Raw genomic sequence first — 57368 nt, forward strand, 5'->3', positions numbered from 1 at the left:
GTACGGCGTATAAGAGGTGTTCGTTTCGGCAACGTTAAACAGCGTGGCCGGCGTGACGTGCCCCAGCAGGCTGCCGAAGGTAAGAAAGAAGGTGATGACCTTTGCGCCCAGCACGATTGCCGTCATGCGGCTGACCGCTTTGGTGCTCATCCAGACGATAAACGCCACGCCCAGCGCGAAGCAGAGACCCGCCAGACGCGCCGGAACGTTCAGCGACATCTCTGAGAAGGTGTGATGCAGAATCGACCCGCTCGCTGAAATGTACGCGTAGGTCAGGATATAGAGTACAAACGCGATGGACAGCCCGTTCACCAGGTTCCAGCCTTTGCCCAACAGATCCCGGGTGAGGGTGTCGAAGCTGGAGCCAATGCGATAGTTCAGGTTTGCTTCAAGGATCATCAGCCCGGAATGGAGCATGCAGAACCAGGTGAAAACCAGCGCCGCCAGCGACCAGAAGAACCACGCACCGGACATGACCACAGGCAGGGAAAACATCCCGGCACCAATGATGGTTCCGCCGATGATCACCACGCCGCCAAGCAGCGAAGGTGACGTTTGGGTGGTGGTTAGTGTTGCCATGCGGCCTTATCTCCAGTGAAAAATGTGGTTCTGCATTTTAATGTGCTGCACTGTACCAGTACAAGAGTACAAAAGGAATAAAAAAAGCCCCGATAGCGACTATCGGGGCTGTATATTTTACTTTACGTCAGAAGCGAAAGGCTTACGCGTCACCGAAACGACGACGGCTGGCACCTTCTTCACGGCGTGGACCACGGTTTTCGCGGCGCTCGCCGGAGAAACGACGGCCTTCACCACCGCGACCTTCGCTGCGACCGCCTTCACGACGCTCGCCACCGAAACCGCGACCACCGCCACGACGTTCGCCGCCACGGTCAGGACGTGGCTGTGCATCGCCCAGCAGCTGCATGTTCATCGGCTTGTTCAGGATGCGGGTGCGAGTAAAGTGTTGCAGTACTTCGCCCGGCATGCCTTTTGGCAGCTCGATGGTGGAGTGGGAACCGAACAGCTTGATGTTACCAATGTAACGGCTGCTGATGTCGCCTTCGTTAGCGATCGCGCCAACGATGTGACGAACTTCAACACCATCATCACGGCCCACTTCAATGCGATACAGTTCCATTTCGCCAGCGTCACGACGCTCGCGACGTGGACGGTCTTCACCACCACGCTCTGGACGGTCACCGCGTGGACCACGGTCGTTACGGTCGCCACGACGTTCGAAACGATCGTCACGGTCACGGAACTCACGCTTAGGACGCATCGGCGCATCAGGTGGCACGATCAGGCTACGTTCGCCCTGCGCCATTTTCAGCAGTGCTGCGGCCAGGGTTTCCATGTCCAGCTCTTCGCCTTCAGCGACAGGCTGGATCTGGGACAGCAGCGCACGGTACTGATCCAGATCGCTGCTTTCCAGCTGCTGCTGTACTTTCGCGGCGAATTTTTCCAGACGGCGTTTGCCCAGCAGTTCTGCGTTTGGCAGCTCAGCTTCTGGAATGGTCAGCTTCATGGTGCGTTCAATGTTACGCAGCAGACGACGCTCGCGGTTCTCAACGAACAGCAGCGCACGGCCTGCACGACCCGCACGACCGGTACGGCCGATACGGTGAACGTAAGACTCGGAGTCCATTGGGATATCGTAGTTTACAACCAGGCTGATACGCTCAACGTCCAGGCCACGTGCTGCCACGTCGGTTGCAATCAGGATATCCAGACGACCGTCTTTCAGACGCTCCAGGGTCTGCTCGCGCAAGGCCTGGTTCATGTCGCCGTTCAGCGCTGCGCTGTTGTAGCCGCTACGCTCCAGGGCTTCAGCCACTTCCAGGGTCGCGTTTTTGGTACGTACGAAGATAATCGCCGCATCAAAATCTTCCGCTTCCAGGAAACGGACCAGCGCTTCGTTTTTGCGCATGCCGTATACAGACCAGTAGCTCTGGCTGATGTCCGGGCGAGTGGTCACGCTGGACTGAATGCGCACTTCCTGCGGCTCTTTCATGAAGCGGCGGGTAATGCGACGGATCGCTTCTGGCATAGTTGCAGAGAACAGAGCGGTCTGATGACCTTCCGGGATCTGCGCCATGATGGTTTCTACGTCTTCGATGAAGCCCATACGCAGCATTTCATCGGCTTCGTCCAGTACCAGGCCGCTCAGTTTAGAGAGGTCCAGGGTACCGCGCTTCAGGTGATCCAGCAGACGGCCCGGCGTACCGACAACAATTTGTGGGCCCTGGCGCAGGGCGCGTAACTGCACGTCATAACGCTGGCCGCCGTACAGGGCTACCACGTTTACGCCGCGCATATGTTTAGAGAATTCCGTCATGGCTTCAGCAACCTGAACAGCCAGTTCACGGGTTGGAGCCAGGACGAGGATCTGCGGCGCGCGCAGGTCCGGATCAATGTTGTTCAGCAGCGGCAGCGAGAATGCTGCGGTTTTACCGCTACCAGTCTGGGCCATGCCCAGCACGTCACGACCAGAAAGCAGGTGTGGGATACACTCAGCCTGGATCGGAGATGGTTTTTCGTAACCCAGATCGTTAAGGGCTTCAAGGATAGGAGCCTTCAGGCCCAGATCTGCAAAAGTGGTTTCGAATTCAGCCATGTAGTACAAGTGCCTCGATATTAATGGCGGCCAGTCTACTTAGCTCATCGTGAAAATGATTAGCAATTTTCATTGAAAAGTGTGAACCGGCTCAAATTAGGTGTATTGACGAACAACAACGCCCTCACCAGTGAAGGTGATGGCAATCAAAAGATTACGGGCTGATGTTTATGTCGTCAGCTATTGCTGGTCCGATTCTGCCAGGTCGTCTTGCTCCTGGCCCAAGAGCGATAATTCCAACAATGCATAACGGTGCTCAACGAAGTTATGTACGTTGTTAGCAACCGCTAATTTGAACAGTGCCGTAGCGCTGTCCATATCCCCCAGACTTAGGTAGTACTTACCTAAATAGAAGTTGGTTTCACTGAGATGCTCAGCGAGCGAGGTGTTATCCGTTGCGTCCGCCTTGAGGCGTTCCATCAGCGTTGCTTCGCTAATGTTGCCCAGGTAGAACTCGACAATGTTCCATCCCCACTGTTCCTTGTCCGATTTCTCGAAGCGCTGTTTCAGTGCTTCTTTGGCCTGCTTCTCATCAAGCTTCTGCTCAACGATGTAAAGCCACAGGCTGCGGAAAGGATCATTAGGATCGTCTTGATAAAACGCCAGCAGATCATCTTGCGCTAACTTATCACGTCCGCCGTAATACAATGCGATACCGCGATTCAAGTGCGCGTAGTTGTAAGTTGGATCAAGCTCAAGTACAGAATCAAACGCTTCATAGGCAGCATCAAAATTGCCTGCCTGCGTTAAATAAATGCCTAAGTAATTGAATACTTCAGGCATATCAGGTCGAATCGCCAGCGCTTGTGAAAAATCATTTCGCGCCAGTGCCCTCAGACCGAGACTATCATACAACACTCCGCGCTCATATAAAAGCTGTGCGCGTTCGTCATCGGTTAAAGCCCGACTGGCAAGTATTTGTTCCATGCGTGCCAGAATGACTTCCTGCTGCAAAGTCGGTTGCAATGGCACTGCGAGGACTTCGCTCTTACGCCAGGCAGAGTTGCTGCATCCTGCCAGCGTTAAAGCTGTCGCAACGAAACACCAGCGCAAAAAAGGCTTCATTTCCCACTCCCGAAGACAACTATTGGATGAACGTCCTGTCCCCCGGCGGCTTAACAAGGCGTCCTGCCTGATAATAAGCCCTCCGCCTGCGCGGAGGGCAAATGGCAACCTTACTCGCCTTGCTGTTCAGCAGCCGGAGCTTCCGGCGCCGCAGCAGGCTGAGACTGCTCGGTTGCTTCTTTAATGCTCAGACGGATACGGCCCTGGCGGTCAACTTCCAGAACTTTCACCGGTACTTCCTGACCCATTTGCAGGTAATCGGTCACTTTCTCAACGCGCTTGTCAGCGATCTGAGAGATGTGTACCAGACCTTCTTTACCGCCACCGATGGCAACGAATGCGCCAAAGTCAACGATACGGGTCACTTTACCATTGTAGATACGGCCCACTTCGATTTCTGCCGTGATCTCTTCGATACGACGGATAGCGTATTTCGCTTTCTCGCCGTCGGTTGCTGCGATCTTCACAGTACCGTCATCTTCGATTTCGATGGTGGTGCCCGTTTCTTCGGTCAGTGCACGGATAACGGAACCGCCCTTACCGATAACATCTTTGATCTTGTCTGGATTGATCTTGATGGTGTGAATACGCGGAGCGAATTCAGAGATATCACCGCGTGGCGCGTTGATAGCCTGTTCCATCACGCCCAGGATGTGCAGACGCGCACCTTTAGCCTGGTTCAGAGCAACCTGCATGATCTCTTTGGTGATACCTTCAATTTTGATATCCATCTGCAAAGCAGAGATACCGTCGCGGGAACCCGCCACTTTGAAGTCCATATCACCCAGGTGGTCTTCATCACCCAGAATGTCAGACAGAACAACGTAGTTGTCGCCTTCTTTTACCAGACCCATTGCGATACCCGCAACGGCGGCTTTAATTGGCACGCCTGCATCCATCAGCGCCAGAGAAGCACCACACACGGAAGCCATGGAAGAAGAACCGTTGGATTCAGTGATTTCAGACACCACACGTACGGTGTACGGGAATTTGTCTGCTTCTGGCATCACTGCCAGCACGCCGCGCTTCGCCAGACGACCGTGACCAATTTCACGACGCTTCGGTGAGCCAACCATACCGGTTTCGCCCACAGAGTACGGAGGGAAGTTGTAGTGGAACAGGAAGCTGTCAGTGCGCTCGCCCATCAGTTCGTCGATGATCTGTGCGTCACGTGCAGTACCCAGGGTCGCGGTTACCAGCGCCTGCGTTTCACCACGGGTGAACAGCGCAGAACCGTGAGTACGTGGCAGTACGCCAGTACGCACGTCCAGACCACGGATCATGTCTTTTTCACGGCCATCGATACGCGGCTCGCCTGCCAGTACGCGGCTACGAACAACGTTTTTCTCGATAGCGTGCAGGATTTCGCCAATTTCGTTAGCGTCCAGCGTTTCGTCTTCGGCAACCAGGGTCGCGGTCACTTCAGATTTGATCACATCAACCTGAGCATAGCGCTCCTGTTTGTCGGTGATGCGGTATGCGTCGCTCAGACGAGATTCTGCCAGTGCAGCAACGCGTGCGTTCAGCGCGTCGTTGGCCGCTTCTGGCTGCCAGTCCCAACGTGGTTTACCGGCTTCTTTCACCAGGTCGTTGATGTTCTGGATAACAACCTGCTGCTGGTCGTGGCCGAAGACCACAGCGCCCAGCATCTGGTCTTCGCTCAGCAGTTCAGCTTCGGATTCAACCATCAGCACCGCGGCTTCAGTACCGGCGACAACCAGGTCCAGCTTACTCTCTTTCAGCTCTTCCTGAGTTGGGTTCAGCACGTACTGATCATTGATGTAACCCACGCGCGCAGCACCGATTGGACCATTGAATGGAATACCAGACAGTGACAGGGCAGCAGACGCACCGATCATCGCAACGATGTCCGGGTTAACCTGCGGGTTAACGGAAACAACGGTTGCGATAACCTGCACTTCGTTCACGAAGCCTTCCGGGAACAGCGGACGAACCGGGCGGTCAATCAGACGCGCGATCAGGGTTTCGCCTTCGCTTGGACGGCCTTCACGACGGAAGAAGCCACCTGGGATTTTACCGGCAGCGTAGGTACGCTCCTGGTAGTTAACGGTCAGCGGGAAGAAGTCCTGACCCGGTTTAGCTTTTTTCTGGCCAACTACGGTAACGAATACAGCAGTGTCATCCATGCTTACCATAACGGCAGCAGTAGCCTGACGCGCCATCATGCCGGTTTCCAGCGTGACGGTATGCTGACCATACTGGAATTTACGAACGATCGGATTCAGCAAAGTTCTGTCCTTTCTTAAATGTTTGAAAGCACACCTCAGGTGTGCTGACGATTTAACCCGACCTTCTTCGCATCCTCGCGACTAATGACAACCGACACCCCCATGGGTGAAGCCTCTCATTAGCCGCGCGAACCTCTGCAATGAAGATCATTTATAGCAACAATACAATAGTTTCCATTGAATTGCTGCCGTCTGGTTGAAAAAAGGGGCCATCAGGCCCCCTTTTCTGAAACTCGCAAGAATTAGCGACGCAGACCCAGACGCTCGATCAGCGCGGTGTAGCGTGCAACATCTTTACGCTTCAGGTAGTCGAGCAGTTTACGACGCTGAGAAACCATACGCAGCAGACCACGACGGCTGTGGTGATCTTTTTTGTGCTCTGCAAAGTGACCTTGCAGGTGGTTAATCTGTGCAGTCAGCAGTGCAACCTGAACTTCGGTAGAACCGCTGTCGTTAGTACCACGACCAAACTCAGAAACGATTTTAGCTTTAGCTTCAACGCTTAGAGACATTTTCAAACTCCAAAGTATAAAGAATGTAAGGATGCCGATCTCTAATTCAGCTATCCCATGTACGCCCCGCAGATTGTTAAACAATTTACCAGGCGTTAAGCGGCGATATTCTACTCGTCTCCCCTGCTTATCGCAAGGTAAGGCGTTATCACCGTCACGCTTCGACCGGATATTCGACGACCAGACGACGCGGCGCCACACGCCCTTCGCCGTCCATTTCGCCCATACCGATGAATTTCCCTTCGTCACCTTCCGTCACGCGTACCAGGCCCTCAAGCGGTGCCCCCGTTGTGCGAACCGGGTTTCCGTTCTTAAAGTAAACGGACGATGTTAAAGGAAGATTAACAACCGGGAAGTCCACTGCCGGACTGTCCATTGGCATCAGCAGCGGGTCCAGCAGATCGGCCGGCGCAACGCCCTGCGCTTGCGCCTGCTCAATCAGGGCGTGCAGATGCTCAAGCGTCACCATGCGTTCGACCGGATATTTGCTGACCGCCAGACGACGCAGATAAATCACATGCGCGCCGCAGCCCAGCTTTTCACCGAGGTCATCAATGATGGTGCGGATATAGGTCCCTTTCGAACAGTGTACTTCCAGCTCGAGTTCATCACCTTCGTGACGAATGAACAGCAGCTCATACACTGTAATCGGACGAGCTTCGCGCGGAACCTCAATGCCCTGACGTGCATATTCGTAGAGCTTTTTGCCCTGATATTTCAGCGCCGAATACATCGACGGCACCTGTAGCGTATCACCACGGAAGCTGTCCAGCGCCGCATCAAGTTGCTCTGCGCTGAAGGTCACCGGGCGCTCTTCCACCACCTGGCCATCTGCATCGGAGGTATCCGTACGCTGGCCCAGTTTGGCAATCACGCGGTAGCGCTTATCGGAATCCAGCAGGTACTGGGAAAACTTTGTCGCTTCCCCCAGGCAGATCGGCAGCATGCCGGTTGCCAGCGGATCCAGCGCGCCGGTGTGCCCCGCGCGATTGGCGTTATAAATACGCTTTACTTTTTGCAGCACGTCGTTGCTGGATGCGCCCTGTGGTTTATCCAGCAACAGCACGCCATGCACGTCACGACCGCGACGACGAGGACGACTCATCAGTCCTCCTTGCTGTCGTCCGCCGGGTTAACACGACGCTCATCGTCATGTTTCACCACGCTGGTCACCAGGTTGGACATACGCATACCTTCAACCAGCGAGTTGTCGTAGAAGAAGGTCAGCTCTGGCACGATACGCAGGCGCATCGCTTTGCCAAGCAGAGAGCGAATGAAACCAGAGGCTTCCTGCAACGCTTTAATGCCGTTCTTCACAGCGTCTTCATCCTGGTCATTCAGGAAAGTTACAAACACTTTGGCGTACGCCAGGTCGCGGGACATTTCCACGCCAGACACGGTGGTCATCATACCCACGCGTGGATCTTTGATTTCACGTTGCAGAATGAGAGCGATCTCTTTCTGCATCTCCTGCGCGACGCGCTGTGGGCGACCAAATTCTTTCGCCATAATAAATTCTCCAGACAAAAAAGGGGCTTAAGCCCCTTTTTAAAATTACTGCCGGGTGGCGCTTCGCTTACCCGGCCTACGCTAATTAATCTTCAGTTGACGAAGATTACGCGATGGTACGCTGAATTTCGATGATCTCGAACACTTCGATCATATCGCCAACGCGAACGTCGTTGTAGTTCTTCACGCCGATACCACATTCCATGCCGTTACGAACTTCGTTAACGTCATCTTTGAAGCGGCGCAGGGATTCCAGCTCACCTTCGTAGATAACCACGTTGTCGCGCAGTACGCGGATTGGGTTGTGACGCTTAATGGTCCCTTCGGTAACCATACAGCCCGCGATCGCACCGAATTTCGGTGATTTGAACACGTCACGTACTTCAGCCAGACCGATGATCTGCTGTTTCAGCTCAGGAGACAGCATGCCGCTCATCGCTGCTTTCACTTCGTCAATCAGGTTATAGATGACGGAGTAGTAACGCAGATCCAGGCTTTCAGCATCAATCACTTTACGCGCAGATGCGTCAGCACGAACGTTGAAGCCAACCAGGATCGCGTTGGACGCTGCTGCCAGAGTTGCGTCGGTTTCGGTGATACCACCTACGCCAGAACCGATGATCTTCACTTTCACTTCGTCGGTAGACAGTTTCAGCAAGGAGTCGGAGATCGCTTCCACAGAACCCTGAACGTCCGCTTTCAGAACAACGTTCACTTCGTGAACTTCGCCTTCGGTCATGTTGGCGAACATATTCTCGAGTTTAGATTTCTGCTGACGAGCCAGCTTCACTTCACGGAATTTACCCTGACGATACAGAGCGACTTCACGCGCTTTCTTCTCGTCACGTACGACGGTTACTTCGTCACCGGCAGCCGGAACACCGGACAGCCCCAGGATTTCCACTGGAATGGACGGACCCGCTTCCAGCACTTCCTGACCCAGTTCGTTACGCATCGCGCGAACGCGACCGTATTCGAAACCACACAGAACGATGTCGCCCTTGTGCAGAGTACCTTCGCGAACCAGAACGGTTGCAACCGGACCACGACCTTTATCCAGGAAGGATTCGATTACCGCGCCGCTCGCCATACCTTTACGAACCGCTTTCAGCTCCAGAACTTCAGCCTGAAGCAGGATAGCGTTCAGCAGGTCGTCGATACCGGTACCTGCTTTTGCAGATACAGGGATGAACTGCGCTTCACCGCCCCACTCTTCCGGCATAACGCCGTACTGGGACAGTTCGTTCTTCACGCGATCCATATCAGCTTCTGGCTTATCGATTTTGTTGACTGCAACAACCAGAGGCACCTGCGCCGCTTTCGCGTGCTGGATAGCTTCAATGGTCTGCGGCATCACGCCATCGTCGGCAGCAACAACCAGAACAACGATATCCGTTGCCTGAGCACCACGAGCACGCATTGAGGTAAACGCTGCGTGGCCTGGGGTATCCAGGAAGGTGATCATGCCGTTTTCGGTTTCTACGTGGTAAGCACCGATGTGCTGGGTAATACCACCCGCTTCGCCGGAGGCAACCTTAGTAGAACGAATGTAGTCAAGCAGAGAGGTTTTACCGTGGTCAACGTGGCCCATGATGGTCACAACCGGTGCGCGCGGTTCAGCCGCTGCGCCCGTATCACGGTCGCTCATGACTGCTTCTTCCAGCTCGTTTTCACGACGCAGGATAACTTTGTGGCCCATCTCTTCGGCAACCAGCTGTGCGGTTTCCTGGTCGATGACCTGGTTGATGGTGGCCATTGCGCCCAGTTTCATCATCGCTTTGATGACCTGAGAGCCTTTCACCGCCATCTTGTTAGCCAGTTCGCCAACGGTGATGGTTTCGCCGATCACAACGTCACGGTTAACGGCCTGAGCAGGCTTCTGGAAGCCCTGCTGGAGAGCGGAACCTTTACGCTTACCACCTTTACCGCCGCGAACCGCTGCACGCGCTTCTTCACGGTCAGCTTTTGATTCAGCGTGTTTGTTACCTTTTTTCGCAGGACGCGCAGCTTTTGCACTGCGAGTACGACCACGACCACCTTCTACTTCGCGGTCGTTGTCGTCTTCTGCCTGACGCGCATGCTGAGACGTGGTGACGTGATAATCGCTGGTATCTTCAGTTGGTTCAGCGGTATTCACACCATTCTTCTCGTTTTCTTCTGCCATGCGACGCGCTTCTTCGGCGACGCGGCGAGCTTCTTCTTCAAGCTTGCGGCGGGCTTCTTCTTCCGCTTTACGCTTCAGCTCGGCAGCTTCATTTTCACGGCGGGCTTTTTCAGCCTGGGCAGTTTTGGTCATTTCGTCGGTCTGTTGATTGCTCACTTTGTCTTTTTCCGCAGCGTCACGCTTCGCTTTTTCACCGGCGTCGCGTTTCGCTTTTTCTGCGGCCTCACGTTCAGCTTTTAATTCTGCTTCACGTTTGGCAGTGGCTTCTGCCTCACGCTGAGCTTGTTCTTCCGCTTCACGCTGTGCCTGCTCTTCCGCGGCAAGGCGTTCTGCCTCTTGCGGATCACGTTTTACAAAGGTGCGCGTCTTGCGGACTTCAATGTGTACCGACTTGCTTTTGCCACCGGTACCAGGGATGTTCAACGTGCTACGCGTTTTACGCTGTAGCGTTAACTTGTCAGGCGTAGAGCCGTGTTCACGGTTCAGGTGCGCTAACAAGGTTTGTTTTTCTTGCGCGGTCACCGAGTCATCAGCGGACTTCGGGATCCCTGCATCAGCAAATTGCTGTACCAGGCGGTCCACGGAGGTCTGAATCTCAGCAGCCAGCGATTTTACAGTTACATCAGTCATGCTGTTCCTTCCTGCTACAGTTTATTACGCTTCGTCGCCGAACCAGCAAATATTACGTGCGGCCATGATGAGTTCGCCGGCTTTCTCGTCGGTTAAACCTTCGATATCGGCCAGGTCATCAACGCCTTGCTCAGCGAGATCTTCCAGCGTACAAACACCACGGGCAGCCAGCTTGAACGCAATCGCACGATCAAGACCTTCCAGATTCAGCAGGTCATCAGCCGGCTTCTTATCGCCAAGGCTTTCTTCCTGAGCCAGCGCCAGGGTGGTCAGTGCGTTTTTAGCGCGTTCACGCAGGGCTTCAACGGTTGGTTCATCCAGACCGTCAATTTCCAGCAGCTCTTTCATTGGCACGTAGGCCAGTTCTTCCAGCGTAGAGAAACCTTCTTCAACCAGCACAGTGGCGAAGTCTTCGTCAATGTCCAGGTATTTGGTGAAGGTATCGATCGCCGCGTGGGCTTCAGCCTGATGCTTGGCCTGAAGGTCATCAACGGTCATCACGTTGAGTTCCCAGCCGCTCAGCTGTGACGCCAGACGTACGTTCTGACCGTTACGGCCAATCGCCTGCGCCAGGTTGCCCGCTTCTACAGCGATATCCATGGTGTGTTTGTCTTCGTCAACAACGATAGACGCCACATCAGCCGGTGCCATTGCGTTGATCACGAACTGCGCCGGGTTGTCGTCCCACAGAACGATATCAATGCGCTCGCCGCCCAGTTCGGTAGAAACCGCCTGAACACGTGCGCCACGCATACCGACGCAAGCACCGACCGGGTCGATACGCTTGTCGTTGGTTTTCACCGCAATTTTCGCACGGGAGCCCGGATCGCGGGCCGCCGCTTTGATTTCGATAACTTCTTCGCCGATTTCCGGCACTTCGATACGGAACAGTTCAACCAGCATTTCTGGTTTAGAACGCGTCACGAACAGCTGTGCACCACGCGCTTCAGGACGTACGGCATACAGCACACCACGAATACGATCGCCTGGGCGGAAGTTTTCACGCGGCAGCATGTCTTCGCGCAGGATGACGGCTTCAGCGTTACCCGGCAGTCCTTCGGATTTGATCTCCAGAGAGATGTTGTCGCGGTTCACTTTCTTCACCACGCCAGTGATGATTTCGCCTTCCTGATCGCGGAACTGATCGACAACCAGCGCGCGCTCGGCTTCGCGAACTTTCTGCACGATAACCTGCTTCGCGGTCTGGGTGGTGATACGGTCGAAGGTAACAGATTCAATCTGATCTTCAACGTAGTCACCCACGTTCAGACTTTCGTCTTCAAAACGTGCCGCTTCCAGGGTGATCTCTTTGGTCGGTTGGGTCACTTCTTCAACGATTACCCAACGACGGAATGTATCGAAGTCACCGCTTTTACGATCGATTTCTACGCGAACATCGATCTCTTGTTCGTATTTTTTCTTGGTTGCTGTAGCCAGTGCACTTTCCAGCGCTTCGAAAATCTTCTCACGCGGCAGTGATTTCTCGTTGGAGACGGCTTCAACAACAGCCAAAATTTCTTTGTTCATCGCGGGCTTTTCACCTCAATCCAGACTGTTAAAAGTGGGGAACCAGGTTCGCCTTCTGGATATTACTCAGCGCGAACACTTCATCTTTGCCTTCGACTGTCACCGTGATCATTTCACCATCAACGGCTTTGATAATTCCCTGCCATTTACGGCGATTCTGTACGGCCATACGCAGAACGAGAGCCACTTCTTCACCGGTAAAGCGCACGTAGTGCTCGGCCGTGAACATCGGACGATCGAGGCCAGGTGAGGAAACTTCCAGGTTGTACGCAACGGTAATCGGATCTTCAACATCAAGAACCGCACTCACCTGGTGGCTGACATCAGCACAATCATCAACATTGATGCCATCTTCACTATCAATATAGATGCGCAGTGTGGATGTACGGCCGCGAACGAATTCGATGCCGACCAGTTCGTAGCCCAGTGCTTCGACCGGCGCAGTAATCATCTCTGTTAATTTTTGCTCTAATGTGGACAAGCCCACCCCCAAGACATAAAAAAAGGGCGTAAAGCCCAGTTATTCTGTAGTCAGATAACAAAAAACCCCGATAAATCGGGGCTTTAGATAACTGAACCCTATAGCCACAACTGTGGCCTGGAGCACTCTCCGAAAGCATTTTTTCAAATCCAGCTACGAAGGCTCTAAGTCTTCACAGTATATTTGAAAAAGAACTTTATGGGAAAGTGGTTGCGGGGGCCGGATTTGAACCGACGACCTTCGGGTTATGAGCCCGACGAGCTACCAGGCTGCTCCACCCCGCGCCTGAAACGTGGCAAATTCTACGCGTTTTGGACAGAATTTGCAAATAATGCTGGGATTTGGTACCGAAGACGGGACGTAAAATCGGCATTCAGTATATTGATAGTTGACCCCACCTGTCAACCCAACTTCGGCCAGGGCAATAAAAGGGAAATTTTTACAAAAAACGCACACGTCTCTTTCGGTCGTCGATAAAAGATGATTAAATGAATACTCACTTATTTTGCATAAACATGCATCGAGAGCGAAAGCGGTCTCTAATCAGTCAATCAAGCAGGGTTTTATTATATGACGACGATTCTCAAGCATCTCCCGGTAGGACAACGTATTGGCATCGCTTTTTCTGGCGGCCTGGATACCAGCGCTGCACTGCTGTGGATGCGCCAGAAGGGAGCGGTTCCTTATGCATATACTGCGAACCTGGGTCAGCCGGACGAGGAAGATTATGACGCGATCCCTCGTCGTGCCATGGAATATGGCGCAGAGAACGCACGTCTGATCGACTGCCGTAAGCAGCTGGTCGCCGAAGGGATTGCCGCGATCCAGTGCGGTGCTTTCCATAACACTACCGGCGGCCTGACCTATTTCAATACCACCCCGCTGGGTCGTGCCGTCACCGGCACTATGCTGGTCGCCGCCATGAAAGAAGATGGCGTGAACATCTGGGGGGACGGTAGCACCTATAAAGGCAACGATATTGAACGTTTCTATCGTTATGGCCTGCTGACCAACGCCGAGTTGCAGATCTACAAACCGTGGCTGGATACCGACTTCATCGACGAGCTGGGTGGCCGTCATGAAATGTCTGAGTTTATGATTGCCTGCGGCTTTGACTACAAGATGTCGGTTGAGAAAGCCTACTCAACCGACTCCAACATGCTGGGTGCGACGCACGAAGCGAAAGACCTGGAATTCCTGAACTCCAGCGTAAAAATTGTTAACCCGATCATGGGCGTGAAGTTCTGGGATGAAAACGTGAAGATCCCGGCGGAAGAAGTGACCGTGCGTTTCGAACGTGGTCATCCGGTTGCCCTGAACGGTAAAACCTTCTCCGACGATGTTGAACTGATGCTGGAAGCAAACCGCATCGGCGGTCGTCACGGTCTGGGTATGAGCGATCAGATCGAAAACCGTATCATCGAAGCAAAAAGCCGCGGCATTTACGAAGCTCCAGGGATGGCGCTGCTGCACATCGCTTATGAGCGTCTGCTGACCGGTATTCACAACGAAGACACCATTGAGCAGTATCACGCTCATGGCCGTCAGCTGGGCAAACTGCTGTATCAGGGTCGCTGGTTTGATCCACAGGCGCTGATGCTGCGTGACGCCCTGCAACGTTGGGTGGCAAGCGCCATCACCGGCGAAGTGACCCTGGAACTGCGTCGCGGTAACGACTACTCCATCCTGAACACCGTGTCTGACAACCTGACCTATAAAGCAGAGCGTCTGACCATGGAGAAAGGTGAGTCAGTATTCTCTCCGGACGATCGTATTGGCCAGCTGACCATGCGTAACCTGGACATCACCGATACCCGTGAGAAGCTGTTCAACTATGTTGAGAATGGCCTGCTCTCCGCCAGTTCCGGTAATGGCCTCCCACAGGTTGAGAACCTGGAACACAGCGATAAGAAATAATCGATAATGAAACATGCAAAAGGCGCCCATTGGGCGCCTTTTTTATTTGGTATTTGTAGTCTTCGTAGGCCAGGTAAGCGCAGCGCTACCGGGCAAAACGGCGGGTGGCGCTGCGCTTACCCGCCCTACAATAGATCGGAAACACAGAATATAGAGACGAAAAAAAAGACGTCTTGCGACGTCTTTCTTCTGGAATATTGGTACCGAGGATGGGACTCGAACCCACAAGCCCGTTAGGGCACTACCACCTCAAGGTAGCGTGTCTACCAATTCCACCACCTCGGTACGGAATACTTACTGCGGGATATCGCTGGTTGGCTTAGCCGGTGCAGCTGGCTGAGTTTGCTCAGTTTTTGCTGGCGCGCTCAGATTTTCCCACTCGCTTCCTTTACTGGTCTTGTTGCTGTTGATATTGCCCAGCACCAAGCTGATAATGAAGAACAGCGTAGCCAGAATCGCCGTCGTGCGGGTCATGAAGTTCGCAGAACCACTTGAACCGAACAGCGTACCAGAAGCGCCTGCTCCGAAGGAGGCTCCCATATCAGCGCCTTTACCTTGCTGTAGCATAATCAGCGCTACGAGAGCGATGGCTACAATAAGGAAAATAACTAAAAGAGCTTCGTACATAATCAACCTGTTCCTTGCGGATTTGCCGCATACCAATGCTTCGACCAATTAGCAGGATTTTGTTTCCCACTGAAGCGGGTGTGAATACTAACCAAAGCGAATCACCTTCGCAAGGGCATTTTCGAGGCATTGTATCAACTGCGGAAAAAAACAGCAAAAAGCCATTAATTGTTTAAAACAAAGGCGGCAAACGCCGCCTTTTTAAACACTTATTCTGAAAGATTATGCAGCTTTGACTGCATCCGCAATGCGGTGCGCAAATTCAGTCACCTGCGCTTCGTCTTCGCCTTCCACCATCACGCGGATCAGCGGCTCGGTACCCGACTTACGCAGCAGGACGCGCCCACGGCTGCCAAGCGTCGCTTCCACCTCTGCCATCACCGCTTTCACGTTATCATTTTCCAGCGGGTCACCTTTACCCGCGGTGAAACGCACGTTGACCAGGATCTGCGGGAACATTTTCATGCCGCTGCACAGATCGTGCAGGCTCATATGGTTACGCGCCATCGCGGCAACAACCTGAAGCGCCGCCACAATGCCGTCACCGGTGGTGGTTTTATCGAGCAGGATCACATGGCCGGAGTTTTCCGCGCCAATACGCCAGCCTTTCTCCTGGAGTTTTTCCAGCACGTAGCGGTCACCCACTTTCGCACGAACAAACGGGATGCCCAGCTGTTTCAGCGCCAGCTCCAGACCCATATTGCTCATCAAAGTGCCCACGGCGCCACCGCGCAGTTGCCCCTGACGCAGGCCTTCACGCGCAATGATGTAGAGGATCTGATCGCCATCGACCTTGTTACCTTCGTGATCAACCATGATCACACGGTCACCATCGCCATCCAGGGCAATACCCAGATCGGCCTTTTCAGCCAGGACACGCGCCTGCAAGGCACGCACGTCTGTCGCGCCAACTTCTTCGTTGATGTTCAGACCGTCCGGCTCGCAGCCGATAGTGATCACTTTCGCACCCAGCTCGCGGAACACATTCGGCGCAATGTGGTAAGTCGCACCGTTGGCACAGTCCACCACAATTTTGAGGTGTGCCAGGCTCAGCTCATTCGGGAAAGTGCCTTTGCAGAATTCAATGTAGCGGCCTGCGGCATCGACAATACGGTTGGCTTTACCCAGCTCAGCGGAGTCAACACAGGTGATCTCTTTTTCCATTTCCGCTTCAATCGCCTCTTCCACGTCATCCGGCAGTTTGGTGCCGTCGATGGAGAAGAATTTGATACCGTTGTCATAGAACGGGTTATGGGAAGCGGAAATGACGATGCCCGCTTCCGCACGGAAGGTGCGGGTCAGATAGGCAACAGCAGGAGTTGGCATTGGCCCCGTAAAGGAAGCTGAAAGCCCCGCCGCCGCCAGCCCGGCTTCCAGCGCGGATTCCAGCATATAACCCGAAATACGGGTATCTTTACCAATAATGATCTTACGGGAGCCATGACGCGCCAGCACTTTCCCCGCTGCCCAGCCCAGCTTCAGGACAAAGTCAGGGGTAATTGGCGCATCGCCTACGCGCCCACGGATGCCATCGGTACCAAAATATTTACGATTACTCATAGCGTTTGTTTTCCTTCGCTGCCAGTGTGGCTTCCACCACACGCATGGCTTCTACTGTTTCTTTTACGTCATGGACGCGAATGATGTGTGCACCTTGCATCGCGGCAATCACCGCGCAGGCCAGACTGCCGCTCAGACGTTCGCTCGGCCCGACATTCAACAACTGACCAATCATCGATTTTCTCGACATTCCCACCAGCAGTGGCAGGCCGAACTGATGAAACTCTGATAAGCGCGCAAGCAACGCGTAATTGTGTGAGAGATTTTTACCGAAACCGAAGCCCGGGTCGAGCAGCAATTTCTCTTTTGCGATACCCGCACGTTCACAGCGTTCGATATGCTCAATAAAGAAGCGGGTGACGTCGGCAAACACGTCTTCATATTTTGGCGCCTCCTGCATTGTCTTAGGCTGGCCCTGCATATGCATCAGACACACCGGTAGCCCGGTTTCTGCGGCGGCTTCAATCGCGCCCGGCTCGGTCAGCGAGCGGATATCATTGATAATGTGAGCGCCCACTCTCGCCACTTCACGGATCACTTCGGGTTTGGAGGTATCAACAGAGATCCACACTTCAAAGCGCCGTGCGATAGCCTCCACCACCGGCACCACGCGCGCCAGCTCTTCTTCCACCGAAACCTCCGCCGCGCCAGGCCGCGTTGACTCCCCTCCAACGTCAATGATGGTGGCACCCGCGTTAATCATTAAATTCGCGTGTTTAACCGCGTCGATAAGCGAATTATGCGTGCCGCCGTCAGAGAAGGAATCAGGCGTGACATTCAGGATCCCCATCACATGGGGATGTGAAAGGTCGAGATGCGAGTCCTGGGCGAATAGTTTCATGGTGAAGTCCCTGGGATTAATGTGGTTAAACAGATAAGAAAAACCCCGGAGCAAGCTCCAGGGTTTGAGATACAGACAAACGCTTCAACAGCAGTGACTTACTTGTCGCCTAACTGCTCTGACATGGTGTTGCCCGGGTTTGGCGTACGCGGTTCATCGACCGGACGCGGCGCACGCGGGGTGCCATTGTTGTCAGAATTGTTAGACGCGCCTGGGTCTTCCCAGCCTGCCGGCGGACGCACTTCGCGGCGCGCCATCAGGTCGTCAATCTGTGGTGCATCGATGGTCTCATATTTCATGAGCGCATCTTTCATCGAATGCAGGATGTCCATATTGTCGTTCAGGATCTGACGGGCGCGAGCGTAGTTACGTTCAATCAGCGCTTTCACTTCCTGATCGATGATACGTGCCGTTTCATCGGACATATGTTTCGCTTTTGCCACGGAACGGCCCAGGAACACCTCGCCCTCTTCCTCTGCATACAGCAGCGGACCGAGTTTGTCGGAGAAGCCCCACTGAGTCACCATGTTACGCGCCAGGTTTGTCGCCACTTTAATATCGTTCGACGCACCGGTGGAAACATGTTCCGCACCGTAGATGATCTCTTCTGCCAGACGACCGCCGTACAGGGTTGAAATCTGGCTTTCCAGCTTCTGACGGCTGGCGCTGATCGCGTCGCCTTCAGGCAGGAAGAAGGTCACACCCAGCGCACGACCGCGCGGAATAATCGTCACCTTGTGTACCGGATCGTGTTCCGGCACCAGACGACCGATAATCGCGTGGCCCGCTTCGTGATATGCCGTGGACTCTTTCTGCGCTTCCGTCATCACCATGGAGCGACGTTCCGCACCCATCATGATTTTGTCTTTCGCTTTCTCAAATTCCACCATGGACACTACACGCTTGTTACCGCGAGCGGCAAACAGGGCTGCTTCGTTGACCAGGTTAGCCAGATCCGCACCGGAGAAGCCTGGAGTACCACGCGCGATGATTGCCGCGTCGATATCTGGCGCCAGCGGTACGCGACGCATATGCACTTTCAGAATCTGTTCACGACCGCGAACATCCGGCAGACCGACCACAACCTGACGGTCAAAACGGCCTGGACGCAGCAGCGCAGGGTCAAGTACGTCCGGACGGTTAGTTGCCGCGATAACAATGATACCTTCGTTACCTTCGAAGCCGTCCATCTCAACCAGCATCTGGTTCAGGGTCTGCTCACGTTCATCGTGACCACCACCCAGGCCTGCGCCACGCTGGCGGCCTACGGCGTCGATTTCATCGATAAAGATGATGCACGGTGCTGCCTTCTTAGCCTGCTCGAACATGTCACGCACACGAGATGCGCCGACACCCACGAACATTTCAACGAAGTCAGAACCTGAAATAGTAAAGAACGGCACCTTCGCTTCACCCGCGATGGCTTTCGCCAGCAGGGTTTTACCGGTACCCGGAGGGCCGACCATCAGGACGCCTTTCGGGATCTTACCGCCCAGTTTCTGGAAACGGCTCGGCTCGCGTAGGTATTCAACCAGTTCACCCACCTCTTCTTTTGCTTCGTCACAACCTGCTACGTCAGCAAACGTGGTCTTGATCTGGTCTTCCGTCAGCATACGCGCCTTGCTCTTACCGAACGACATGGCACCTTTGCCACCACCGCCCTGCATCTGGCGCATAAAGAAGATCCAGACGCCGATAAGAAGCAGCATCGGGAACCAGGAAATGAAGATAGAAGCCAGCAGGCTTGGTTCTTCCGGCGGCTCGCCTACCACTTTGACGTTTTTGGTCAGAAGGTTATCAAGCAGCTTAGGATCGTTCACCGGGATGTAAGTCGTGTAACGGTTACTATCTTTCTTGGTAACGTTGATCTCACGTCCGTTGATACGCGCTTCGCGAACCTGGTCCTGATTGACCTCTTGCAGGAAGGTAGAATAATCCACCTTGCGGCCATTCGACTCGCTGGGCCCAAAGCTCTGGAATACTGACATCAGCACAACGGCAATGACCAGCCAGAGTATTAGGTTTTTCGCCATGTCACTCAAGGGATTAACCTCATATTACAACTGTGTTAAAAACAGCGTCAGGATACTCTATATCCAGTTTCATTCAAACTTTCGTCTGAAATCTCCCGGTTATCATTTTCGCCCGGTCGCTACAATATACACTTCACGGGAACGGGCCCGGGAAGAGTCCGGCTTACGAACTTTAACCTTCGCAAACAGGGAGCGAATTTCCTTAAGATACTCCTCGAAACCTTCGCCCTGAAACACCTTCACAACAAAACTACCACCAGGCGCTAGTACATCACGACACATTTCTAACGCTAGTTCCACCAGATACATGGCGCGGGGGATATCCACCGCCGGTGTTCCACACATATTTGGCGCCATATCCGACATGACAACCTGGACCTTACTGTCACCTACACGATCAAGTAATGCTTTAAGCACTAATTCATCACGAAAGTCGCCCTGAAGGAAGTCGACACCGACGATGGGATCCATTGGTAAAAGATCGCATGCGATGATTCGGCCCGTTCCGCCGATCTGCGTAACCGCATACTGGGACCACCCGCCAGGTGCCGCACCGAGGTCGACCACCGTCATTCCCGGTTTAAAAAGTTTGTCACTTTGCTGTATTTCATCAAGTTTAAACCAGGCGCGGGAACGCAACCCCTTTTTCTGCGCCTGTTGAACATATTTATCGCTAAAGTGTTCCTGAAGCCAGCGGCTGGAGCTGGCAGAACGCTTTTTACCTGTCATTTAACATTTCCGTCCTGGTTCATCGTTGCTTGCCTGTGACGTAAATTTCTACGCAGCTATTTGGCGATATTAGGGAGATGGCGGTAGAATGAACCGTTTTCAATCCCAACGTAAGCAAAAATATACGATGAATCTGAGTACTAAACAAAAACAGCACCTTAAAGGTCTGGCACATCCGCTCAAGCCTGTAGTGATGCTTGGCAACAATGGTTTGACCGAAGGGGTGCTTGCCGAGATTGAACAAGCGCTGGAACACCACGAGCTGATCAAGGTGAAAATCGCCTCTGAAGACAGAGACACAAAAAACCTGATCGTGGAAGCCATCGTGCGCGAAACCGGCGCCTGTAATGTACAGGTCATCGGTAAAACGCTGGTGCTCTATCGCCCATCTAAAGAGCGCAAAATCTCGCTGCCACGTTAAGGATATCCTGAATCGAACACATTTTCTGTGTGAAACGAGGGATTTCTTTCAGCAGGCGAGCAAAATGCCATGCTCCGTGAGTTGATAAAAGGCCGCTATGCGGCCTTTTTCTTTTCTTTACAATGTATCAACATCTTAGTAGAGAAGCGAATTACAGATATTCAACCTTAATAATTTCGTATTCCACTTCACCACCAGGGGTGCGGATGGTGACCACATCGTCCTGCTCTTTGCCAATCAGGCCACGAGCAATTGGCGAGTTCACCGAAATCAGGTTCTGTTTGAAGTCAGCTTCATCATCACCCACGATGCGATAGGTCTGCTCTTCGTCGTTGTCCAGGTTCAGCACGGTAACGGTTGAACCAAAAATCACACGGCCATTATTCGGCATTTTGGTGATATCGATAACCTGTGCATTGGACAATTTTGCTTCGATATCTTTAATACGCCCTTCACAGAAACCCTGCTGCTCACGCGCCGCGTGGTATTCAGCATTCTCTTTCAGGTCGCCATGCTCACGCGCTTCCGCGATAGCGGCGATGATTTCAGGGCGACGCACGGATTTCAGAAAATCCAGCTCTTCGCGCAGTTTTTCGGCACCACGTAAGGTCATCGGAATAGCTTGCATTTGTTATACCTCTTAAACATTCCTGTTGGGAGCAGTGTTCCCTGCTCCAGCCCACCTGAACAGGCCAGAAGCAAAAAGAAAACCGACCCGGGAGCAACGCCCCAGGTCAGCAGCAATTTTTCAATTTGATACGCATTTTACCGCGAAGTTCACTATGGGTCATCGTTTACTTTACAGTGCCATGCACCGTAGTATGACGGTTTGTTTTCGGGTTGTTAGCGCGAGATTATGCGATTTTCCAGTTTTATCATCGGATTGACTACCAGTATAACGTTCACCGTTCAGGCCGCGAATGTTGATGAGTACATTAATCAACTGCCCGCCGGCGCGAACCTTGCCCTGATGGTGCAGAAGGTTGGCGCGCAGGCTCCCGAGATTGACTATCACAGTCAACAGATGGCGCTGCCTGCCAGTACCCAGAAGGTGATCACCGCCCTCGCCGCTCTGCTCCAGCTCGGGCCTGACTTCCGTTTTACTACCACCCTTGAAACCAGAGGTAACGTTGAGGGTGGCGAACTGAAAGGCGATCTTATCGCCCGTTTTGGTGGCGATCCCACCTTTAAGCGCCAGGATGTCCGCAACATGGTGGCGGTACTGAAAAAATCCGGCGTAACAAAAATTGATGGCAACGTGCTGATCGACACCTCCATTTTCGCCAGCCACGATAAAGCGCCTGGCTGGCCATGGAACGACATGACGCAGTGTTTTAGCGCCCCGCCTGCCGCCGCCATCGTTGACCGTAACTGCTTCTCCGTATCGCTTTACAGCGCGCCAAAACCAAATGACTTAGCGTTTATCCGCGTGGCGTCTTACTACCCGGTCACGATGTTCAGCCAGGTGCGGACGCTGGCGAAAGGCTCCCCGGAGGCACAGTATTGCGAGCTGGACGTGGTACCGGGCGATCTCAACCGCTATACGCTCACCGGCTGCCTGACCCAGCGGGCCGATCCACTCCCGCTGGCCTTTGCCATTCAGGATGGCGCAGGTTATGCCGGTGCCATTTTTAAAGATGAACTGAAGCAGGCGGGCATAACCTACACCGGAACGCTGCTGCGCCAGACGCAGGTGAATGAGCCAGGCACGGTGATTGCCAGCAAACAGTCCGCGCCACTGCATGATTTGCTTAAGATTATGCTGAAAAAGTCGGATAACATGATTGCCGACACGGTATTCCGCATGATCGGGCACGCGCGCTTTGGTGTGCCGGGCACCTGGCGGGCCGGTTCTGATGCCGTACGTCAGATCCTGCGCCAGCAGGCGGGTATCGATCTGGGCAATACGATCGCCGTTGATGGTTCCGGTTTATCGCGTCATAACCTGATCTCGCCGGCCACCATGATGCAGGTGTTGCAGTACATTGCTCAGCATGACGCTGAGCTAAACTTTATTACGATGCTGCCGCTTGCCGGACACGACGGCTCTCTTCAGTACCGCGCGGGCCTTCACGCTGCGGGCGTGGATGGCAAAGTTTCAGCCAAAACGGGTTCCCTGCAAGGCGTTTACAACCTTGCCGGTTTCATCACGACCGCCAGCGGACAACGCATGGCATTTGTGCAGTATCTTTCCGGCTATGCCGTCGAACCGGCTGACCAGCGCAATCGCCGTATTCCACTGGTACGTTTCGAAAGCAGGCTCTATAAGGACATCTACCAGAATAACTAGCGATGAAACTACTGATAGTTGAAGACGATCTGTTATTGCAGGAAGGGTTAGCGCTGGCGCTGGGCAATGAGGGCTACGCCCTGGATTGTGCCGCCACAGCCGCTGAAGCAGATGCCTTGATCCAGAGCGGTGAATACAGCCTGGTGATCCTGGATTTGGGACTGCCGGATAAAGACGGCGCGACGCTGCTCTGCCAGTGGCGTCGTCGCGGAGTGGAGAATCCCGTATTGATTCTCACCGCCCGCGATGCCATTGAAGACAGAATTAACGGGCTTGATTCTGGCGCTGACGATTATCTGGTAAAACCCTTCGCCCTTGCCGAGCTACAGGCTCGCGTACGGGCGTTGATCCGCCGCTATCAGGGCCACAGCGACAACCTGCTGACGGACGGGGATATTACCCTCAATCTGCAAACTCAGCAGGTGCTGCGCCAGTCTCAGCCTGTGGAAGTGACCCCAAAAGAGTTCGCTCTGCTGACGCGCCTGATCATGCGCAGCGGGCAGACCGTGCACCGTGAAACGCTGCAACAGGACATCTACTCCTGGCAGGACGATCCAGGATCAAACACGCTTGAAGTTCACATTCATAATCTGCGCCGCAAGCTCGGTAAAGATCGCATCAAAACCGTACGCGGCGTGGGTTACCGTCTGGAGAGCCAGAAATGAACAGTATGCGCCGGCGATTAATGGTGTTGCTGGCGGTTATTCTGCTATTTTTTCAACTCATTAGCGTAGTCTGGCTGTGGCATGAGAGCCGCGAGCAGATCGGTTTTCTGGTGAATGAAACGTTGTCCGCTAAAGCACGCAACAACCATGTCGAAAAAGAGATCCGCGAAGCCATTGCCTCCCTGCTGGTCCCTTCACTGGTGATGGTCGGTTTTACCCTGCTCTTCTCATTCTGGGCAGTCACATGGATCACCCGACCACTCAACAAACTTCGCGCCAGCCTTGCGAACCGTTCGGCGGATAATCTGACTCCCCTGCCGATGTATTCTGATATGGAAGAGATAGGCGCAGTAACCACGTCCCTCAACCAACTCCTCGCCCGGCTGGACCACACTATTCAACAGGAACGCCTGTTTACCGCCGATGCGGCACACGAGTTACGTACGCCGCTGGCGGGGATTAGGCTCCATCTGGAACTGATGGCTCAGTCCGGTTCCCCGCAGGCCACGCCACTGATAAACCGGATCGATCAGCTGATGCACACGGTGGAACAGCTGCTGATGCTGGCGCGTGCCGGACAGGCGATGGCCAGCGGCCATTACGATACCGTGAACTGGACTGAGTCGATCATTGCTCCGCTTAGCCTGGAGCATGAAGCCAAAGAGCATACGGTAATATGGCCGGCCCACAGCACGCTGACGGTACAGGGGGACGCCGTCCTGTTACGTCTGATGCTAAGGAACCTTCTGGAGAATGCCGCCCGTTACAGCCCGGCAGGCACAACCATTGAAGTGGCATTAACAGCGACGGAGGGGGGTACCCGGGTGAGCGTTACCGATCAGGGGCCGGGTATTGATGAGGCGCACCGCCAGTCGATCACCGAACCTTTCCGACGTCTCGACCAGCGCTACGGCGGCAGCGGCCTTGGGCTGAGCATCGTACAGCGTATCGTACAGCTCCATCATGGTCATTTAACGCTGGAGAACGGCGCTGAGGGCGGCCTCATCGCCAGCTGTTGGTTACCGACGAAAATAGGATAAAAAAAAGCCCCGTTAAGGGGCTTTATACAGGGGTTAGTGCTTGTAGATGAACTCGACGCCTTCTTCGTCGTCTTCATCCCAGTCATCGTCCCAGTCTTCATCATCTTCTTCCGCTTCCAGCTCTTCGAGCTGCTGGCGGTGGTAGTCATCCCACATGAATTCGACTTTTTCAGGCTGTTTCGCCTCTTCTGCCTGAACAACCGGATTCTCGATGATAAAGGTCATCACATCCCAGCAGAGATCTTTCACGCCAACCTGGCTGGCGGCAGAGATCAGATAGTACTTATCTTCCCAACCCATCGCTTCGGCAATCGCTTTAGCTTTCGCTTCAGCTTCCGCTTTGTCCATCAGGTCGATCTTGTTGAATACCAGCCAGCGCGGTTTTTGCGCCAGTTTTTCACTGTATTTCTCCAGCTCGCCGATAATGATACGAGCGTTTTCAACCGGATCGGAACCGTCGATTGGATCGATGTCGATGAGGTGCAACAGTACGCGGCAACGCTCAAGGTGCTTCAGGAAGCGAATACCCAGACCGGCGCCTTCTGCAGCCCCTTCAATCAGACCCGGGATGTCAGCGACCACGAAGCTCTTCTCGTTATCCATACGGACAACGCCCAGGCTCGGTACCAGCGTCGTAAACGGATAATCTGCCACTTTTGGTTTCGCCGCAGAGACCGCACGGATAAACGTCGATTTACCGGCGTTTGGCATGCCCAGCATCCCCACATCCGCCAGCAGCATCAGTTCCAGTTGCAGGTCGCGCTTATCACCCGGGGTACCCATGGTTTTCTGACGCGGGGTACGGTTAACGGACGATTTGAAACGGCTGTTACCCAGACCGTGCCAGCCGCCTTTCGCCACCATCAGGCGCTGACCGTGTTTGGTCATATCACCCATGGTTTCGCCCGTACCCTGATCGATGACACGCGTACCCACCGGCACTTTGATCGTCACGTCTTTACCGCGTTTACCGGTACAGTCGCGGCTCTGGCCGTTCTGGCCACGCTCGGCGCGGAAAGATTTTTCGAAACGGTAGTCGATCAGCGTGTTGAGGTTTTCATCCGCCTCCAGCCACACGTCGCCACCGTCCCCACCGTCACCGCCGTCAGGACCGCCACGAGGAATATATTTTTCACGGCGGAAGCTTACACAACCGTTACCGCCATCACCTGCCACGACCAGGATCGTCGCTTCATCAACAAACTTCATTTTACTCTCCGTAACTCATTCGCCTGAGCGGGGGACTATTACAACCGCTTCATTTTTGCGCCAACGCCCCCAGAGACGATGACCAATGGCGGAATACATCGCGCCCGCAACCACGACAAACGCACCGAGATAACCCAACAGGTTGAGCATCGGCTTGACGAAGACATCGGGCCAGGCCATTGATAATAAATCTGAAAATAACAGCGTAAACAGCGGGGTAAGCGTGATTAAGGCGCTCACCTGTGCTGCCTGCCAGCGCGCCATGGCTTCAGCCAGCGCGCCATAACCGACCAGCGTATTCAGCCCACAAAAAATGAGGCACGCCAGTTGCCAGTCGCTGAGCTGGGTAATTACACCCGGCTTCGCTAAAGGCAATAATGCCAGTGTACACAAAGTGTACAGCAAAAAGAGGATCTGCTGTGAGGCAAGACGGCGCAATAACACCTTTTGCGCGACGCCATAACTCACCCAGACCGTTGCTGCGCCCACCCCAAAAATGACACCCCAGGTGTAATCCGTCAGGCGGGTAAAAATCTCAATCAGGCTGGTGTTAAAGAACATCACCAGCCCGCAAAGCAGCATACTTGCCCCGATGATCTGCGTGCCGCGCATCTTCTCCTTGAGGATGAATACGCTGGCGACCATCATGCCGACCGGTGAAAGCTGACCAATCACCTGCGACGCTGTAGGGCTAAGATATTGCAGGGAAGAGCTGAACAGAATGAAGTTACCGAACAGACCGCCCGTCGCGATAGCCAGTAACACCAGCCAACGCGGTTTTCGAAAGATGCGCAGCGGTGGCAGCTTACCTTTGACGGCCAGAATGGCGCCCAGGCCTATGCTTGCCATCAGGAAGCGATAAAACACCACCGTCGGTGGCTCCATGACTTCCAGTACCTGCTTCATTGCAATTGGCAGCGCACCCCAGCACATTGCGGTAGTGAGCGCCAAAAGAATACCAATGCCGGCCTGCTGCTTCATGCCCGTTTTCCCTACAGAAAATTTTCCGGGTTTCCAATGTAAAAAGCCCCGCAACACGTTGCGGGGCTTTAATCCGTTACCGGACCGAGAAAACCTTACTCAGCAACGATGCTGATGTATTTACGGTTGTTCGGGCCTTTAACTTCAAATTTCACTTTACCGTCTGCTTTAGCAAACAGAGTGTGGTCACGACCGCAACCTACGTTGGTACCCGCGTGGAACTTGGTGCCACGCTGACGAACGATGATGCTACCCGCCAGAACGGATTCGCCACCGAAACGCTTAACGCCCAGGCGTTTAGCTTCTGAATCGCGACCGTTACGTGTGGAGCCGCCAGCCTTTTTATGTGCCATTTAAATCTCTCCTCAGGTCTTAGGCGCTGATGCCAGTAATTTTCACATCAGTGAACCACTGACGGTGGCCCTGCTGCTTACGATAGTGTTTACGACGACGAAACTTAACGATTTTAACTTTCTCGCCACGACCGTGAGCAACAACTTCAGCTTTGATAACGCCGCCATCAACGAAAGGAACGCCGATTTTGACTTCTTCACCGTTTGCGATCATCAGAACTTCAGCGAACTCAACAGATTCGCCAGTTGCGATGTCCAGCTTTTCCAGGCGAACGGTCTGACCTTCGCTTACTCGGTGTTGTTTACCACCACTTTGGAAAACCGCGTACATATAAACTCCGCTTCCGCGCACATCCTCGTATGATTCAGAGTGCGCTATAAATATTCACAATAGGGCGCGAATATTACGCAAAACGCGAGCCTTTGACAAGTGCTACCATCAATACATGAAGAAAAAAAACACAACACGTACGGTAACGTTTATCTGAGCCGTTTTTTCAGTACAATCAGCAATACTATTTATAAACCGAAACCCTTTGTGTACCCATCTCGTGTGGGATAAACAGGATAAAAAGCCCGGCTTTTGCGATGAATTTAGAAAAAATCAATGAGTTAACCGCGCAAGATATGGCGGGTGTGAATGCAGCAATCCTGGAGCAACTCAACTCTGACGTTCAGCTGATCAATCAGTTGGGCTATTACATCGTCAGCGGCGGCGGTAAACGTATTCGTCCGATGATTGCCATTCTGGCCGCACGCGCGGTTGGCTATCAGGGAAATGCCCATGTCACGATCGCGGCGCTGATCGAATTTATCCACACCGCCACCCTTCTTCACGACGATGTTGTGGATGAATCAGACATGCGTCGTGGCAAAGCCACCGCCAACGCCGCGTTTGGTAATGCGGCAAGCGTTCTGGTAGGCGATTTTATCTATACCCGAGCCTTCCAGATGATGACAAGCCTTGGCTCGCTGAAGGTGCTGGAAGTGATGTCAGAAGCCGTGAACGTTATCGCTGAAGGTGAAGTCCTACAGCTGATGAACGTCAACGACCCGGACATCACCGAAGAAAACTATATGCGGGTGATTTACAGCAAGACCGCACGTCTGTTCGAAGCCGCCGCGCAGTGCTCTGGCATTCTGGCTGGCTGTAGCGAAGCGGAGGAAAAAGGCCTTCAGGACTATGGCCGTTACCTCGGCACCGCGTTCCAGTTGATTGATGATTTGCTGGACTACAGCGCGGATGGCGAAACGCTCGGTAAAAACGTCGGCGATGACCTGAACGAAGGCAAGCCAACGCTGCCGCTGCTCCACGCGATGCGCAATGGTACACCAGAGCAGGCGAAAATGATCCGGGAGGCTATCGAGCAGGGAAATGGACGCCATCTTCTGGAACCGGTACTGGAAACAATGGCAATCTGCGGCTCCCTGGAATGGACGCGTCAGCGCGCTGAAGAAGAAGCGGACAAAGCCATCGCCGCTATTCAGGTCATTCCCGACAGCCCATGGCGTGATGCGCTAATCGGCCTCGCGCACATCGCCGTCCAGCGCGACCGTTAATCCCTCATCATCTCCCTGCCCCTACGCAGGGAGACTCCAGTACGCTCCAGTAAATTACATTTACGCGTAAGCCCATCGGGTTACAGGCCGTATGTATAAAGCCGTGCCTTATTCTGAATATTGCTTCTCGTAACATGAACTTTTTAGAACAGATGTTCGAAGTGAGTATAGTAATGCTGTCTTTTCACACGAAACGACGTGGACGATAACGAACACAAGGACAGCATTATGGATACAAAATTCATCGACTGGCATTCTGCTGACATTATTGCGGCACTGCGTAAAAAAGGAACTTCGCTGGCTGCCGAATCACGTCGTCATGGGCTGAGCTCGTCGACGCTGGCAAACGCCCTGACCCGCCCATGGCCGAAGGGGGAACTGATTATCGCGACGGCGCTGGATACGCATCCGTGGGTGATATGGCCGTCACGCTACCACGATCCCATCACCCATGAATTTATCGACAGTACGCGCATGATGCGCCAGAGCAAAACGAAGAAAGCGCATCAGGACTGATGCACCAGAATTGACAAGAACAGCAATCCCCCGGCCTGTTCTGGCAGGGGGGTGCCGGAATGATTACTCGCCCTTCACACGCTCGATATTTGCACCCAGCGCGCGCAGCTTATCCTCAATACGCTCGTAACCACGATCGATGTGGTAGATACGATCGACAACGGTAGTCCCTTCCGCAATACAACCTGCCAGTACGAGGCTCGCAGATGCGCGCAGATCGGTCGCCATCACCTGCGCACCGGACAGTTTTTCAACGCCGTGGCAAATTACCGTGTTGCTTTCAATCTCAGCATGCGCACCCATACGGATCAGTTCCGGTACGTGCATGAAACGGTTTTCGAAGATGGTTTCCGTGATGAAGCCCGTGCCTTCGGCCACCAGGTTCAACAGCGTGAACTGTGCCTGCATATCCGTCGGGAATGCCGGATGTGGCGCAGTACGCACGTTAACGGCTTTAGGACGCTGCCCGTGCATATCCAGGCTGATCCAGTCTTCACCGATTTCAATGTCCGCACCCGCATCGCGCAGCTTCGCCAGCACCGCATCCAGGGTATCCGGCTGGGCGTTACGGCAGACAATCTTACCGCCAGAAATGGCCGCGGCCACCAGGAAAGTGCCGGTTTCGATACGGTCTGGCAGTACGCGATACACACCGCCACCCAGACGTTCAACGCCTTCGATGGTGATACGGTCTGTGCCCTGCCCGCTGATCTTCGCTCCCAGCGCGACCAGGAAGTTCGCGGTATCCACGATCTCCGGCTCACGGGCGGCGTTTTCGATGATGGTAGTGCCTTCTGCCAGCGTAGCAGCCGACATGATGGTGACCGTTGCGCCCACGCTCACTTTGTCCATGACAATGTGCGCGCCTTTCAGACGACCATTGACGGATGCTTTAACGTAACCCTCTTCCAGCTTGATCTCCGCGCCGAGTTTTTCCAGCCCGAAGATATGCAGGTCAACGGGACGCGCGCCGATAGCGCATCCGCCCGGCAGTGAAACCTGTCCCTGACCGAAGCGCGCCACCAGCGGACCAAGCGCCCAGATGGACGCACGCATGGTTTTCACCAGCTCATACGGCGCTGAGAAGTTGTTCACGTTGCTGGCATCGATCCAGACGGAACCGTTACGCTCCACTTTGGTGCCCAACTGGCCGAGCAACTTCATGGTCGTGTCGATATCTTTCAGCTTCGGTACGTTCTGGATCTCTACCGGCTCTTCTGCGAGCAGCGCAGCGAAAAGAATGGGCAGCGCGGCGTTTTTAGCGCCAGAAATTGTGACTTCGCCCTGGAGACGCGTAGGTCCCTGTACACGAAATTTATCCATCGTTTGCTCTCTTATAAATTCAACCGTGCTGCGGGCGTTTCGCCCTCAGCTCAAAAACCGTTTAGTTTGCGATCGCGTGCCCACTCCTGTGGGGTGAACGCTTTAATCGACAGGGCGTGGATGCGGTTATCCGCAATGTATTCCATCAGCGGCGCGTACACAGCCTGCTGTTTCTTCACGCGACTCATTCCGTCGAACATCTCACCCACAGCAATAACCTGGAAGTGACTGCCATCGCCAGAGACGTGGGCTTCCTGAAGGGAGAGTGCATTCATCAGCACAGTCTGGATTTCATTATTTTCCATGGGGTCTACATCATCTGATAGTGAAAACAAGCTCAACATCTTAGAGCAAAGTGGCGCGGTCTTAAACAAGCAAAAAGCCCCGACGCGTAAACTGTCGGGGCTTTCAGAAGTAACGTACTGAAAAAATTAGCGAGGTAATACGTCTTCGGGCAAATTGTAAAGCTGTGCAAGGGTAATCACGTTATCGCTTACCCCCGTCAGGGTGACGCTACTCCCCTGCTTTTTGCCCGTGGCCACCAGGTGCGCCAGCAGGGCGATACCGGCGGTATCTACCCGCGTGACGCCATGGAGATCAATCAGCGTCACGCCCTGCATCGCGTTATGGCGAGCGTCCCACAGCGGGTTAAGCAGATCCTGATCCAGCTCTCCCGTCAGCGTCAACGTCTCGCCGTCACGCGCCCAGCTAAGCTGCTGTGACATTACTTCTTCTCGTCCAGGGTAATTTTCTGACGAGAGATGGACTGAAGCTGAGCCGTCAGGCCATCAATGCCTTTAGTGCGCAGCAGATCGCTCCACTCGTTCTGTTTAGTGGTGATCATGCTGACGCCTTCAGCGATCATGTCGTACGCCTGCCAGTTTCCGGTCTGACTGTTTTTACGCCACTGGAAGTCCAGACGAACCGGTGGACGACCGTTTGGATCGATAATCGTCACGCGAATAGGAATGATAGTGGCATCGCCCAGCGGTTGTTCAGGGGCAATCTGATAGGTCTGCCCGTGATACATCGCCAGCGCCTGGCCGTAAGCCTGTTTCAGGTATTCACGGAACGCCGCAAAGTAAGCCTCGCGCTGCGCCGGGGTCGCGTCTTTGTAGTAACGGCCCAGCACCAGTGCGCCCGCGTACTTGATCTGCACATACGGCAGCAGCTCCTGATCCACCACATCACGTAGATAATCAGGGTTAGAACGGATTTTTGGCTGTTCGTTTTTAAGACGGTCGAAGGTTTTCTTCGCGGCCTCATTCATCAGTTTGTACGGGTTACTCTGATCCGCAGCGTGCGCCGCGGTAAGAGGGGCAATGACCAGCATGGCAACCATTAACAGTCGTTTAAACATGAATAACTTCTCCTGAAATTAATTCGTCGCGCCTGGCGTCGGTTCGACGTTGGTGTGGTCTTCACTCTGCGCAGGGGCATCGTCAGACTTTTTATCATCCCCTTTACTGTTGTAAAGGAACTGACCAATCATATCTTCCAGCACCATCGCTGACTTGGTATCCTGGATTACGCTACCGTCTTTAAGGATAGTCGTTCCCAGCTCAGGATCTTCAAAACCAACGTTAAGGGCCAGATATTGCTCCCCCAGCAGGCCAGAGGTGCGGATAGAAAGCGAGCTGGTGTCCGGAATGTGGTTATAGCGCTCTTCGATATCCATCGCGACGCGCGGCAGATAGGTTTTCTCATCAAGCGTAATGTCGGCGACACGTCCGATAACGACGCCACCAATACGCACCGGTGAGCGCGCTTTCAGGCCGCCGATGTTATCGAAAGTCGCGTAGATACGGTACGTCGGCTCGGCGCGAACAGAGGTGATGTCCGCCGCTCGCAGGCAGATGAACAGCGCGGCCAGCAGCGCCAGAAGCAGAAACACGCCAACCCAAATTTCATTTTTTCTCGTTTGCATGAACTCAATTCCCAAACATCAGTGCGGTGAGCACAAAATCCAGACCTAAAACGGCCAGCGACGAATGTACGACAGTACGCGTCGTTGCACGGCTAATGCCCGCCGACGTCGGAATGGCATCGTAACCATTAAACAACGCAATCCAGGTAACCGTCACAGCGAAAACCACGCTCTTGATCAGACAGTTCACCAGATCCATCCGCAGATCGATGGCGTCCTGCATGGCAGACCAGAAGAATCCGGCATCAATGCCTTTCCAGTTAACGCCAACCAGCGCGCCTCCCCAGATACCTACCGCCACAAAGAGGATAGTCAGTAACGGCAAGGAGATAACCCCGGCCCAGAAGCGCGGCGAGATCACCCGGCGCAGCGGATCGACTGCCATCATCTCCATACTGGAGAGCTGCTCGGTGGCGCGCATCAGGCCAATTTCCGCCGTCAACGCTGACCCGGCACGCCCGGCGAACAGCAGCGCGGCAACCACCGGCCCGAGTTCACGCAGCAGCGAGAGCGCCACCAGCATGCCAAGGCTGGTTTCCGCGCTGTAGGTTGTCAGTACCAGATACCCCTGCAACCCCAGCACCATGCCAATAAACAGACCCGACACGATGATGATAAGCATCGACAGCACGCCGACGTTATAAAGCTGCCGCACCAGTAACGGCGCATGCTTGCGGAACTCCGGTTTGCCGACCAGCGCGTTGAACAACATTAATCCGGCACGCCCGAACGTACTGATGGTTTTTAGGCCACGGTGTCCAAGACCCGCCAACGCATTTAACAGCATGAGTGGCTTAACTCCCTATTCCCAGTAAATCGTCATGATAGTCGCCCGCCGGATAGCGGAAAGGCACCGGCCCATCTGCGATACCGTCCAGGAACTGCCGCACGCGCGGATCGCCATTCTCCTGCAACGCCTGCGCGCTGCCGTGGGCGACGATCTTTTTGTCAGCCACAATATAGGCGTAATCAGCGATACTCAGCACTTCCGGCACGTCGTGGGAAACCACCACGCAGGTGACGCCAAGGGCGCTGTTCAGCTCCGAAATTAACTTCACCAGCACGCCCATGGTGATGGGGTCCTGCCCGACGAACGGTTCATCGAACATGATTAAATCGGGTTCCAGGGCAATAGCACGCGCCAGCGCGGCGCGGCGCGCCATCCCACCCGAGAGTTCGGACGGCATGAGTTTCGCAGCCCCCCGCAGCCCCACGGCTTCAAGCTTCATCATCACCGTGCTGTGCAACAGCGCAGGAGGAAGATGGGTGTGCTCACGCAGCGGATAGGCCACGTTGTCAAAAACGTTCATATCGGTGAACAGCGCACCCGACTGAAAGAGCATGCTCATCCGTTTGCGAACCGTGTAGAGGCGCGAGCGAGACATCGCCGGGACGTTTTCGCCGTCGAAGAGAATTTCGCCGCTGTCAGGGGGGATTTGCCCGCCGATAAGACGCAGCAACGTGGTTTTACCGATCCCTGACGGCCCCATGATGGCGGTGATTTTACCGCGCGGCACGGTCAGCGAAATATCATCAAATATTAACCGGTTGCCGCGAGAAAAACTGACGCCCCGGACATCGACTATATTCGCCATCGTTTGGCTCATTTATGGTTCCTTACTTACCTTGCTTCACGGCTGGCATGAAGCGTAAATCAGCCCTAAACCCCGCATTTTTACAGAATATTCACTATTGGGGTTAGCGAAAGCTGGCATTTGTTTTACTTTTCCGGCGCATAAAGTCAAAATTAGGAATTCGTCACGTCTCAGACTTCATCTGGCGCTAAAATTCGTGCGCAGTGGACCAGCGAGTATACCTGAAGAAAGGACTTTTGATGCTTTTAGCAACAGCACTGTTAATAATTGGTTTACTGTTGGTGGTCTACAGTGCTGACCGTTTGGTCTTTGCCGCATCCATTCTCTGTCGACTCATTGGCATGCCGCCCATCATTATCGGCATGACGGTGGTCAGTGTAGGCACATCGCTTCCTGAAATCATCGTTTCTGTTTCAGCCTCGTTGCATGGCCAGGTTGACCTCGCTATCGGCACCGCGATTGGCTCTAACATCGTCAATATCTTGCTGATTTTAGGCTTAGCCGCATTACTGCATCCATTTCGCGTACATTCCGATGTTTTGCGTCGTGAATTGCCGCTAATGTTAGTCGTCAGTCTGCTGGCGGGCTATGTGCTTTATGACGGGGTGCTGAGCGTCGGTGACGGTATATTCCTGCTCGCCCTGGCCGTGATCTGGTTGCTTTACAGCGTGAAGATCGCACGTCTGGCGGAAAAACAGGGTAACGATAGCCTCACGCGTGAGCACCTCGCCGAGCTGCCCCGGGAAGGGACCTTACCCGTCGCCCTGCTGTGGCTGGGCGTCGCGCTGATTATCATGCCAATGGCCACGCGGATGGTGGTCGATAACGCGACGGTGCTGGCGAACGCGTTTGCGATGAGCGAACTGACAATTGGTCTGACGGTCATCGCTATCGGCACCAGCCTGCCAGAGCTGGCTACCGCCATCGCCGGGGCGCGTAAAGGGGAAGATGATATCGCCATCGGCAATATCATTGGCTCGAATATTTTCAATATCGCGATCGTGACGGGGCTGCCGGCATTAATCTCACCGGGGCCGTTTAACCCTATGGTTTTCACGCGCGATTACGGTGTGATGCTGCTGGTCAGCGTGATTTTCGCCCTGCTCTGCTGGCGGCGAAAAGAGCAGATCGGCAAAGGCGCGGGCGCGCTGCTGACGGGTGGATTTATCGTATGGCTGGCGATGCTGTACTGGCTCTCGCCACTTCTCTCTGGGTAAACGGAAACGCATTATGTCGCAAATAGAATTGCAGCCGGGTTTTGACTTTCAGAAAGCAGGCAAAGACGTTCTGGAGATTGAACGTGAAGGTCTGGCGCAGTTAGATCAGTACATTAATCAGGATTTTAGTCTGGCCTGTGAGAAGATGTTCTACTGCGCCGGTAAAGTCGTGGTGATGGGGATGGGCAAATCCGGCCATATCGGGCGCAAAATGGCGGCGACCTTTGCCAGTACCGGCACGTCGTCATTCTTCGTTCATCCCGGTGAAGCCGCGCACGGTGACCTCGGCATGGTTACGCCGCAGGACGTGGTTATTGCGCTGTCCAACTCCGGGGAATCGAATGAAATCCTGGCGTTGATCCCGGTGCTGAAGCGTCTGCACGTACCGCTGATTTGCATGACCAGCCGCCCGGAAAGCAGCATGGCGCGCGCGGCGGATATTCACCTGTGCGTGAAGGTGCCTAAAGAAGCCTGCCCGCTGGGGCTGGCGCCGACCTCCAGCACAACCGCCGCGCTGGTGATGGGCGATGCCCTTGCCGTTGCGCTGCTGGAAGCCCGCGGTTTTACGCCAGAAGATTTCGCCCTGTCTCACCCCGGCGGCGCGCTCGGGCGCAAACTGCTGCTGCGGGTTAACGATATTATGCACACCGGGGATGAGATCCCGCACGTCAGCAAAGAGGCCTCTTTGCGCGACGCGTTACTGGAGATCACCCGTAAAAACCTGGGCATGACGGTTATCTGCGACGATCTGATGAAGATTCAGGGCATTTTCACCGACGGCGACCTGCGCCGGGTATTCGATATGGGTGTGGATGTCCGAACGCTGGGCATCGCTGATGTAATGACACCAGGAGGGATCCGCGTCCGTCCGGGTACGCTGGCGGTAGATGTACTGAACCTGATGCAGTCCCGTCATATTACCTCAGTGATGGTTGCCGATGGCGACCAACTGCTGGGTGTGGTACATATGCATGATCTGCTGCGCGCTGGCGTAGTGTAATGAAGGATAAGACAATGAGTAATGCGGGTGCATCCCTTGCAACCTGTTATGGCCCGGTGAGCGCCCACATGATGTCAAAGGCGGAAAATATCCGCCTGCTGATCCTCGATGTGGATGGTGTGCTCTCCGACGGTCTGATTTATATGGGCAATAACGGCGAAGAGCTGAAAGCCTTTAACGTTCGCGACGGTTACGGTATCCGCTGTGCGCTCACGTCCGGTATTGAAGTTGCAATCATCACCGGGCGGAAAGCTAAACTGGTAGAAGATCGGTGTGAAACGCTGGGCATTACGCATCTCTATCAGGGACAGTCTGATAAGATGGTAGCCTTCCGGGATTTGCTGGGAAAACTGGCCATTGCGCCAGAGAATGTGGCATACGTCGGGGATGATTTGATCGACTGGCCAGTCATGGCGGAGGTGGGTCTGAGCATCGCCGTGGCTGACGCGCACCCGCTGCTGATCCCGCGTGCTGATTACGTTACCCATATTCACGGTGGCCGTGGCGCCGTCCGTGAAGTCTGCGATCTGCTTCTGCTGGCGCAGGGCAAGCTTGATGAGGCGAAAGGGCAATCGATATGAGTAAAACCAGACGTTGGGTTATCATTCTGCTTGCGCTTGTCGCCCTGATACTGATTGGCGTAAATCTCGCTGACCGCGATGATACGCAAGCGGAAGTGGTTAACACGAGCGACCCGACCTATAAAAGCGATCACAGCGACACCGTGGTCTATAGCCCGGAAGGTGCGCTGAACTATCGCCTCGTTGCTCAGCATGTAGAATATTTTTCAGATGACGGCACCTCGTGGTTTACCCAGCCGGTCCTGACCACCTTTGATACGGACAAAGTGCCGACGTGGTCAATCAAGTCTGACCGGGCAAAACTGACAAATGACCGTATGCTTTACCTGTATGGTCACGTTGAAGTCAACGCCCTGACCGCTGACGCGCAACTGCGAAAAATTACGACGGATAACGCCCAGATCAACCTGGTCACCCAGGATGTCACGTCGCAGGATTTAGTCACCCTGTATGGCACAACATTTAATTCCAGCGGTTTAAGAATGCGCGGGAACTTACGCAGCAAAAACGCCGAGCTGATTGAAAAGGTTAGAACCTCCTATGAAATTCAAAACAAACAAACTCAGCCTTAAAGTTGTTATCGCCAGCGCGCTGCTGGCGGCCAGTCTTCCCGCGCTTGCTGTGACTGGCGACACCGAACAGCCGATTCATATTGAATCCGATACCCAGTCTCTGGATATGCAGGGTAACGTCGTCACCTTTACCGGCAACGTCGTTGTGACCCAGGGCACCATCAAAATCAACGCCGACAAAGTGGTCGTTACCCGTCCGGGCGGTGAGCAGGGGAAAGAGATTATCGATGGTTATGGCAACCCGGCCACCTTCTACCAGATGCAGGACAACGGCAAGCCGGTGAAAGGCCATGCCTCGCATATGCACTATGAACTGGCGAAGGATCTGGTCATCCTGACCGGTAATGCTTACCTGGAACAGCTGGACAGCAATATCAAAGGCGACAAGATCACTTATCTGGTGAAAGAGCAGAAAATGCAGGCCTCCAGCGAAAAAGGCAAACGCGTCACGACCGTGCTTGTGCCTTCGCAGTTGCAGGACAAGAACAACGGTCAGGCTCCGGCAAAGAAAAAGAGTAACTAATTCGTTATGGCAACTTTAACTGCAAAAAACCTCGCGAAAGCGTATAAGGGCCGCCGCGTCGTCGAAGATGTCAGTCTGACCGTCAACTCCGGCGAAATCGTGGGTTTGCTTGGCCCTAACGGCGCGGGTAAAACTACGACCTTCTACATGGTAGTGGGCATCGTCCCACGTGACGCCGGCAACATCATTATCGATGATGAAGATATCAGCCTGCTGCCGCTGCATGCCCGCGCGCGTCGTGGCATCGGCTATCTGCCGCAGGAAGCGTCTATCTTCCGCCGCTTAAGCGTGTTCGACAACCTGATGGCCGTGCTCCAGATCCGTGACGATCTGACCAGCGAGCAGCGCACTGACCGTGCGAACGAGCTGATGGAAGAGTTTCATATTGAACACCTTCGCGACAGCCTCGGTCAGGCGCTGTCCGGTGGTGAACGCCGCCGCGTTGAGATTGCGCGCGCGCTGGCAGCAAACCCGAAATTTATCCTGCTGGATGAACCGTTTGCGGGCGTTGACCCCATCTCCGTTATCGATATCAAACGTATCATTGAACACCTGCGCGACAGCGGGCTTGGCGTACTGATCACGGACCACAACGTTCGTGAAACGCTGGCGGTGTGTGAGCGCGCCTACATAGTGAGCCAGGGCCATCTGATTGCCCACGGTACGCCGCAGCAAATCCTCGAAGATGAGCATGTTAAGCGCGTGTACCTTGGGGAAGACTTCAGACTCTGATAGGGTAGAGGTTAAGTCACGCCGAACCGGAGAAAAACGCTCTGAACATGAAGCAAGGTTTGCAATTACGGCTCAGCCAGCAACTGGCCATGACGCCGCAGCTCCAGCAGGCAATCCGTCTGTTGCAGCTGTCCACGTTAGAACTCCAGCAGGAGCTCCAGCAGGCGCTGGACAGCAATCCGCTGCTGGAGCAGACCGATCTTCATGACGAGGTAGACGCCCAGCAGACGCAGGACACAGAAACGCTCGACTCCGTAGATGCACTCGAACAGAAAGAGATGCCGGACGAACTGCCGCTGGATGCCAGCTGGGATGAAATCTACACCGCGGGTACCCCTTCCGGGACGCGTGCAGACTACCAGGACGATGAACTCCCGGTCTACCAGGGCGAAACTACCCAATCGCTTCAGGACTACCTGATGTGGCAGGTGGAGCTGACGCCTTTCTCCGATACCGATCGCGCCATTGCCACCTCGATTGTCGATGCCGTTGACGACACGGGCTATTTGACCGTGACGCTGGACGAGATTCTTGAAAGCATCGGCGATGACGAGATTGAACTGGAAGAGATCGAAGCCGTCCTGAAACGCGTTCAGCGTTTCGACCCGATTGGCGTCGCCGCGAAAGATCTGCGTGACTGCCTTCTGATCCAGCTTTCGCAGTTTGCTAAAGAGACACCGTGGATTGACGAAGCCCGGCTCATCATCAGCGATCATCTGGATCTGCTGGCGAACCACGACTTCCGCACCCTGATGCGCGTCACGCGCCTGAAAGAAGAGGTGCTGAAGGAAGCGGTGAATCTGATCCAGTCGCTCGATCCGCGTCCGGGGCAGTCGATTCAGACCAGCGAACCGGAATATGTCATTCCCGATGTGCTGGTGAGAAAACACAATGGCCGCTGGGTCGTTGAACTGAACGCCGACAGCATTCCTCGCCTGCAAATCAACCAGCAATACGCCTCCATGTGCACCAGCGCCCGTAACGACGCTGATAATCAATACATTCGCAGCAACCTTCAGGAAGCACGCTGGTTGATTAAGAGTCTGGAGAGCCGTAATGACACGCTGCTGCGCGTCAGCCGCTGTATTGTCGAACAGCAGCAGGCATTCTTTGAGCAGGGCGAAGAGTTTATGAAACCGATGGTGCTGGCGGACATAGCCCAGGCCGTCGAGATGCATGAATCAACCATTTCCCGCGTGACCACGCAGAAGTATCTGCACAGCCCACGCGGTATTTTTGAGCTTAAGTATTTCTTCTCCAGCCACGTGAACACCGAAGGCGGCGGCGAAGCCTCGTCGACGGCCATTCGCGCACTGGTGAAGAAGTTGATCGCCGCGGAGAACCCCGCGAAGCCACTCAGTGACAGTAAGTTAACCACCATGCTGTCCGATCAGGGTATTATGGTGGCACGTCGTACTGTCGCGAAGTATCGAGAGTCTTTATCCATTCCGCCGTCTAACCAGCGTAAACAACTGGTTTGACACAACCGATAAGGAAGACACTATGCAGCTCAATATCACCGGACATAACGTCGAGATTACTGAGGCTTTACGCGATTTTGTAAACACTAAGTTTGCGAAACTCGAGCAGTATTTCGAGAGGATCAACCAGGTCTATGTTGTGTTGAAAGTGGAGAAAGTGACGCATATCTCGGATGCGACCCTGCACGTCAACGGAGGGGAACTCCATGCCAGTGCGGAAGGGCAAGACATGTACGCGGCTATCGACGGCTTGATTGATAAGCTTGCGAGACAGCTCAATAAACATAAAGATAAACTGAAACAACACTAATTGTCCGGGCAGTTAACGGGTGCAGGACGGCCTGTTGTGAAACACAACAGGCCATTTGTACAGTTAGCGCTTAGGTGAAATTATGATAAACAACGATTCCGCTCTTCAACTGAGCAATGTCCTTAACCAGGATTGTACCCGCAGTGGCGTTCACTGCCAGAGCAAAAAACGTGCGCTGGAAATCATCAGTGAGCTGGCCGCAAAACAGCTGGGTCTGCCGCCGCAGATCGTGTTTGAAGCCATTCTGACTCGTGAAAAAATGGGCAGTACCGGCATCGGCAATGGCATTGCGATCCCGCATGGCAAGCTGGAAGAAGATACGCTGCGTGCCGTGGGGGTGTTTGTGCAACTGGAAACGCCTATCGCTTTTGACGCCATTGATAACCAGCCTGTGGATCTGCTCTTCGCGCTGCTGGTTCCTGCCGATCAGACCAAGACCCACCTGCACACGCTGTCGCTGGTTGCCAAACGTCTGGCGGATAAAACCATTTGTCGTCGACTGCGCTCAGCCCAAAGTGATGAAGAGCTTTATCAAATTATCACTGAAGCAGAAGGCAATCAGGATGAGGCATAATCGGGAAAGGGCCTTCAGAACGGCTGCCCTGAGGAGAAACGGAACATGGTGCTGATGATCGTCAGCGGTCGTTCGGGGTCCGGGAAGTCCGTGGCCCTGCGCGCGCTGGAAGACATGGGATTTTACTGTGTAGATAACCTGCCGGTAGTGTTGTTACCCGATCTGGCGCGGACGCTGGCGGACAGGCAAATCTCTGCCGCCGTCAGTATTGACGTGCGTAACATGCCGGAATCGCCGGAAATCTTCGAGCAGGCAATGAACAGCCTGCCGGAATGCTTCTCGCCTCAGCTCTTGTTCCTGGACGCTGACCGCAACACGCTGATCCGCCGTTACAGCGATACACGTCGTTTGCATCCGCTCTCCAGTAAAAATCTTTCGCTGGAAAGCGCCATCGATAAAGAGAGCGATCTGCTTGAGCCGCTGCGTTCGCGGGCCGACCTGATTGTCGACACCTCTGAAATGTCCGTCCACGAGCTGGCGGAAATGCTGCGTACGCGCTTACTCGGCAAGCGCGAGCGTGAACTGACGATGGTGTTTGAATCCTTCGGCTTTAAGCACGGCATACCTATCGATGCGGATTACGTTTTTGATGTGCGTTTCCTGCCGAACCCGCACTGGGATCCGAAACTGCGTCCGATGACCGGTCTGGATAAGCCGGTGGCGGCGTTCCTTGACCGACACACAGAAGTACACAATTTTATCTACCAGACGCGAAGCTACCTTGAGCTATGGTTACCTATGCTGGAAACAAACAATCGCAGCTACCTGACGGTGGCGATTGGCTGTACCGGCGGTAAACATCGTTCGGTCTATATTGCCGAACAGCTGGCCGATTACTTCCGCTCACGCGGAAAGAACGTTCAGTCCCGTCATCGCACGCTGGAAAAACGCAAAACATGACCGTAAAACAGACCGTCGAAATCACCAATAAGCTGGGCATGCATGCGCGCCCGGCGATGAAGCTGTTTGAGCTGATGCAGGGTTTTGATGCTGAGGTGCTGCTGCGCAACGACGAGGGAACCGAGGCAGAAGCCAATAGCGTGATCGCCCTGCTGATGCTGGATTCTGCCAAAGGCCGCCAGATTGAAGTTGAAGCCACCGGCCCGCAGGAAGAAGAAGCGCTGGCGGCAGTGATTGCCCTGTTTAACGCCGGGTTTGACGAAGACTAACGTTCGCCATGTCGGCGGGTAGCGCTGCGCTTACCCGCCTTACATAAGATTATTTCGCTCCATAAACCCTTCCCCACCCAACTGACGCATCTGGCGCATAATCCACGCCTGGCGGCTTCGCACGTAGCCTGACGGGGTGCTGGCCTTAAAACGCAGCGGGTTCGGCAGCACGGCGGCAAGGAGTGCCGCTTCGGACATAGTCAACCTGCTGGCGGGCTTGCCAAAATAGCGCTGCGATGCCGCTTCGACGCCAAACACGCCGTCACCAAACTCCGCGATATTCAGGTAGACGGTCAAAATGCGTTTTTTGCTCCACACCGTCTCGACTCCCAGCGTCAGCCCGGCCTCCAGCCCTTTTCTTACCCAGCTGCGACCGTCCCATAAGAACAGATTTTTTACCGTCTGCTGAGAAAGCGTCGACGCGCCGCGGACGCGGTTTTCATGACGTTCATTATGATCCAGCGCCTTCTCAATAGCCGCCACGTCAAAACCCCAGTGCTCCGGGAATTTCTGATCTTCTGCCGCAATGACCGCCAGCCCCATCCACGGGGAGATTTCATCCATGCCGACCCAGTCTGAGTGGGCAACATAGCCAAAATCACCCGAGAGCCAGGCGCTAATCTGCCGCTCTGCCATCACGGCGGAGAACGGGACGGGCAGGATGCTGAACAGCGCAATGCCTCCGCCCCAAAAAACGGCCAGGACCAGCACAATACGCAGCAGGATCCGTTTTAACCACCCGCCAGGGGATAATTTACGACTCATTCGGTAAGAACCAGCACTCTGTCCACCAGCTTTTCAATGCCTGCGGCAGCCTCAGCGATGTTCTGCGCCAGCATATACGCCGGCGTGGTGATGATTTTGTTGTCCTCATCCACCACAATGTCGTCGACCGGGCATGGCACGTGCTCGCCGCCCATATCCTCGATAATTTCAGCGGTATCAATGTCGGTTCCGATCGTGAGCCGCAGCGGGAAATCAAAAATTTTCGGCAGCATGGCTGGCGCAATGCAGATAAAGCCCTGCGGCTTACCTGCTGCATGCATCGCCAGCGATAGCGCTTTCAAATCGGGATCGACATGGCACGCCGGGCCTTCTGTTGCAAACGTGCTCAGGTTTTTTGCCGCGCCAAAGCCGCCCGGCACGATGAGCGCATCAAGTTCAGCGGCATCGGCCTGTGCCAGCGGATGAATATCTCCACGCACAATACGTGCTGCTTCAATCAGCACGTTACGGCTTTCCGCCATTGGCTCGCCGGTAAGATGATTCATTACATCTGCTTGAGTTTTATCCGGCGCGAAGCAGATAACGTCTGCCCCCTGCCGCGATAATGCCAGCAGCGTTAATACGGTTTCGTGTATCTCTGAACCATCGTAAACGCCACATCCGCTCAGCACGACACCCACTTTCTTCATTCTGACGATCCTTCTAAGCAACTCGCTGAAGCACATTAAAAATTCTGATTAAAACGCTATGCTTCACACATTTCACTGATTCATGTAACAAACTGTTTAAGATTTGCTATCTTATCTGCGTGCGGCCTCAATTTTCAGGCGGCGTCCATGCGAAAACAACCCACAAAAATCAGGCGCAGCCACGATTTCCCTGGTGTTGGCGCAGTATTCGCGCACCCCGGTATAGCCGGGGTCATTTTTTTCTGGCATCTACCCAGGCTTTCAGCACTGCCACATCGTTTTGCCACTCCTGTTTCATCTCTTCGACCCAATCACCTACATTATCTTCCCAGGCAGGTAAATCAGGCGACTGAATCTGTTGGCCCAGTTGCTGGAGATGACGTAACCCGACCGATCCTGCCGCGCCTTTGATTTTATGTCCCTCTTCGACGATGCCCTTCTGGTCACGCGCCGTCAGGTTGGATTCGAGCACGTTCAGATAGCCCGGCATCATTTTTTCGAACACGGCCAGGCCATCGGTGATCAGTTTTGGTCCTACCAGATCGATATACTGCTCCAGCATGGCGGTATCCAGTATCGTTTGGGCTTTGGCGCTATCAACAGACGTCATGGTGCTCTCCTCTTCATCACAGGTATCCCAGAACTTCTTGATCATCGCCGTCAGGGCAGGTACCGCCAGCGGCTTGCTGAGCACATCGTCCATTCCGGCCTCGAGGTACTCTTTTTTATCTTTCAGCACGTTTGCGGTCAACGCCACCAGCGGCGGCAGCTCGTCAGGAGCATATTTGCGCGTCAGCTCGCGGGAGATATCCAGTCCGGTCATGTCCGGTAGCTGAATATCGAGCAGCACCAGGTCGTACTCGCCCGGCGTGAACATCTCCAGCGCGGCTTTGCCGGTCATCGCCACATCCACGCTGTTACCGAGTTTTTCCAGTACCGACCGGGCGACAATGACGTTCAGCTCAATATCTTCCACCAGCAGGACGTGCAGGGCTGGCAGCGGCATATCGTCGTTCTCAAACGTATCTTCCACCTCTTCCGCCACGGCAGGCGCGTGGACGGTAAGCGTAAAGGTGGAGCCTTTACCCGGCTGGCTGGCAACGGTGATATCCCCGCCCATACTTTTCGCCAGACGTTTCGACACCGCCAGTCCAATGCCCGTACCGGTCGCCGGTTTACCGCCGTGGCTGTCTTTAACCTGATAATACATGGCGAAGATCTTATCCTGCTCTTCCTGAGGAATGCCGATACCCGAGTCCTCAACTTCAAAGTGCAGCATGTCGCCTTCGTCATAGCGAATGCGCACCGCAACCTGCCCCTTCTGGGTAAACTTCACGGCATTGCTGATGAGGTTCCACAGGATCTGCCGCAGCCGCGTGCCGTCCGTCACCACTTTATGCGGCAGCGGCAGCGTCGGCTCCATCACAAAGCTCAACCCTTTTTGCTGGGCCTGCAAACCTGACAGGTTCTCCAGGTCCGCAAGGAAGCCTGTAAAATCAACCGGCTGGTTGTCGAGCTGAACTTTACGGCGCTCCATCTTATCCATGTCGATAATATCATTGAAGATATTGCCCAGCGTGACCGCCGAGACGTGGATCGTTTTGAGGTATTTTTCCTGCTCGCTGGTCAGCTCGGTATCCAGCAGAATGCGGCTCAGCCCCACAATGCCATTCAGCGGGGTGCGCAGTTCATGGCTGATGGTGGAGATGAAGGTTGTTTTATCCCGGCTGGCGCGCTCCAGCGCATCCTGATAGCGCTTACGCTCAGTGATATCACGGCCAAAGCCCATCAGACCATGACGTTTACCCACCCGGTCGTAATAAGGTACTTTGCGGATCTCAAAGCAGGCTTTGCGCCCGTCGGGGTAGTCCAGCCACTGCTCATAGGTCAGCGAAACGTTATGGCGGAAGACCTTTTCATCCGTCTCCATCACTTTTGCTGCCGCCTCTTCGGAATAGACATCCTGAGGTTTCAGGTGTATCAGCTGTTTTTCGCTTTTCCCGGTCAACAGTTCCATGGCCCGGTTACAGCCGGAGAACTCTTTATCTTCATTACGGTAGAACACCAGATCCGGCGACGCATCGAGGAACGAGCGCAGGAAAGAGGATTGCTGTTCAAGCTGGATCTGCGTGACTTCGCGCTCTTTCATCTCAATTTTCAGCTGCTCAAGCGTGGTCTGACGCTCGGCTTCCGCCTTCTCACGGTCTGAAATTTCCTGATTCAGCTGGGCAATGTTGTCCTTGAGCTGAACGTTGAGTTTAAGATCGCGCTCGCGCATCTCTTCCAGCTTATCCACCAGTTTCGATAAACGCTGTCGGGACTCTTCCAGCTGCTCAACCACCACGGAGAGGAAATAGACCGCCCATGGGGTGATCAGCAGGCCAAAGAAAATAGAGCGGATCACGTCGATGCTCTCGACCTGTCCATGCAGAACCATGGTCACGGCCATTTGCACGACAATGGCCAGAACGACCAGCGCCAGCGCCAGCAGCATGGAAAAACGCACCAGCCCGAGCTTCATCATCAGGTCGACGTAGTACTGGGCCAGCATTCGAATTTGCTTCATAGAGGATCCCTTCACGACTTTATCGCTCAATAATACTCAAATTCACGGCGAGGCGTTGAAGGTTGTGAGAAAAAGTGCGGGGTGAAACAGGAGATTAGCCTCGCCCCCCGGGCTAGCGGGAGCGAGGAAGACCTTTTATCAGGAGCGTTTTAGCAGCATCCAGAGGCTGATCAGGAAGAAACTGGCGCTCGGCAACAGCGCGCCGATAATTGGCGGAATGCCATACACCAGTGTCAGTGGACCGAAAATCTGATCGAGGACGTAGAACACGAAACCAAAGCTGATACCAGTTACCACGCGAACCCCCATCGGCACGCTACGCAGCGGTCCAAAGATGAACGACAGCGCCATTAGCATCATCACCGCCACGGACAGTGGCTGGAAGATTTTGCTCCACATGTTGAGCTGGTAACGCCCCGCATCCTGTCCGCTCGATTTCAGATACTTCACGTAGTTATGCAGACCGCTGATGGAGAGCGCATCGGGATCGAGCGCTACCACGCCAAGCTTGTCCGGCGTCAGGTTGGTTTTCCAGGTACCGCTTACGGTCTGCGAACCGGTGATCTGTTTCGGGTTCGTCAGGTCAGATTCATCAACCTGGGATAACCGCCACAGCTTGTTGTTCGCATCAAATTTAGCGGAGGCGGCATAACGCACCGACTGCAAACGACGATCGTTGTTGAAGGCGTAGATGCTCACGCCGCCCAGTTCATCGTCCCCTTTCACGCGTTCGATATAGACGAAGTTCTGACCATCTTTCGCCCATAACCCCTGCTGCGTGGAGAGCAGCGAACCACCGTACATAGCCTGAGCACGGTAGTTACGCGCCATCTGTTCGCCCTGCGGCGCGACCCATTCGCCAATCGCCATGGTCAACAGCACCAGCGGGATCGCGGTTTTCATTACCGACAGCGCAACCTGCATACGGGTAAAGCCAGATGCCTGCATCACCACCAGCTCGCTACGCTGAGCCAGCATCCCCAGGCCCAGCAACGCCCCCAGCAGGGCCGCCATCGGGAAGAAGATCTGCACATCTTTTGGTACGCTGAGCAGGGTGTACATCCCGGCACCCAACGCGTCGTAACTCCCCTGCCCGGCTTTTTTCAGCTGGTCGACAAATTTGATAATGCCCGAGAGCGACACCAGCATGAACAGGGTCATCATGATGGTGGTGAAAATCGTTTTACCGATATAGCGGTCAAGTACGCCAAACGCCTGCATTAGATGGCTCCTTTACGCGTAAACCGGGCACGAAGACGACGCACAGGCACCGTGTCCCACAAGTTGAGTCCGACTGCCAGCAGCAGATACAAACCATTCACGACCCAGGTCCAGATCATCGGGTCAATTTTTCCTTTCCCGCCGTTAGACTTGATTGAGGTTTGCAGCAGGAAGAACACCAGATACAGCAGCATCGCTGGCAGCATCGACAGCACGCGGCCCTGGCGCGGGTTCACCACACTCAGCGGAACCACCATCAGCGCCATCATAAATACGGTGAATACCAGCGTGATACGCCAGTGCAGTTCAGCACGCGCACGATCGGTATCGGTATTCATTAAGGTGCGCATATCCATCTGCTCAGTATCCGTTGGATCGAGCGCGACGGCCTGATGACCAATGATGGCCTGGTAGTTCTGGAAATCGGTAATACGGAAGTCGCGCAGCATAGCCGTGCCTTCGAAACGTGTTCCTTTGTTCAGCGTGACAACCTGAGAGCCGTCTTTACGCTGAGACAGCTGACCGGAGTCCGCCACCACCACAGAAGGCCGAGCGTTACCTTTCGGGCGCAGTTGAGCAAGAAACACGTCATTGAAGCGGTTGCCATCGACGCTTTCGATAAACAGCACGGAGTTACCGTCTGTCGCCTGCTGGAACTGCCCCTGCGCCAGCGCCGCCAGCCCCGGGTTAGCTTTTGCTTCCGCCAGCACCTCATCCTGATGACGAGAGGAGGTCGGCCCCGCCCACATGACGTTAACCGCGGCAACAATGCCCGTAAACAGCGCCAGCACCATGGCTGCTTTTACCAGTACGGCTTTACTGAGGCCGCAGGCATGCATCACGGTGATTTCACTTTCGGTATAGAGCTTACCCAGGGTCATCAGCAGACCAAGGAACAGGCTTAACGGCAGGATAAGCTGCGCCATTTCCGGCACGCCAAGCCCGAGCAGGGAAAGCACCAGATTCGTTGGGATTTCGCCATCAACCGCCGCGCCGAGGATCCTGACCAGCTTCTGACAGAAAAAGATCAGAAGGAGGATAAAGAGGATCGCCAGTTGGCTCTTCAGCGTCTCCCGAACCAGATATCTTATGATTATCACTTTAAATACGCCCGTTAAAACTCGTCTTATGCAGGAATTTAGCTTGTTTCATGGCTTAAACGTCATTTATTCTCTTGAGTCGTCGAAATCATCGCTAAGATTAAAAAACCCGGCGGATTCGCGCTTCATGACATTTATTGACGTGTCGAAACCGTAGTAACGTAAGATTAACACGAAGTCACCACAACGGCGGACATGAGTTACGAAAGGTTTCAATTCTATCCGTAGCCGCCGCCGTTGTCTTTAAGATTCAGGAGCGTAGTGCATGGAGTTCAGTGTAAAAAGCGGTAGCCCGGAGAAACAGCGGAGTGCCTGCATCGTTGTGGGCGTCTTTGAACCACGCCGACTCTCCCCGATCGCCGAGCAACTCGATAAAATCAGCGACGGCTATATCAGCGCCCTGCTGCGCCGTGGCGAACTGGAAGGCAAACCAGGGCAGACCTTGTTGCTGCACCATGTTCCGAACGTCCTGTCCGAGCGTATTCTGCTGATTGGCTGTGGTAAAGAACGTGAGCTTGATGAGCGCCAGTACAAGCAGGTTATTCAGAAAACCATTAATACACTGAATGATACTGGTTCGATGGAAGCCGTCTGCTTCCTGACGGAGCTGCACGTTAAGGGCCGCAACACGTACTGGAAGGTGCGCCAGGCCGTCGAAACCGCAAAAGAGAGCCTCTACAGCTTTGATCAGCTGAAGACCACCAAAAGCGAGCCGCGTCGCCCGCTGCGTAAAATGGTCTTTAACGTGCCAACCCGTCGCGAGCTGACCAGCGGCGAGCGCGCCATTCAGCACGGTCTGGCCATTGCCGCCGGTATCAAAGCGGCAAAAGATCTTGGCAATATGCCGCCAAACATCTGTAACGCCGCGTACCTGGCGTCTCAGGCGCGCCAGCTGGCTGACGCCTACAGCAAGAACGTTATCACCCGCGTTATCGGCGAACAGCAGATGAAAGAGCTGGGGATGCACTCTTATCTGGCGGTCGGTAACGGCTCCCAGAACGAATCCCTGATGTCAGTCATTGAGTACAAGGGCAATCCGTCTGAAGATGCGCGTCCGATCGTGCTCGTCGGTAAAGGGCTGACCTTCGACTCAGGCGGTATCTCCATCAAGCCTTCAGAAGGCATGGATGAGATGAAGTACGACATGTGCGGCGCGGCGGCGGTTTACGGCGTCATGCGCATGGTCGCGGAACTTCAGTTGCCCATCAACGTGATCGGCGTGCTGGCGGGCTGCGAAAACATGCCTGGCGGCCGCGCTTATCGTCCTGGTGATGTGCTGACCACCATGTCCGGCCAGACCGTTGAGGTGCTGAACACCGACGCCGAAGGTCGTCTGGTACTGTGCGACGTGCTGACCTACGTTGAGCGTTTCGAACCTGAAGCGGTGATTGACGTGGCTACACTGACCGGCGCCTGCGTGATTGCGCTGGGGCATCACATCACCGGCCTGATGTCGAACCACAACCCGCTGGCGCATGAGCTGATCGGCGCGTCCGAACAGGCCGGCGACCGCGCGTGGCGTCTGCCGCTGGGGGACGAGTTCCAGGAACAGCTGGAGTCTAACTTCGCAGACATGGCAAACATCGGCGGTCGTCCTGGCGGGGCGATTACCGCGGGCTGCTTCCTGGCGCGCTTTACCCGCAAGTACAACTGGGCGCACCTGGACATCGCGGGGACCGCATGGCGCTCCGGTAAAGCCAAAGGCGCGACCGGACGTCCGGTGGCGCTGCTGTCGCAGTTCCTGCTCAATCGTGCGGGTTTTAACGGCGACGAGTAATGATAAACGCCGGGTGGCGCTACGCTTACCCGGCTTTGCATTTAAATCCACGACAAGAAACCCCATATATGAAGAATGCAACGTTCTACCTTCTGGACAATGACACCCATCAGGATGGCCTCAGCGCCGTTGAACAACTGGTGTGTGAAATTGCCGCAGAACGTTGGCGCGCAGGTAAACGCGTCCTGATTGCCTGTGAAGATGAGCAGCAAGCAATTCGCCTGGATGAAGCGCTATGGGCGCGCCCGCCGGAGAGTTTTGTTCCGCATAACCTGTCGGGCGAAGGTCCACGCGGCGGGGCACCGGTGGAGATTGCCTGGCCGCAAAAACGCAACAGTAGCGCGCGCGATATTCTCATTAGCCTGCGGACAGACTTTGCAGATTTTGCCACCGCTTTCACAGAAGTGGTAGACTTTGTCCCTTACGAAGAATCTTTGAAACAACTGGCGCGCGAACGCTACAAAGCGTACCGCCTGGCCGGTTTTAACCTGAATACGGCAACCTGGAAATAATGGAAAAGACATATAACCCACGCGATATCGAACAGCCGCTTTACGAGCACTGGGAACAGCAGGGCTATTTCAAGCCTAACGGCGACGAAAGCAAAGAGCCCTTCTGCATCATGATCCCGCCGCCGAACGTCACCGGCAGTTTGCATATGGGGCATGCTTTCCAGCAGACCATCATGGACACCATGATCCGCTACCAGCGCATGCAGGGCAAAAACACCCTGTGGCAGGCGGGGACTGACCACGCGGGTATCGCGACCCAGATGGTGGTTGAGCGTAAAATTGCCGCTGAAGAGGGTAAAACCCGCCACGACTACGGTCGCGACGCGTTCATCGACAAAATCTGGCAGTGGAAGGCAGAATCCGGCGGCACCATTACCCGTCAGATGCGCCGCCTCGGCAACTCCGTGGACTGGGAGCGCGAGCGCTTCACCATGGACGAAGGCCTGTCCAACGCCGTGAAAGAAGTCTTCGTCCGTCTGTACAAAGAAGACCTGATTTACCGCGGCAAACGCCTGGTCAACTGGGACCCGAAACTGCGTACCGCCATCTCTGACCTGGAAGTGGAAAACCGCGAGTCTAAAGGCTCCATGTGGCACATCCGCTATCCGCTGGCAGACGGTGCAAAAACCGCAGACGGCAAAGATTATCTGGTGGTGGCGACCACCCGTCCGGAAACCCTGCTGGGCGATACCGGCGTGGCCGTTAACCCGGAAGATCCGCGTTATAAAGATTTGATCGGCAAATTCGTGGTGCTGCCGCTGGTGAACCGCCGTATTCCGATTGTGGGCGACGAACACGCCGACATGGAAAAAGGCACCGGCTGCGTGAAAATCACCCCAGCGCATGACTTCAACGACTATGAAGTCGGTCGTCGTCATCAACTTCCGATGATCAACATTCTGACCTTCGACGGCGATATCCGCGAAAGCGCAGAAGTGTATGACACCAAAGGCAACGAGTCCGACGTTTATTCCAGCGACATCCCGGCTGAGTTCCAGAAGCTGGAGCGCTTTGCCGCGCGTAAAGCCATCGTAGCCGCCGTTGACGCGCTCGGCCTGCTGGAAGAGATTAAGCCTCACGATCTGACCGTGCCGTACGGCGACCGTGGCGGCGTAGTTATCGAGCCAATGCTGACCGACCAGTGGTACGTGCGTGCCGACGTGCTGGCGAAACCGGCTGTGGAAGCGGTTGAGAACGGCAGCATTCAGTTCGTGCCGAAGCAGTACGAAAACATGTACTTCTCCTGGATGCGCGATATTCAGGACTGGTGTATTTCCCGTCAGCTGTGGTGGGGTCACCGTATCCCGGCGTGGTACGACAACGAAGGCAATGTCTACGTTGGCCGCACCGAAGAGGAAGTGCGTCAGGAAAACAACCTGGGCGCTGACGTTGCCCTGCGCCAGGATGAAGACGTGCTGGATACCTGGTTCTCCTCCGCGCTGTGGACCTTCTCTACCCTCGGCTGGCCGGAAAACACCGACGCGCTGCGTCAGTTCCACCCAACCAGCGTGATGGTCTCCGGCTTCGACATCATCTTCTTCTGGATCGCCCGCATGATCATGATGACCATGCACTTCATCAAAGACGAAGACGGCAAGCCGCAGGTTCCGTTCCATACCGTTTACATGACCGGCCTGATCCGCGACGACGAAGGCCAGAAGATGTCCAAATCCAAGGGTAACGTTATCGACCCGCTGGATATGGTAGACGGTATCTCTCTGGAAGAGCTGCTGGAAAAACGTACCGGCAATATGATGCAGCCGCAGCTGGCGGAGAAAATCCGCAAGCGTACCGAGAAGCAGTTCCCGAACGGGATCGAATCTCACGGTACCGACGCCCTGCGCTTCACCCTGGCGGCGCTGGCCTCCACCGGCCGTGACATCAACTGGGATATGAAGCGTCTGGAAGGTTACCGTAACTTCTGTAACAAGCTGTGGAACGCCAGCCGCTTCGTGCTGATGAACACCGAAGATCAGGATTGCGGCTTTAACGGCGGCGAAATGACCCTGTCTCTGGCAGACCGCTGGATCCTGGCGGAATTTAACCAGACGGTTAAAGCGTTCCGCGACGCGCTGGACAGCTACCGCTTCGACATCGCGGCAGGCATCCTGTACGAATTCACCTGGAACCAGTTCTGCGACTGGTACCTGGAGCTGGCGAAGCCGGTCATGAACGGCGGTTCTGAAGCGGAACTGCGCGGCACGCGTAATACGCTGATTACCGTTCAGGAAGGTCTGCTGCGCCTTGCGCACCCGATCATTCCATTCATCACCGAAACCATCTGGCAGCGCGTGAAGGTGATTGCCGGTATTAATGCCGATACCATCATGCTCCAGCCGTTCCCGGCATTCGATGCCGCGAAAGTGGATGAAGCCGCGTCTGCGGATACCGAGTGGCTGAAACAGGCGATCGTTGCGGTACGTAACATCCGCGCGGAAATGAACATCGCTCCGGGTAAACCACTGGAGCTGCTGCTGCGCGGTTGCAGCGAAGCTGCCGTTCGTCGCGTCACCGAGAACAACACATTCCTGAAAACCATGGCGCGTCTGGAAAGCATCACCGTGCTGCCTGCCGATGACAAAGGTCCGGTTTCCGTGACCAAAATCATCGACGGCGCGGAGCTGCTGATCCCGATGGCGGGCCTGATCGACAAAGACGCGGAGCTGGCGCGTCTGGCGAAAGAAGTGGCGAAAGTCGACGTGGAAATTGGCAAAATCGAAAGCAAACTGGCGAACGAGGGCTTTGTGGCCCGCGCGCCGGAAGCGGTTATCGCCAAAGAGCGTGAGCGTCTGGTTGCCTTCGCCGATGCGAAGACCAAACTGATCGAGCAGCAGGCGGTTATCGCAGCCCTGTAATGCTTTTACCCCTTACGCTTCAGGGCGTAAGGGGTATCCTTCCTGAAAACTCCTCGCTTGCACTCCCCTTTCTGCGGTGCTATTAACAGCAGTTGTGTGTCAATTTTTGTCATGAGTAATGCTATGAGCGTGATTACCCCCGTCGCGACGACAATGCGTCGGATCACTGAGCAGGACAACCCGGCTATCGCCGCCGTTATCCGCACGGTTTCTGCCGAATATGGCCTGACCGCCGACAAAGGCTACACCGTGGCCGACCCCAATCTGGACGAACTTTTTCAGCTGTACAGCCAGCCGGGTCATGCCTACTGGGTCATTGAACAGGACGGCCAGGTCGTGGGCGGCGGCGGCATTGCCCCACTGCTTTGCAGCGAGCCGGATATCTGTGAACTTCAGAAAATGTATTTCCTGCCAACGATACGCGGACAAGGCCTGGCGAAAAAGCTGGCGCTGGTCGCCCTGGAACATGCACGCTCACAGGGCTTTAAACGTTGCTACCTCGAAACCACCGCTTTCCTTAAAGAGGCCATTGGCCTGTATGAGCATCTGGGCTTTGAGCATATCGATGCGCCACTGGGCTGCACGGGCCACGTGGACTGCGAAGTCAGGATGCTGAAAAGTCTGTAAGTTTCGTTCCTGCCTTCTTCTGTTAAGCGTCTGTAAACTGAATGCTCTACACTCACAGTTCACACCAAAACAGGGGAAACGCGATGTCGAAGATAAAAAGCTACGCCGCACCGCAGGCGGGTGCAGAACTTGAGCTGTACGAGTACGATGCGGGCGAACTAAAAGCGGAAGACGTCGAAGTACAGGTTGATTACTGCGGGATCTGCCACTCGGATCTCTCGATGATCGACAATGAATGGGGCTTTTCCAGCTATCCGCTGGTTGCCGGGCACGAAGTCATTGGCCGCGTCGTGGCGCTCGGCAGCGCCGCGCAGGACAAAGGGCTGAAAGTGGGCCAGCGCGTGGGTATCGGCTGGACGGCACGCAGCTGCGGTCACTGCGATGCCTGTATCAGCGGCAACCAGATCAACTGCCTTGAGGGCGCAACGCCGACCATCCTTAACAAGGGCGGTTTCGCCGATAAGCTGCGCGCCGACTGGCAATGGGTTATCCCACTGCCGGACAGCATTGATATTGAATCCGCAGGTCCGCTGCTGTGTGGCGGTATCACAGTATTTAAACCGCTGCTGATGCATCACATCACCGCCACCAGCCGCGTCGGCGTGATCGGTATTGGCGGTCTGGGGCATATTGCCATCAAACTGCTGCATGCGATGGGCTGTGAAGTGACGGCGTTCAGCTCTAACCCGGCGAAAGAGCAGGAAGTGCTGGCGATGGGTGCGGATAAAGTGGTGAACAGCCGCGATCCTCAGGCACTCACCGCCCTGGCAGGCCAGTTTGACCTGATCATCAACACGGTAAACGTCGATCTCGACTGGCAGCCGTACTTTGAAGCCCTGGCCTACGGCGGTAACTTCCACACCGTGGGTGCGGTGATGAAGCCGCTGCCGGTTCCGGCGTTTACCCTGATCGGCGGGGATCGCAGCGTGTCAGGCTCCGCGACCGGTACACCGTACGAGCTGCGCAAGCTGATGAAGTTTGCCGGACGCACAAAAGTGGCACCCACCACCGAGCTGTATCCGATGTCAAAAATCAACGAAGCAATCCAGCACGTGCGCGACGGCAAAGCCCGCTACCGCGTGGTGTTGAAAGCGGATTTCTGATGTGAGATTGCCGGGGAATGTGCGGCCTGATGCCCTCACCCCAACCCTCTCCCACAGGGAGAGGGCGCAAACACTAAAAACGGTAACGGTTGTTACCGTTTTGCATCTACCATAGTCTTAAACACTTCCGCCACCGCGACCGCCCCCGGATCCATCACTCCGTCCAGATTCTCTTTATTCACATACGACGAGCGTCCCGCGCCGGCTTTCGCCATTTTTGCCGTTGCTTCGGCGCCCTGCTGTGCGGCCTGCGCTGCCGCCTGAATATTGCCTTTCTGTAACGCCTCCAGCGCCGGTTGCAGCGCATCGATCAGCGTACGATCGCCGAGATCCGCGCCGCCATACTGCTTCATCTGCGCAAGTCCGCTCAGCAAGGCTTCAGGTAGCGGCTGTCCATCGTGAAGCTTTTGTCCTGCCGCCGTGAAGAAGATCGACATCAACACCCCACTCGATCCGCCCATCACCGTTGCCAGCCGCTCGCCTACCAGCAGGAGTAATGTCGGCACGTCGTTAAGGGGCAGGTTGTTCTCCTCAAGTCGCTGCGCAATATCCCGCGCCCCTTGCGCAAAAGTGGAGCCCGTGTCGCCATCGCCTACTTTGGCATCCAGCGCGTTAAGGCGGTTTTCCAGCTGAATCAATGTTTTCGTTACCGAGGCGACGGCCTCGCTCACCTCCGTATTGTCCGACGGGGCATATTCCACGCGGTCATGAAGGGCGCTATGGGGGACGGTACGCAGGGGCGCGAACGCGACAGGCTTCTGCCAGCCCAGCGTCTCGACCTCGGCGTGAATCGCCTTCTCGAAGAAATCGTTGAGCTTTAACAGCGTTAGCGAAAAGCCTTTCATATCCAGCGCACTCACCAGCGGCGCCGGGCCAATCAGATACGCAATGTTCTCTTTCAGCGCCGAGTGCGCCAGCTCTTTGGTCAGCAGCGCCATCTCCAACGCCGATACGCCACCAAGATTGTTAATCAGCACCGCAAAACGCCCTTCCCCCGCCTGCGCGCGTAACGGCGTCACCAGCGTGTCGATAATGGCTTTGCTGTTTTGAGTATCCACGACGGAAGCTCCCGGCTCGCCGTGAATGCCCAAACCCAGCTCGACATGGCCTTGTTTAATGCGCCCCCCTTCATCATCGCTGCCCGGCAGGTTGCACGTTTGCATCGCCACGCCCAGGCTCCAGAGGTTATCGCAGGCCTGTTGCGCAATATCCCGCACGTCGTTTAGCGATTTCCCCTGCTCTGCCGCATATCCCGCAATTTTATGCACCAGCGCCGTTCCCGCGATACCACGCGGCTGCTTGTTATCCGGCAGGGCGATATCATCCGCCACGATAACCATCTCGACCTTAAGGCCGTAGCGTTTGGCTTTTTCCGCCGCCAGGCCAAAGTTAAGCCGGTCGCCGGTGTAGTTTTTCACAATCAGCAGGCAGCCACGGTCGCCCGTCACCGCCACAATGGCATTGAGGACCGCATCCACGCTTGGGGAGGCGAACAGATCGCCACACACCGCTGCGGTAAGCATGCCTTTGCCGACGAACCCGGCATGTGCCGGTTCATGGCCGGAGCCGCCACCGGAGATCACCGCCACGCGACTTTTATCCCAGTCGCCGCGAGCCACCACGCGGATGGCCGGATCGATATCCAGTTTGACGAGATTACCGTGCGGCGCGGAGAGAAGTATGCCTTCAATG

General features: G+C 54.8%; 57 protein-coding genes and 2 tRNA genes (2 of these 59 cut by a window edge). 23 read left to right on the forward strand and 36 right to left on the reverse strand.

All coding sequences use genetic code 11. The features are described from left to right. The 12 genes from mtr to O1724_RS20365 all read right to left on the reverse strand — a co-directional run. Positions 1 to 579, reverse strand: partial view of a tryptophan permease gene (gene mtr / locus O1724_RS20310; protein WP_126297100.1) — the 5' portion only. 666 nt of this gene lie to the left of the window's left edge; the window shows 579 of its 1245 coding nt (coding positions 1-579); it begins with the start codon at positions 577 to 579; the stop codon falls past the left edge of the window. A 142-nt stretch (positions 580 to 721) separates the two neighbouring features. After that, entirely contained in the window at positions 722 to 2617 is a 1896-nt protein-coding gene (locus O1724_RS20315; RefSeq protein ID WP_003861780.1) for a DEAD/DEAH family ATP-dependent RNA helicase, read from the reverse strand. Then, positions 2610 to 2690 (reverse strand): protein YrbN, encoded by an 81-nt coding sequence (yrbN, locus tag O1724_RS20320; protein WP_097397692.1) that lies wholly within the window; start codon positions 2688 to 2690, stop codon positions 2610 to 2612. The genes O1724_RS20315 and yrbN overlap by 8 nt, the downstream gene beginning before the upstream one ends. Before the next feature lie 107 nt (positions 2691 to 2797). Further along, the gene (gene nlpI, locus O1724_RS20325; RefSeq protein ID WP_003861782.1) at positions 2798 to 3682 is read right to left on the reverse strand and encodes a lipoprotein NlpI; all 885 of its coding nucleotides are present in this window, start codon (positions 3680 to 3682) and stop codon (positions 2798 to 2800) included. A gap of 110 nt (positions 3683 to 3792) precedes the next feature. Next, on the reverse strand, positions 3793 to 5931 hold the full coding sequence (gene pnp, locus O1724_RS20330; protein WP_003861786.1) for a polyribonucleotide nucleotidyltransferase: 2139 nt from the start codon (positions 5929 to 5931) through the stop codon (positions 3793 to 3795). Between the two features lie 242 nt (positions 5932 to 6173). Further along, entirely contained in the window at positions 6174 to 6443 is a 270-nt protein-coding gene (rpsO, locus tag O1724_RS20335) for a 30S ribosomal protein S15 (RefSeq protein WP_003861789.1), read from the reverse strand. 154 nt (positions 6444 to 6597) lie between these two features. After that, positions 6598 to 7548, reverse strand: a complete 951-nt coding sequence (gene truB / locus O1724_RS20340; RefSeq protein ID WP_003861791.1) for a tRNA pseudouridine(55) synthase TruB — start codon at positions 7546 to 7548, stop codon at positions 6598 to 6600. After that, positions 7548 to 7952, reverse strand: a complete 405-nt coding sequence (gene rbfA, locus O1724_RS20345) for a 30S ribosome-binding factor RbfA (protein ID WP_003861793.1) — start codon at positions 7950 to 7952, stop codon at positions 7548 to 7550. Before rbfA ends, truB begins: the two co-directional genes overlap by 1 nt. A 106-nt stretch (positions 7953 to 8058) precedes the next feature. Beyond that, positions 8059 to 10746 carry a translation initiation factor IF-2 gene (gene infB / locus O1724_RS20350; RefSeq protein WP_126297099.1) on the reverse strand — a complete coding sequence of 896 codons (2688 nt, stop codon included), beginning with the start codon at positions 10744 to 10746 and terminating at the stop codon, positions 8059 to 8061. Between the two features lie 24 nt (positions 10747 to 10770). Beyond that, positions 10771 to 12273, reverse strand: a complete 1503-nt coding sequence (gene nusA, locus O1724_RS20355) for a transcription termination factor NusA (RefSeq protein WP_003861798.1) — start codon at positions 12271 to 12273, stop codon at positions 10771 to 10773. Between the two features lie 28 nt (positions 12274 to 12301). After that, on the reverse strand, positions 12302 to 12754 hold the full coding sequence (gene rimP / locus O1724_RS20360; RefSeq protein WP_014833432.1) for a ribosome maturation factor RimP: 453 nt from the start codon (positions 12752 to 12754) through the stop codon (positions 12302 to 12304). A gap of 207 nt (positions 12755 to 12961) precedes the next feature. Beyond that, positions 12962 to 13038, reverse strand: a tRNA-Met gene (locus O1724_RS20365). Positions 13039 to 13324: 286 nt separating this feature from the next. Here O1724_RS20365 and argG point away from each other — a divergent pair. Beyond that, the gene (argG, locus tag O1724_RS20370; RefSeq protein WP_023323785.1) at positions 13325 to 14671 is read left to right on the forward strand and encodes an argininosuccinate synthase; all 1347 of its coding nucleotides are present in this window, start codon (positions 13325 to 13327) and stop codon (positions 14669 to 14671) included. Positions 14672 to 14869: 198 nt separating this feature from the next. Here argG and O1724_RS20375 read toward each other — a convergent pair. The 6 genes from O1724_RS20375 to rlmE all read right to left on the reverse strand — a co-directional run bounded on the left by O1724_RS20375 (position 14870) and on the right by rlmE (position 20461). Next, a tRNA-Leu gene (locus tag O1724_RS20375) sits at positions 14870 to 14956 on the reverse strand. 9 nt (positions 14957 to 14965) lie between these two features. Beyond that, positions 14966 to 15298 (reverse strand): preprotein translocase subunit SecG, encoded by a 333-nt coding sequence (secG, locus tag O1724_RS20380; protein WP_003861803.1) that lies wholly within the window; start codon positions 15296 to 15298, stop codon positions 14966 to 14968. A gap of 222 nt (positions 15299 to 15520) precedes the next feature. Further along, positions 15521 to 16858, reverse strand: a complete 1338-nt coding sequence (gene glmM / locus O1724_RS20385; protein WP_003861804.1) for a phosphoglucosamine mutase — start codon at positions 16856 to 16858, stop codon at positions 15521 to 15523. Then, positions 16851 to 17699 (reverse strand): dihydropteroate synthase, encoded by an 849-nt coding sequence (folP, locus tag O1724_RS20390; RefSeq protein ID WP_003861807.1) that lies wholly within the window; start codon positions 17697 to 17699, stop codon positions 16851 to 16853. Before folP ends, glmM begins: the two co-directional genes overlap by 8 nt. A gap of 98 nt (positions 17700 to 17797) precedes the next feature. Continuing rightward, positions 17798 to 19732 carry an ATP-dependent zinc metalloprotease FtsH gene (gene ftsH, locus O1724_RS20395; RefSeq protein WP_003861810.1) on the reverse strand — a complete coding sequence of 645 codons (1935 nt, stop codon included), beginning with the start codon at positions 19730 to 19732 and terminating at the stop codon, positions 17798 to 17800. A gap of 102 nt (positions 19733 to 19834) precedes the next feature. Further along, a complete protein-coding gene (gene rlmE / locus O1724_RS20400) occupies positions 19835 to 20461 on the reverse strand; it encodes a 23S rRNA (uridine(2552)-2'-O)-methyltransferase RlmE (protein WP_003861812.1) in 627 nt (208 codons plus the stop codon). A 127-nt stretch (positions 20462 to 20588) separates the two neighbouring features. Here rlmE and yhbY point away from each other — a divergent pair, with 127 nt between their 5' ends. Next, a complete protein-coding gene (yhbY, locus tag O1724_RS20405; protein ID WP_003861814.1) occupies positions 20589 to 20882 on the forward strand; it encodes a ribosome assembly RNA-binding protein YhbY in 294 nt (97 codons plus the stop codon). A 151-nt stretch (positions 20883 to 21033) separates the two neighbouring features. Here yhbY and greA read toward each other — a convergent pair whose 3' ends face one another. Continuing rightward, complete coding sequence (gene greA / locus O1724_RS20410; protein WP_003861815.1) at positions 21034 to 21510, reverse strand: transcription elongation factor GreA; 477 nt, start codon at positions 21508 to 21510, stop codon at positions 21034 to 21036. 228 nt (positions 21511 to 21738) lie between these two features. On the opposite strand from greA, the gene dacB reads away from it, so the two are divergent. The 3 genes from dacB to pmrB are packed head-to-tail and all read left to right on the forward strand — an operon-like array spanning position 21739 to position 24877. Beyond that, the gene (dacB, locus tag O1724_RS20415; protein ID WP_003861817.1) at positions 21739 to 23172 is read left to right on the forward strand and encodes a serine-type D-Ala-D-Ala carboxypeptidase; all 1434 of its coding nucleotides are present in this window, start codon (positions 21739 to 21741) and stop codon (positions 23170 to 23172) included. A 2-nt stretch (positions 23173 to 23174) separates the two neighbouring features. Beyond that, entirely contained in the window at positions 23175 to 23837 is a 663-nt protein-coding gene (gene pmrA / locus O1724_RS20420) for a two-component system response regulator PmrA (RefSeq protein ID WP_003861819.1), read from the forward strand. Continuing rightward, positions 23834 to 24877 carry a two-component system sensor histidine kinase PmrB gene (gene pmrB, locus O1724_RS20425; protein WP_032660489.1) on the forward strand — a complete coding sequence of 348 codons (1044 nt, stop codon included), beginning with the start codon at positions 23834 to 23836 and terminating at the stop codon, positions 24875 to 24877. The genes pmrA and pmrB overlap by 4 nt, the downstream gene beginning before the upstream one ends. 33 nt (positions 24878 to 24910) lie before the next feature. Here the strand turns inward: pmrB and cgtA are convergent, their stop codons facing one another. The 4 genes from cgtA to rplU all read right to left on the reverse strand — a co-directional run bounded on the left by cgtA (position 24911) and on the right by rplU (position 27751). Further along, positions 24911 to 26086 carry an Obg family GTPase CgtA gene (cgtA, locus tag O1724_RS20430; protein WP_003861823.1) on the reverse strand — a complete coding sequence of 392 codons (1176 nt, stop codon included), beginning with the start codon at positions 26084 to 26086 and terminating at the stop codon, positions 24911 to 24913. A gap of 15 nt (positions 26087 to 26101) precedes the next feature. Further along, positions 26102 to 27067 carry a DMT family transporter gene (locus O1724_RS20435; protein WP_003861826.1) on the reverse strand — a complete coding sequence of 322 codons (966 nt, stop codon included), beginning with the start codon at positions 27065 to 27067 and terminating at the stop codon, positions 26102 to 26104. A 95-nt stretch (positions 27068 to 27162) separates the two neighbouring features. Further along, positions 27163 to 27420 carry a 50S ribosomal protein L27 gene (rpmA, locus tag O1724_RS20440; protein ID WP_003861831.1) on the reverse strand — a complete coding sequence of 86 codons (258 nt, stop codon included), beginning with the start codon at positions 27418 to 27420 and terminating at the stop codon, positions 27163 to 27165. Positions 27421 to 27439: 19 nt separating this feature from the next. Continuing rightward, positions 27440 to 27751 (reverse strand): 50S ribosomal protein L21, encoded by a 312-nt coding sequence (rplU, locus tag O1724_RS20445; protein ID WP_003025032.1) that lies wholly within the window; start codon positions 27749 to 27751, stop codon positions 27440 to 27442. Positions 27752 to 28008: 257 nt separating this feature from the next. Between rplU and ispB the strand changes: the two genes are divergently transcribed. Both ispB and sfsB read left to right on the forward strand, forming a co-directional pair. Further along, the gene (gene ispB / locus O1724_RS20450) at positions 28009 to 28980 is read left to right on the forward strand and encodes an octaprenyl diphosphate synthase (protein WP_003861833.1); all 972 of its coding nucleotides are present in this window, start codon (positions 28009 to 28011) and stop codon (positions 28978 to 28980) included. Between the two features lie 228 nt (positions 28981 to 29208). Further along, positions 29209 to 29496: a DNA-binding transcriptional regulator SfsB gene (sfsB, locus tag O1724_RS20455; RefSeq protein ID WP_126297098.1), complete on the forward strand. Its 288-nt coding sequence runs from the start codon at positions 29209 to 29211 to the stop codon at positions 29494 to 29496. Positions 29497 to 29559: 63 nt separating this feature from the next. Here sfsB and murA read toward each other — a convergent pair whose 3' ends face one another. The 7 genes from murA to mlaF all read right to left on the reverse strand — a co-directional run bounded on the left by murA (position 29560) and on the right by mlaF (position 34353). Then, on the reverse strand, positions 29560 to 30819 hold the full coding sequence (murA, locus tag O1724_RS20460; protein ID WP_006812128.1) for a UDP-N-acetylglucosamine 1-carboxyvinyltransferase: 1260 nt from the start codon (positions 30817 to 30819) through the stop codon (positions 29560 to 29562). 50 nt (positions 30820 to 30869) lie between these two features. Continuing rightward, positions 30870 to 31124 (reverse strand): BolA family iron metabolism protein IbaG, encoded by a 255-nt coding sequence (gene ibaG / locus O1724_RS20465; protein WP_003861840.1) that lies wholly within the window; start codon positions 31122 to 31124, stop codon positions 30870 to 30872. A 126-nt stretch (positions 31125 to 31250) separates the two neighbouring features. Continuing rightward, positions 31251 to 31544 (reverse strand): lipid asymmetry maintenance protein MlaB, encoded by a 294-nt coding sequence (gene mlaB, locus O1724_RS20470; RefSeq protein WP_003861843.1) that lies wholly within the window; start codon positions 31542 to 31544, stop codon positions 31251 to 31253. Then, entirely contained in the window at positions 31544 to 32179 is a 636-nt protein-coding gene (gene mlaC, locus O1724_RS20475; protein ID WP_003861845.1) for a phospholipid-binding protein MlaC, read from the reverse strand. The genes mlaB and mlaC overlap by 1 nt, the downstream gene beginning before the upstream one ends. An 18-nt stretch (positions 32180 to 32197) precedes the next feature. Then, on the reverse strand, positions 32198 to 32746 hold the full coding sequence (gene mlaD / locus O1724_RS20480; protein WP_003861847.1) for an outer membrane lipid asymmetry maintenance protein MlaD: 549 nt from the start codon (positions 32744 to 32746) through the stop codon (positions 32198 to 32200). A 4-nt stretch (positions 32747 to 32750) separates the two neighbouring features. Next, positions 32751 to 33533: a lipid asymmetry maintenance ABC transporter permease subunit MlaE gene (mlaE, locus tag O1724_RS20485; protein WP_003861848.1), complete on the reverse strand. Its 783-nt coding sequence runs from the start codon at positions 33531 to 33533 to the stop codon at positions 32751 to 32753. 7 nt (positions 33534 to 33540) lie between these two features. Next, positions 33541 to 34353: a phospholipid ABC transporter ATP-binding protein MlaF gene (gene mlaF, locus O1724_RS20490; protein WP_003861850.1), complete on the reverse strand. Its 813-nt coding sequence runs from the start codon at positions 34351 to 34353 to the stop codon at positions 33541 to 33543. 227 nt (positions 34354 to 34580) lie between these two features. Between mlaF and O1724_RS20495 the strand changes: the two genes are divergently transcribed. The 11 genes from O1724_RS20495 to npr all read left to right on the forward strand — a co-directional run bounded on the left by O1724_RS20495 (position 34581) and on the right by npr (position 42500). Next, the gene (locus tag O1724_RS20495; protein ID WP_003861852.1) at positions 34581 to 35558 is read left to right on the forward strand and encodes a calcium/sodium antiporter; all 978 of its coding nucleotides are present in this window, start codon (positions 34581 to 34583) and stop codon (positions 35556 to 35558) included. 13 nt (positions 35559 to 35571) lie between these two features. Further along, positions 35572 to 36558 (forward strand): arabinose-5-phosphate isomerase KdsD, encoded by a 987-nt coding sequence (gene kdsD / locus O1724_RS20500; protein WP_003861853.1) that lies wholly within the window; start codon positions 35572 to 35574, stop codon positions 36556 to 36558. A 14-nt stretch (positions 36559 to 36572) separates the two neighbouring features. Then, positions 36573 to 37139 (forward strand): 3-deoxy-manno-octulosonate-8-phosphatase KdsC, encoded by a 567-nt coding sequence (gene kdsC / locus O1724_RS20505; protein ID WP_003861856.1) that lies wholly within the window; start codon positions 36573 to 36575, stop codon positions 37137 to 37139. Further along, positions 37136 to 37711 (forward strand): LPS export ABC transporter periplasmic protein LptC, encoded by a 576-nt coding sequence (gene lptC / locus O1724_RS20510; RefSeq protein WP_003861858.1) that lies wholly within the window; start codon positions 37136 to 37138, stop codon positions 37709 to 37711. The genes kdsC and lptC overlap by 4 nt, the downstream gene beginning before the upstream one ends. Continuing rightward, a complete protein-coding gene (lptA, locus tag O1724_RS20515; protein ID WP_003861860.1) occupies positions 37680 to 38234 on the forward strand; it encodes a lipopolysaccharide ABC transporter substrate-binding protein LptA in 555 nt (184 codons plus the stop codon). The genes lptC and lptA overlap by 32 nt, the downstream gene beginning before the upstream one ends. Before the next feature lie 6 nt (positions 38235 to 38240). After that, complete coding sequence (gene lptB, locus O1724_RS20520; RefSeq protein WP_003861862.1) at positions 38241 to 38966, forward strand: LPS export ABC transporter ATP-binding protein; 726 nt, start codon at positions 38241 to 38243, stop codon at positions 38964 to 38966. A 47-nt stretch (positions 38967 to 39013) separates the two neighbouring features. After that, positions 39014 to 40447 (forward strand): RNA polymerase factor sigma-54, encoded by a 1434-nt coding sequence (gene rpoN, locus O1724_RS20525; RefSeq protein ID WP_003861864.1) that lies wholly within the window; start codon positions 39014 to 39016, stop codon positions 40445 to 40447. A gap of 22 nt (positions 40448 to 40469) precedes the next feature. Continuing rightward, a complete protein-coding gene (gene hpf, locus O1724_RS20530; protein WP_003861866.1) occupies positions 40470 to 40757 on the forward strand; it encodes a ribosome hibernation promoting factor in 288 nt (95 codons plus the stop codon). 82 nt (positions 40758 to 40839) lie between these two features. Next, positions 40840 to 41331 (forward strand): PTS IIA-like nitrogen regulatory protein PtsN, encoded by a 492-nt coding sequence (gene ptsN / locus O1724_RS20535; RefSeq protein WP_003861869.1) that lies wholly within the window; start codon positions 40840 to 40842, stop codon positions 41329 to 41331. A 45-nt stretch (positions 41332 to 41376) separates the two neighbouring features. Then, the gene (gene rapZ, locus O1724_RS20540) at positions 41377 to 42231 is read left to right on the forward strand and encodes an RNase adapter RapZ (protein WP_003861870.1); all 855 of its coding nucleotides are present in this window, start codon (positions 41377 to 41379) and stop codon (positions 42229 to 42231) included. Further along, complete coding sequence (gene npr, locus O1724_RS20545; protein WP_003861872.1) at positions 42228 to 42500, forward strand: PTS phosphocarrier protein NPr; 273 nt, start codon at positions 42228 to 42230, stop codon at positions 42498 to 42500. Before rapZ ends, npr begins: the two co-directional genes overlap by 4 nt. A 39-nt stretch (positions 42501 to 42539) precedes the next feature. Here the strand turns inward: npr and mtgA are convergent, their stop codons facing one another. The 5 genes from mtgA to lptF form a co-directional block, all read right to left on the reverse strand. Continuing rightward, a complete protein-coding gene (gene mtgA / locus O1724_RS20550; protein WP_003861874.1) occupies positions 42540 to 43265 on the reverse strand; it encodes a monofunctional biosynthetic peptidoglycan transglycosylase in 726 nt (241 codons plus the stop codon). Beyond that, positions 43262 to 43915 carry an isoprenoid biosynthesis glyoxalase ElbB gene (elbB, locus tag O1724_RS20555; protein ID WP_126297096.1) on the reverse strand — a complete coding sequence of 218 codons (654 nt, stop codon included), beginning with the start codon at positions 43913 to 43915 and terminating at the stop codon, positions 43262 to 43264. The genes mtgA and elbB overlap by 4 nt, the downstream gene beginning before the upstream one ends. A gap of 232 nt (positions 43916 to 44147) precedes the next feature. Then, positions 44148 to 46481 carry an aerobic respiration two-component sensor histidine kinase ArcB gene (gene arcB / locus O1724_RS20560; RefSeq protein WP_000809803.1) on the reverse strand — a complete coding sequence of 778 codons (2334 nt, stop codon included), beginning with the start codon at positions 46479 to 46481 and terminating at the stop codon, positions 44148 to 44150. 138 nt (positions 46482 to 46619) lie between these two features. Next, positions 46620 to 47702 carry an LPS export ABC transporter permease LptG gene (gene lptG, locus O1724_RS20565; protein ID WP_001147540.1) on the reverse strand — a complete coding sequence of 361 codons (1083 nt, stop codon included), beginning with the start codon at positions 47700 to 47702 and terminating at the stop codon, positions 46620 to 46622. After that, complete coding sequence (gene lptF, locus O1724_RS20570) at positions 47702 to 48802, reverse strand: LPS export ABC transporter permease LptF (RefSeq protein WP_003861881.1); 1101 nt, start codon at positions 48800 to 48802, stop codon at positions 47702 to 47704. The genes lptG and lptF overlap by 1 nt, the downstream gene beginning before the upstream one ends. Positions 48803 to 49067: 265 nt before the next feature. On the opposite strand from lptF, the gene pepA reads away from it, so the two are divergent. The 5 genes from pepA (at position 49068) to ahr (ending at position 55676) form a co-directional block, all read left to right on the forward strand. Continuing rightward, positions 49068 to 50579, forward strand: a complete 1512-nt coding sequence (gene pepA, locus O1724_RS20575; RefSeq protein WP_003861882.1) for a leucyl aminopeptidase — start codon at positions 49068 to 49070, stop codon at positions 50577 to 50579. A 68-nt stretch (positions 50580 to 50647) separates the two neighbouring features. Next, positions 50648 to 51091, forward strand: a complete 444-nt coding sequence (gene holC / locus O1724_RS20580; protein ID WP_003861884.1) for a DNA polymerase III subunit chi — start codon at positions 50648 to 50650, stop codon at positions 51089 to 51091. Continuing rightward, on the forward strand, positions 51091 to 53946 hold the full coding sequence (locus tag O1724_RS20585; protein ID WP_479983905.1) for a valine--tRNA ligase: 2856 nt from the start codon (positions 51091 to 51093) through the stop codon (positions 53944 to 53946). Before holC ends, O1724_RS20585 begins: the two co-directional genes overlap by 1 nt. A 123-nt stretch (positions 53947 to 54069) precedes the next feature. Then, the gene (locus tag O1724_RS20590; RefSeq protein WP_003861887.1) at positions 54070 to 54573 is read left to right on the forward strand and encodes a GNAT family N-acetyltransferase; all 504 of its coding nucleotides are present in this window, start codon (positions 54070 to 54072) and stop codon (positions 54571 to 54573) included. 83 nt (positions 54574 to 54656) lie between these two features. After that, the gene (ahr, locus tag O1724_RS20595; RefSeq protein WP_003861889.1) at positions 54657 to 55676 is read left to right on the forward strand and encodes an NADPH-dependent aldehyde reductase Ahr; all 1020 of its coding nucleotides are present in this window, start codon (positions 54657 to 54659) and stop codon (positions 55674 to 55676) included. A 92-nt stretch (positions 55677 to 55768) separates the two neighbouring features. Here ahr and O1724_RS20600 read toward each other — a convergent pair whose 3' ends face one another. After that, positions 55769 to 57368, reverse strand: partial view of a dihydroxyacetone kinase subunit DhaK gene (locus tag O1724_RS20600; protein WP_022651917.1) — the 3' portion only. 47 nt of this gene lie beyond the right edge of the window; the window shows 1600 of its 1647 coding nt (coding positions 48-1647); its start codon lies off the right edge, out of view; it ends in the stop codon at positions 55769 to 55771.

This window comes from Enterobacter cloacae complex sp. HYC074_NIDB (genome assembly GCF_056673345.1).

Bases quoted from the DNA above. Each gene is read 5' to 3' on its own strand.
- lptA (WP_003861860.1), top strand. From the start codon at position 37,680: ATGAAATTCAAAACAAACAAACTCAGCCTTAAAGTTGTTATCGCCAGC.
- elbB (WP_126297096.1), bottom strand. From the start codon at position 43,915: ATGAAGAAAGTGGGTGTCGTGCTGAGCGGATGTGGCGTTTACGATGGT.
- pmrA (WP_003861819.1), top strand. From the start codon at position 23,175: ATGAAACTACTGATAGTTGAAGACGATCTGTTATTGCAGGAAGGGTTA.
- rplU (WP_003025032.1), bottom strand. From the start codon at position 27,751: ATGTACGCGGTTTTCCAAAGTGGTGGTAAACAACACCGAGTAAGCGAA.
- O1724_RS20435 (WP_003861826.1), bottom strand. From the start codon at position 27,067: ATGAAGCAGCAGGCCGGCATTGGTATTCTTTTGGCGCTCACTACCGCA.
- nlpI (WP_003861782.1), bottom strand. From the start codon at position 3,682: ATGAAGCCTTTTTTGCGCTGGTGTTTCGTTGCGACAGCTTTAACGCTG.
- hpf (WP_003861866.1), top strand. From the start codon at position 40,470: ATGCAGCTCAATATCACCGGACATAACGTCGAGATTACTGAGGCTTTA.
- ftsH (WP_003861810.1), bottom strand. From the start codon at position 19,732: ATGGCGAAAAACCTAATACTCTGGCTGGTCATTGCCGTTGTGCTGATG.
- rbfA (WP_003861793.1), bottom strand. From the start codon at position 7,952: ATGGCGAAAGAATTTGGTCGCCCACAGCGCGTCGCGCAGGAGATGCAG.
- rlmE (WP_003861812.1), bottom strand. From the start codon at position 20,461: ATGACAGGTAAAAAGCGTTCTGCCAGCTCCAGCCGCTGGCTTCAGGAA.
- pepA (WP_003861882.1), top strand. From the start codon at position 49,068: ATGGAGTTCAGTGTAAAAAGCGGTAGCCCGGAGAAACAGCGGAGTGCC.
- mlaB (WP_003861843.1), bottom strand. From the start codon at position 31,544: ATGTCACAGCAGCTTAGCTGGGCGCGTGACGGCGAGACGTTGACGCTG.
- rpmA (WP_003861831.1), bottom strand. From the start codon at position 27,420: ATGGCACATAAAAAGGCTGGCGGCTCCACACGTAACGGTCGCGATTCA.
- ibaG (WP_003861840.1), bottom strand. From the start codon at position 31,124: ATGGAAAATAATGAAATCCAGACTGTGCTGATGAATGCACTCTCCCTT.
- glmM (WP_003861804.1), bottom strand. From the start codon at position 16,858: ATGAGTAATCGTAAATATTTTGGTACCGATGGCATCCGTGGGCGCGTA.
- argG (WP_023323785.1), top strand. From the start codon at position 13,325: ATGACGACGATTCTCAAGCATCTCCCGGTAGGACAACGTATTGGCATC.
- ahr (WP_003861889.1), top strand. From the start codon at position 54,657: ATGTCGAAGATAAAAAGCTACGCCGCACCGCAGGCGGGTGCAGAACTT.
- kdsC (WP_003861856.1), top strand. From the start codon at position 36,573: ATGAGTAATGCGGGTGCATCCCTTGCAACCTGTTATGGCCCGGTGAGC.
- npr (WP_003861872.1), top strand. From the start codon at position 42,228: ATGACCGTAAAACAGACCGTCGAAATCACCAATAAGCTGGGCATGCAT.
- yhbY (WP_003861814.1), top strand. From the start codon at position 20,589: ATGAATCTGAGTACTAAACAAAAACAGCACCTTAAAGGTCTGGCACAT.
- nusA (WP_003861798.1), bottom strand. From the start codon at position 12,273: ATGAACAAAGAAATTTTGGCTGTTGTTGAAGCCGTCTCCAACGAGAAA.
- mlaD (WP_003861847.1), bottom strand. From the start codon at position 32,746: ATGCAAACGAGAAAAAATGAAATTTGGGTTGGCGTGTTTCTGCTTCTG.
- greA (WP_003861815.1), bottom strand. From the start codon at position 21,510: ATGCAAGCTATTCCGATGACCTTACGTGGTGCCGAAAAACTGCGCGAA.
- ispB (WP_003861833.1), top strand. From the start codon at position 28,009: ATGAATTTAGAAAAAATCAATGAGTTAACCGCGCAAGATATGGCGGGT.
- yrbN (WP_097397692.1), bottom strand. From the start codon at position 2,690: ATGAAAATTGCTAATCATTTTCACGATGAGCTAAGTAGACTGGCCGCC.
- rpsO (WP_003861789.1), bottom strand. From the start codon at position 6,443: ATGTCTCTAAGCGTTGAAGCTAAAGCTAAAATCGTTTCTGAGTTTGGT.
- arcB (WP_000809803.1), bottom strand. From the start codon at position 46,481: ATGAAGCAAATTCGAATGCTGGCCCAGTACTACGTCGACCTGATGATG.
- lptB (WP_003861862.1), top strand. From the start codon at position 38,241: ATGGCAACTTTAACTGCAAAAAACCTCGCGAAAGCGTATAAGGGCCGC.
- mlaC (WP_003861845.1), bottom strand. From the start codon at position 32,179: ATGTTTAAACGACTGTTAATGGTTGCCATGCTGGTCATTGCCCCTCTT.
- kdsD (WP_003861853.1), top strand. From the start codon at position 35,572: ATGTCGCAAATAGAATTGCAGCCGGGTTTTGACTTTCAGAAAGCAGGC.
- truB (WP_003861791.1), bottom strand. From the start codon at position 7,548: ATGAGTCGTCCTCGTCGTCGCGGTCGTGACGTGCATGGCGTGCTGTTG.
- holC (WP_003861884.1), top strand. From the start codon at position 50,648: ATGAAGAATGCAACGTTCTACCTTCTGGACAATGACACCCATCAGGAT.
- O1724_RS20590 (WP_003861887.1), top strand. From the start codon at position 54,070: ATGAGCGTGATTACCCCCGTCGCGACGACAATGCGTCGGATCACTGAG.
- dacB (WP_003861817.1), top strand. From the start codon at position 21,739: ATGCGATTTTCCAGTTTTATCATCGGATTGACTACCAGTATAACGTTC.
- mlaE (WP_003861848.1), bottom strand. From the start codon at position 33,533: ATGCTGTTAAATGCGTTGGCGGGTCTTGGACACCGTGGCCTAAAAACC.
- folP (WP_003861807.1), bottom strand. From the start codon at position 17,699: ATGAAACTATTCGCCCAGGACTCGCATCTCGACCTTTCACATCCCCAT.
- secG (WP_003861803.1), bottom strand. From the start codon at position 15,298: ATGTACGAAGCTCTTTTAGTTATTTTCCTTATTGTAGCCATCGCTCTC.
- lptG (WP_001147540.1), bottom strand. From the start codon at position 47,702: ATGCAGGCGTTTGGCGTACTTGACCGCTATATCGGTAAAACGATTTTC.
- O1724_RS20315 (WP_003861780.1), bottom strand. From the start codon at position 2,617: ATGGCTGAATTCGAAACCACTTTTGCAGATCTGGGCCTGAAGGCTCCT.
- O1724_RS20585 (WP_479983905.1), top strand. From the start codon at position 51,091: ATGGAAAAGACATATAACCCACGCGATATCGAACAGCCGCTTTACGAG.
- cgtA (WP_003861823.1), bottom strand. From the start codon at position 26,086: ATGAAGTTTGTTGATGAAGCGACGATCCTGGTCGTGGCAGGTGATGGC.
- lptC (WP_003861858.1), top strand. From the start codon at position 37,136: ATGAGTAAAACCAGACGTTGGGTTATCATTCTGCTTGCGCTTGTCGCC.
- rapZ (WP_003861870.1), top strand. From the start codon at position 41,377: ATGGTGCTGATGATCGTCAGCGGTCGTTCGGGGTCCGGGAAGTCCGTG.
- pmrB (WP_032660489.1), top strand. From the start codon at position 23,834: ATGAACAGTATGCGCCGGCGATTAATGGTGTTGCTGGCGGTTATTCTG.
- O1724_RS20495 (WP_003861852.1), top strand. From the start codon at position 34,581: ATGCTTTTAGCAACAGCACTGTTAATAATTGGTTTACTGTTGGTGGTC.
- rpoN (WP_003861864.1), top strand. From the start codon at position 39,014: ATGAAGCAAGGTTTGCAATTACGGCTCAGCCAGCAACTGGCCATGACG.
- mtgA (WP_003861874.1), bottom strand. From the start codon at position 43,265: ATGAGTCGTAAATTATCCCCTGGCGGGTGGTTAAAACGGATCCTGCTG.
- murA (WP_006812128.1), bottom strand. From the start codon at position 30,819: ATGGATAAATTTCGTGTACAGGGACCTACGCGTCTCCAGGGCGAAGTC.
- mlaF (WP_003861850.1), bottom strand. From the start codon at position 34,353: ATGAGCCAAACGATGGCGAATATAGTCGATGTCCGGGGCGTCAGTTTT.
- sfsB (WP_126297098.1), top strand. From the start codon at position 29,209: ATGGATACAAAATTCATCGACTGGCATTCTGCTGACATTATTGCGGCA.
- ptsN (WP_003861869.1), top strand. From the start codon at position 40,840: ATGATAAACAACGATTCCGCTCTTCAACTGAGCAATGTCCTTAACCAG.
- infB (WP_126297099.1), bottom strand. From the start codon at position 10,746: ATGACTGATGTAACTGTAAAATCGCTGGCTGCTGAGATTCAGACCTCC.